Annotated in this window: 64 protein-coding genes and 1 riboswitch (2 of these 65 only partly in view); of the genes, 25 read left to right on the top strand and 39 right to left on the bottom strand. The window is 26.5% G+C overall.

Going from position 1 to position 57,340, the window contains the following annotated elements; all coding sequences use genetic code 11:
* The 3 genes in view from ACKU4C_RS06155 to thiI are tightly spaced (at most 58 nt apart) and all read right to left on the bottom strand, a layout consistent with a single transcriptional unit that may run on beyond the window.
* Positions 1–919, bottom strand: the 5' portion of a protein-coding gene (locus ACKU4C_RS06155) for an OmpA family protein (RefSeq protein WP_321315354.1). Its footprint begins 281 nt before the window's first position; the window shows 919 of its 1,200 coding nt (coding positions 1–919); its start codon is at positions 917–919; its stop codon lies off the left edge, out of view.
* Positions 909–1,961, bottom strand: a complete 1,053-nt coding sequence (locus ACKU4C_RS06150) for a MotA/TolQ/ExbB proton channel family protein (RefSeq protein WP_321315352.1) — start codon at positions 1,959–1,961, stop codon at positions 909–911. The genes ACKU4C_RS06155 and ACKU4C_RS06150 overlap by 11 nt, the downstream gene beginning before the upstream one ends.
* 58 nt (positions 1,962–2,019) lie before the next feature.
* Entirely contained in the window at positions 2,020–3,480 is a 1,461-nt protein-coding gene (thiI, locus tag ACKU4C_RS06145; protein WP_321315350.1) for a tRNA uracil 4-sulfurtransferase ThiI, read from the bottom strand.
* A 28-nt stretch (positions 3,481–3,508) separates the two neighbouring features.
* Between thiI and ACKU4C_RS06140 the strand changes: the two genes are divergently transcribed.
* Complete coding sequence (locus tag ACKU4C_RS06140) at positions 3,509–4,741, top strand: MFS transporter (RefSeq protein ID WP_321315348.1); 1,233 nt, start codon at positions 3,509–3,511, stop codon at positions 4,739–4,741.
* Positions 4,742–4,756: 15 nt separating this feature from the next.
* On the opposite strand, the gene ACKU4C_RS06135 is transcribed toward ACKU4C_RS06140, so the two are convergent.
* From ACKU4C_RS06135 to ACKU4C_RS06105, 7 genes are all read right to left on the bottom strand, one after another.
* Positions 4,757–5,788: an NADH:flavin oxidoreductase/NADH oxidase gene (locus ACKU4C_RS06135; protein WP_321315346.1), complete on the bottom strand. Its 1,032-nt coding sequence runs from the start codon at positions 5,786–5,788 to the stop codon at positions 4,757–4,759.
* A gap of 12 nt (positions 5,789–5,800) precedes the next feature.
* Positions 5,801–6,430, bottom strand: coding sequence for an NAD(P)H-dependent oxidoreductase (locus tag ACKU4C_RS06130; protein ID WP_321315344.1), 630 nt, complete (start codon positions 6,428–6,430; stop codon positions 5,801–5,803).
* Positions 6,431–6,440: 10 nt separating this feature from the next.
* The gene (locus ACKU4C_RS06125; RefSeq protein ID WP_321315342.1) at positions 6,441–6,737 is read right to left on the bottom strand and encodes a putative quinol monooxygenase; all 297 of its coding nucleotides are present in this window, start codon (positions 6,735–6,737) and stop codon (positions 6,441–6,443) included.
* Between the two features lie 10 nt (positions 6,738–6,747).
* Entirely contained in the window at positions 6,748–7,497 is a 750-nt protein-coding gene (locus ACKU4C_RS06120) for a nitroreductase family protein (RefSeq protein ID WP_321315340.1), read from the bottom strand.
* A gap of 23 nt (positions 7,498–7,520) precedes the next feature.
* On the bottom strand, positions 7,521–8,111 hold the full coding sequence (locus ACKU4C_RS06115; protein ID WP_321315338.1) for an NAD(P)H-dependent oxidoreductase: 591 nt from the start codon (positions 8,109–8,111) through the stop codon (positions 7,521–7,523).
* A gap of 13 nt (positions 8,112–8,124) precedes the next feature.
* Positions 8,125–8,970 carry an MFS transporter gene (locus ACKU4C_RS06110; protein ID WP_321315336.1) on the bottom strand — a complete coding sequence of 282 codons (846 nt, stop codon included), beginning with the start codon at positions 8,968–8,970 and terminating at the stop codon, positions 8,125–8,127.
* A gap of 83 nt (positions 8,971–9,053) precedes the next feature.
* On the bottom strand, positions 9,054–9,920 hold the full coding sequence (locus ACKU4C_RS06105; RefSeq protein WP_407933767.1) for a DMT family transporter: 867 nt from the start codon (positions 9,918–9,920) through the stop codon (positions 9,054–9,056).
* A 163-nt stretch (positions 9,921–10,083) separates the two neighbouring features.
* Here ACKU4C_RS06105 and ACKU4C_RS06100 point away from each other — a divergent pair, with 163 nt between their 5' ends.
* From ACKU4C_RS06100 to ACKU4C_RS06090, 3 genes are all read left to right on the top strand, one after another.
* Entirely contained in the window at positions 10,084–10,476 is a 393-nt protein-coding gene (locus ACKU4C_RS06100; RefSeq protein ID WP_321315331.1) for a helix-turn-helix domain-containing protein, read from the top strand.
* Entirely contained in the window at positions 10,476–11,378 is a 903-nt protein-coding gene (locus ACKU4C_RS06095) for an AEC family transporter (protein ID WP_321315329.1), read from the top strand. Before ACKU4C_RS06100 ends, ACKU4C_RS06095 begins: the two co-directional genes overlap by 1 nt.
* Positions 11,379–11,462: 84 nt before the next feature.
* Positions 11,463–12,200: a DsbC family protein gene (locus ACKU4C_RS06090; protein WP_321315327.1), complete on the top strand. Its 738-nt coding sequence runs from the start codon at positions 11,463–11,465 to the stop codon at positions 12,198–12,200.
* A gap of 14 nt (positions 12,201–12,214) precedes the next feature.
* On the opposite strand, the gene ACKU4C_RS06085 is transcribed toward ACKU4C_RS06090, so the two are convergent.
* The gene (locus ACKU4C_RS06085; RefSeq protein ID WP_321315325.1) at positions 12,215–13,054 is read right to left on the bottom strand and encodes an aldo/keto reductase; all 840 of its coding nucleotides are present in this window, start codon (positions 13,052–13,054) and stop codon (positions 12,215–12,217) included.
* A gap of 115 nt (positions 13,055–13,169) precedes the next feature.
* Positions 13,170–13,517, bottom strand: coding sequence for a zinc ribbon domain-containing protein YjdM (locus ACKU4C_RS06080; RefSeq protein ID WP_321315324.1), 348 nt, complete (start codon positions 13,515–13,517; stop codon positions 13,170–13,172).
* Positions 13,518–13,645: 128 nt separating this feature from the next.
* Positions 13,646–13,793: riboswitch (FMN riboswitch) on the top strand.
* A gap of 92 nt (positions 13,794–13,885) precedes the next feature.
* On the opposite strand from ACKU4C_RS06080, the gene ribB reads away from it, so the two are divergent.
* Both ribB and ACKU4C_RS06070 read left to right on the top strand, forming a co-directional pair.
* Positions 13,886–14,518 carry a 3,4-dihydroxy-2-butanone-4-phosphate synthase gene (ribB, locus tag ACKU4C_RS06075; RefSeq protein ID WP_321315321.1) on the top strand — a complete coding sequence of 211 codons (633 nt, stop codon included), beginning with the start codon at positions 13,886–13,888 and terminating at the stop codon, positions 14,516–14,518.
* 66 nt (positions 14,519–14,584) lie between these two features.
* The gene (locus tag ACKU4C_RS06070; protein ID WP_321315319.1) at positions 14,585–15,001 is read left to right on the top strand and encodes a DoxX family protein; all 417 of its coding nucleotides are present in this window, start codon (positions 14,585–14,587) and stop codon (positions 14,999–15,001) included.
* A 48-nt stretch (positions 15,002–15,049) separates the two neighbouring features.
* Here ACKU4C_RS06070 and ACKU4C_RS06065 read toward each other — a convergent pair whose 3' ends face one another.
* From ACKU4C_RS06065 to ACKU4C_RS06040, 6 genes are all read right to left on the bottom strand, one after another.
* Entirely contained in the window at positions 15,050–15,664 is a 615-nt protein-coding gene (locus ACKU4C_RS06065) for a hypothetical protein (RefSeq protein ID WP_321315317.1), read from the bottom strand.
* 46 nt (positions 15,665–15,710) lie between these two features.
* Positions 15,711–16,217, bottom strand: coding sequence for a GNAT family N-acetyltransferase (locus tag ACKU4C_RS06060; RefSeq protein ID WP_321315315.1), 507 nt, complete (start codon positions 16,215–16,217; stop codon positions 15,711–15,713).
* 1 nt (position 16,218) lies between these two features.
* The gene (locus tag ACKU4C_RS06055; RefSeq protein ID WP_321315312.1) at positions 16,219–16,845 is read right to left on the bottom strand and encodes a hypothetical protein; all 627 of its coding nucleotides are present in this window, start codon (positions 16,843–16,845) and stop codon (positions 16,219–16,221) included.
* Positions 16,846–16,906: 61 nt separating this feature from the next.
* A complete protein-coding gene (locus ACKU4C_RS06050; protein ID WP_321315310.1) occupies positions 16,907–17,785 on the bottom strand; it encodes a DMT family transporter in 879 nt (292 codons plus the stop codon).
* 6 nt (positions 17,786–17,791) lie between these two features.
* On the bottom strand, positions 17,792–18,352 hold the full coding sequence (locus tag ACKU4C_RS06045) for a GNAT family acetyltransferase (protein WP_321315308.1): 561 nt from the start codon (positions 18,350–18,352) through the stop codon (positions 17,792–17,794).
* On the bottom strand, positions 18,349–18,942 hold the full coding sequence (locus tag ACKU4C_RS06040) for a pyridoxamine 5'-phosphate oxidase family protein (protein WP_321315307.1): 594 nt from the start codon (positions 18,940–18,942) through the stop codon (positions 18,349–18,351). Before ACKU4C_RS06040 ends, ACKU4C_RS06045 begins: the two co-directional genes overlap by 4 nt.
* Positions 18,943–19,043: 101 nt before the next feature.
* Here ACKU4C_RS06040 and ACKU4C_RS06035 point away from each other — a divergent pair, with 101 nt between their 5' ends.
* The 3 genes from ACKU4C_RS06035 (at position 19,044) to ACKU4C_RS06025 (ending at position 21,123) form a co-directional block, all read left to right on the top strand.
* Positions 19,044–20,417 carry a PLP-dependent aminotransferase family protein gene (locus ACKU4C_RS06035; protein WP_321315305.1) on the top strand — a complete coding sequence of 458 codons (1,374 nt, stop codon included), beginning with the start codon at positions 19,044–19,046 and terminating at the stop codon, positions 20,415–20,417.
* A gap of 187 nt (positions 20,418–20,604) precedes the next feature.
* Positions 20,605–20,823: a cold-shock protein gene (locus tag ACKU4C_RS06030; RefSeq protein ID WP_321315304.1), complete on the top strand. Its 219-nt coding sequence runs from the start codon at positions 20,605–20,607 to the stop codon at positions 20,821–20,823.
* A 159-nt stretch (positions 20,824–20,982) separates the two neighbouring features.
* Positions 20,983–21,123, top strand: coding sequence for a hypothetical protein (locus tag ACKU4C_RS06025; RefSeq protein ID WP_321315302.1), 141 nt, complete (start codon positions 20,983–20,985; stop codon positions 21,121–21,123).
* On the opposite strand, the gene ACKU4C_RS06020 is transcribed toward ACKU4C_RS06025, so the two are convergent.
* Together ACKU4C_RS06020 and ACKU4C_RS06015 are read right to left on the bottom strand one after the other, a co-directional pair.
* Entirely contained in the window at positions 21,115–22,596 is a 1,482-nt protein-coding gene (locus tag ACKU4C_RS06020; protein WP_321315301.1) for an ATP-binding cassette domain-containing protein, read from the bottom strand. The genes ACKU4C_RS06025 and ACKU4C_RS06020 overlap by 9 nt on opposite strands.
* A gap of 141 nt (positions 22,597–22,737) precedes the next feature.
* The gene (locus ACKU4C_RS06015; protein ID WP_321315299.1) at positions 22,738–23,838 is read right to left on the bottom strand and encodes a GGDEF domain-containing protein; all 1,101 of its coding nucleotides are present in this window, start codon (positions 23,836–23,838) and stop codon (positions 22,738–22,740) included.
* Between the two features lie 184 nt (positions 23,839–24,022).
* Between ACKU4C_RS06015 and ACKU4C_RS06010 the strand changes: the two genes are divergently transcribed.
* Both ACKU4C_RS06010 and ACKU4C_RS06005 read left to right on the top strand, forming a co-directional pair.
* Positions 24,023–24,535 carry a hypothetical protein gene (locus ACKU4C_RS06010; protein WP_321315297.1) on the top strand — a complete coding sequence of 171 codons (513 nt, stop codon included), beginning with the start codon at positions 24,023–24,025 and terminating at the stop codon, positions 24,533–24,535.
* A gap of 1,022 nt (positions 24,536–25,557) precedes the next feature.
* Complete coding sequence (locus ACKU4C_RS06005; protein ID WP_321315296.1) at positions 25,558–27,882, top strand: methyl-accepting chemotaxis protein; 2,325 nt, start codon at positions 25,558–25,560, stop codon at positions 27,880–27,882.
* 102 nt (positions 27,883–27,984) lie between these two features.
* Here ACKU4C_RS06005 and ACKU4C_RS06000 read toward each other — a convergent pair whose 3' ends face one another.
* Genes ACKU4C_RS06000 through ACKU4C_RS05975 form a run of 6 tightly spaced genes read right to left on the bottom strand, consistent with a single transcriptional unit; the run spans position 27,985 to position 32,673 of the window.
* Entirely contained in the window at positions 27,985–28,446 is a 462-nt protein-coding gene (locus ACKU4C_RS06000) for a GNAT family N-acetyltransferase (RefSeq protein ID WP_321315295.1), read from the bottom strand.
* Positions 28,447–28,450: 4 nt separating this feature from the next.
* Positions 28,451–28,930 carry an ATP-binding protein gene (locus ACKU4C_RS05995; protein WP_321315293.1) on the bottom strand — a complete coding sequence of 160 codons (480 nt, stop codon included), beginning with the start codon at positions 28,928–28,930 and terminating at the stop codon, positions 28,451–28,453.
* Entirely contained in the window at positions 28,920–29,657 is a 738-nt protein-coding gene (locus ACKU4C_RS05990; RefSeq protein ID WP_321315291.1) for an ion transporter, read from the bottom strand. Before ACKU4C_RS05990 ends, ACKU4C_RS05995 begins: the two co-directional genes overlap by 11 nt.
* A gap of 10 nt (positions 29,658–29,667) precedes the next feature.
* Positions 29,668–30,768, bottom strand: coding sequence for a succinyl-diaminopimelate desuccinylase (dapE, locus tag ACKU4C_RS05985; RefSeq protein WP_321315289.1), 1,101 nt, complete (start codon positions 30,766–30,768; stop codon positions 29,668–29,670).
* 28 nt (positions 30,769–30,796) lie between these two features.
* Positions 30,797–31,600, bottom strand: a complete 804-nt coding sequence (locus tag ACKU4C_RS05980) for a sulfite exporter TauE/SafE family protein (protein ID WP_321315288.1) — start codon at positions 31,598–31,600, stop codon at positions 30,797–30,799.
* A gap of 44 nt (positions 31,601–31,644) precedes the next feature.
* On the bottom strand, positions 31,645–32,673 hold the full coding sequence (locus ACKU4C_RS05975; protein WP_321315287.1) for a YeiH family protein: 1,029 nt from the start codon (positions 32,671–32,673) through the stop codon (positions 31,645–31,647).
* Positions 32,674–32,780: 107 nt separating this feature from the next.
* Between ACKU4C_RS05975 and ACKU4C_RS05970 the strand changes: the two genes are divergently transcribed.
* The 10 genes from ACKU4C_RS05970 (at position 32,781) to ACKU4C_RS05925 (ending at position 42,516) form a co-directional block, all read left to right on the top strand.
* Positions 32,781–33,659, top strand: a complete 879-nt coding sequence (locus ACKU4C_RS05970; protein WP_321315285.1) for a LysR substrate-binding domain-containing protein — start codon at positions 32,781–32,783, stop codon at positions 33,657–33,659.
* 69 nt (positions 33,660–33,728) lie between these two features.
* Positions 33,729–36,605 carry a DUF748 domain-containing protein gene (locus ACKU4C_RS05965; protein WP_321315283.1) on the top strand — a complete coding sequence of 959 codons (2,877 nt, stop codon included), beginning with the start codon at positions 33,729–33,731 and terminating at the stop codon, positions 36,603–36,605.
* A 112-nt stretch (positions 36,606–36,717) separates the two neighbouring features.
* Positions 36,718–37,266 carry a hypothetical protein gene (locus tag ACKU4C_RS05960; protein WP_321315281.1) on the top strand — a complete coding sequence of 183 codons (549 nt, stop codon included), beginning with the start codon at positions 36,718–36,720 and terminating at the stop codon, positions 37,264–37,266.
* Between the two features lie 2 nt (positions 37,267–37,268).
* Positions 37,269–37,655, top strand: a complete 387-nt coding sequence (locus ACKU4C_RS05955; protein WP_321315279.1) for a DUF6858 family protein — start codon at positions 37,269–37,271, stop codon at positions 37,653–37,655.
* 327 nt (positions 37,656–37,982) lie between these two features.
* Entirely contained in the window at positions 37,983–38,489 is a 507-nt protein-coding gene (locus ACKU4C_RS05950; protein WP_321315278.1) for a GNAT family N-acetyltransferase, read from the top strand.
* 86 nt (positions 38,490–38,575) lie between these two features.
* A complete protein-coding gene (locus tag ACKU4C_RS05945) occupies positions 38,576–38,971 on the top strand; it encodes a hypothetical protein (RefSeq protein ID WP_321315276.1) in 396 nt (131 codons plus the stop codon).
* Between the two features lie 195 nt (positions 38,972–39,166).
* Positions 39,167–40,282, top strand: a complete 1,116-nt coding sequence (locus ACKU4C_RS05940; protein ID WP_321315275.1) for an AAA family ATPase — start codon at positions 39,167–39,169, stop codon at positions 40,280–40,282.
* Positions 40,275–40,922 carry a DUF4276 family protein gene (locus tag ACKU4C_RS05935; RefSeq protein WP_321315274.1) on the top strand — a complete coding sequence of 216 codons (648 nt, stop codon included), beginning with the start codon at positions 40,275–40,277 and terminating at the stop codon, positions 40,920–40,922. The genes ACKU4C_RS05940 and ACKU4C_RS05935 overlap by 8 nt, the downstream gene beginning before the upstream one ends.
* A gap of 131 nt (positions 40,923–41,053) precedes the next feature.
* Positions 41,054–41,968, top strand: a complete 915-nt coding sequence (locus tag ACKU4C_RS05930; protein ID WP_321315273.1) for a toll/interleukin-1 receptor domain-containing protein — start codon at positions 41,054–41,056, stop codon at positions 41,966–41,968.
* 41 nt (positions 41,969–42,009) lie between these two features.
* Positions 42,010–42,516, top strand: a complete 507-nt coding sequence (locus ACKU4C_RS05925; RefSeq protein ID WP_321315271.1) for a hypothetical protein — start codon at positions 42,010–42,012, stop codon at positions 42,514–42,516.
* A gap of 358 nt (positions 42,517–42,874) precedes the next feature.
* Here ACKU4C_RS05925 and ACKU4C_RS05920 read toward each other — a convergent pair whose 3' ends face one another.
* Entirely contained in the window at positions 42,875–43,768 is an 894-nt protein-coding gene (locus ACKU4C_RS05920) for a tetratricopeptide repeat protein (protein WP_321315269.1), read from the bottom strand.
* Positions 43,769–43,969: 201 nt separating this feature from the next.
* Between ACKU4C_RS05920 and ltaE the strand changes: the two genes are divergently transcribed.
* Entirely contained in the window at positions 43,970–44,977 is a 1,008-nt protein-coding gene (gene ltaE / locus ACKU4C_RS05915) for a low-specificity L-threonine aldolase (protein ID WP_321315268.1), read from the top strand.
* Between the two features lie 6 nt (positions 44,978–44,983).
* On the opposite strand, the gene ACKU4C_RS05910 is transcribed toward ltaE, so the two are convergent.
* Together ACKU4C_RS05910 and ACKU4C_RS05905 are read right to left on the bottom strand one after the other, a co-directional pair.
* Complete coding sequence (locus tag ACKU4C_RS05910; protein ID WP_321315266.1) at positions 44,984–45,802, bottom strand: mechanosensitive ion channel family protein; 819 nt, start codon at positions 45,800–45,802, stop codon at positions 44,984–44,986.
* A gap of 9 nt (positions 45,803–45,811) precedes the next feature.
* Positions 45,812–48,007, bottom strand: a complete 2,196-nt coding sequence (locus ACKU4C_RS05905) for an endonuclease MutS2 (protein WP_321315264.1) — start codon at positions 48,005–48,007, stop codon at positions 45,812–45,814.
* A gap of 209 nt (positions 48,008–48,216) precedes the next feature.
* Here ACKU4C_RS05905 and ACKU4C_RS05900 point away from each other — a divergent pair, with 209 nt between their 5' ends.
* The 3 genes from ACKU4C_RS05900 to ACKU4C_RS05890 all read left to right on the top strand — a co-directional run bounded on the left by ACKU4C_RS05900 (position 48,217) and on the right by ACKU4C_RS05890 (position 50,955).
* Positions 48,217–48,621, top strand: a complete 405-nt coding sequence (locus ACKU4C_RS05900) for a PAS domain-containing protein (RefSeq protein ID WP_321315262.1) — start codon at positions 48,217–48,219, stop codon at positions 48,619–48,621.
* On the top strand, positions 48,608–49,912 hold the full coding sequence (locus ACKU4C_RS05895) for a methyl-accepting chemotaxis protein (RefSeq protein WP_321315261.1): 1,305 nt from the start codon (positions 48,608–48,610) through the stop codon (positions 49,910–49,912). The genes ACKU4C_RS05900 and ACKU4C_RS05895 overlap by 14 nt, the downstream gene beginning before the upstream one ends.
* A 68-nt stretch (positions 49,913–49,980) precedes the next feature.
* The gene (locus tag ACKU4C_RS05890) at positions 49,981–50,955 is read left to right on the top strand and encodes an aldolase catalytic domain-containing protein (protein WP_321315259.1); all 975 of its coding nucleotides are present in this window, start codon (positions 49,981–49,983) and stop codon (positions 50,953–50,955) included.
* Between the two features lie 14 nt (positions 50,956–50,969).
* On the opposite strand, the gene yedF is transcribed toward ACKU4C_RS05890, so the two are convergent.
* The 10 genes from yedF to fdhD all read right to left on the bottom strand — a co-directional run.
* Positions 50,970–51,311, bottom strand: coding sequence for a sulfurtransferase-like selenium metabolism protein YedF (yedF, locus tag ACKU4C_RS05885; RefSeq protein WP_321315257.1), 342 nt, complete (start codon positions 51,309–51,311; stop codon positions 50,970–50,972).
* Positions 51,312–51,329: 18 nt separating this feature from the next.
* Positions 51,330–51,521 carry a sodium-dependent tyrosine transporter gene (locus ACKU4C_RS05880; protein WP_321315255.1) on the bottom strand — a complete coding sequence of 64 codons (192 nt, stop codon included), beginning with the start codon at positions 51,519–51,521 and terminating at the stop codon, positions 51,330–51,332.
* A 69-nt stretch (positions 51,522–51,590) separates the two neighbouring features.
* A complete protein-coding gene (locus ACKU4C_RS05875) occupies positions 51,591–52,613 on the bottom strand; it encodes an energy-coupling factor ABC transporter ATP-binding protein (RefSeq protein WP_321315254.1) in 1,023 nt (340 codons plus the stop codon).
* The gene (locus ACKU4C_RS05870; protein ID WP_321315253.1) at positions 52,613–53,308 is read right to left on the bottom strand and encodes an ABC transporter permease; all 696 of its coding nucleotides are present in this window, start codon (positions 53,306–53,308) and stop codon (positions 52,613–52,615) included. The genes ACKU4C_RS05875 and ACKU4C_RS05870 overlap by 1 nt, the downstream gene beginning before the upstream one ends.
* Positions 53,309–53,323: 15 nt before the next feature.
* Positions 53,324–54,139 carry a substrate-binding domain-containing protein gene (locus ACKU4C_RS05865; protein ID WP_321315252.1) on the bottom strand — a complete coding sequence of 272 codons (816 nt, stop codon included), beginning with the start codon at positions 54,137–54,139 and terminating at the stop codon, positions 53,324–53,326.
* Positions 54,140–54,159: 20 nt separating this feature from the next.
* Positions 54,160–55,392 carry a molybdopterin molybdotransferase MoeA gene (locus ACKU4C_RS05860; protein ID WP_321315250.1) on the bottom strand — a complete coding sequence of 411 codons (1,233 nt, stop codon included), beginning with the start codon at positions 55,390–55,392 and terminating at the stop codon, positions 54,160–54,162.
* Complete coding sequence (locus ACKU4C_RS05855) at positions 55,385–56,359, bottom strand: cysteine desulfurase (protein WP_321315248.1); 975 nt, start codon at positions 56,357–56,359, stop codon at positions 55,385–55,387. The genes ACKU4C_RS05860 and ACKU4C_RS05855 overlap by 8 nt, the downstream gene beginning before the upstream one ends.
* Complete coding sequence (locus ACKU4C_RS05850; RefSeq protein ID WP_321315247.1) at positions 56,352–56,729, bottom strand: LysR family transcriptional regulator; 378 nt, start codon at positions 56,727–56,729, stop codon at positions 56,352–56,354. The genes ACKU4C_RS05855 and ACKU4C_RS05850 overlap by 8 nt, the downstream gene beginning before the upstream one ends.
* The gene (locus ACKU4C_RS05845; RefSeq protein WP_321315245.1) at positions 56,713–57,132 is read right to left on the bottom strand and encodes a ModE family transcriptional regulator; all 420 of its coding nucleotides are present in this window, start codon (positions 57,130–57,132) and stop codon (positions 56,713–56,715) included. The genes ACKU4C_RS05850 and ACKU4C_RS05845 overlap by 17 nt, the downstream gene beginning before the upstream one ends.
* A gap of 4 nt (positions 57,133–57,136) precedes the next feature.
* Positions 57,137–57,340, bottom strand: partial view of a formate dehydrogenase accessory sulfurtransferase FdhD gene (fdhD, locus tag ACKU4C_RS05840; RefSeq protein ID WP_321315244.1) — the 3' end only. Its footprint extends 585 nt past the window's final position; 204 of the gene's 789 nt are visible here — the last part of the coding sequence; its start codon lies off the right edge, out of view; its stop codon occupies positions 57,137–57,139.

The raw sequence follows: 57,340 nt of genomic DNA, 5'->3' as shown, positions 1-57,340 counted from the left end.
TATCAATATATTTATTTATCTCATCATTTTCTAAAATAGTTTGAAAGTAGTCATAAATTGCATTTTTTAAAAAAGTTTGTGAACTTGGCTTTAATTCTGACTTTCCTTCATCAAATAATACATTTGAAGATAAACTCAAGTTTCCACTTTTTGGGTCAATATTTATGTTTTTTCCCAATTTTTCTTTTAAAAGAGTTATAACTTTTATTTTAATACCCGTTAAGTTTTTTATTTTAGTTTTTGTACTCTCTAACTCTTTTGCTAAAATATCATGCTCATTTTGAGTATTATCAAGTTTTGTTTGAATAACTTTCATCTCATCTTCAAGCTCTTGATTTTTCTTTTTAAATAATTCAACTAATTTACTAATCTCCAAATTTTTAGAAACCATCTCTTCTAACTCTTCTTTTGACTTAGTTGATAGTTTTTCAAACTCTTCATCTTTTAAAACTAATGTTTGTTTTAAATCACTTAATTTTAACAATAATTTTTGTTTCTCTTTATCTAAACTATTTAATTTTTCTTCTATCTCTTTTTTTGATAATATTGACAACTCTAACTTGTCTTTATTCTCTTCAAGTAACTTTTGCTTCTCTTGTACAGTTAATTTTAATTGTTCATTTTCTAAAATTCTCTCTTTTAATCTCTTTTCTAGATCACTATTAGAATTTTTGGTATCTTTTAACTCCAAGATTATATTTTTTAGTTTCATCTCTTTTTGTTCTAATTCTTTTTTGTTTTTTTCTAGTGCAATTTTCTCTTTTTCTAAAGTCTTTTCAAGAAGATTACTCTCACTTTGAAGCAAAGTATATTTAACAATAATAGCTCCAATTAAAAGAATAAATACAAAAAGTAATCCTGCCATTAAGTCAGCATAAGATATCCAAAAATTTGTATTATTATTGTTTTTATTTTGCATTTATTAAATCTTTACCCAATTCTTTTAAATCGTTTGAAACTAATTGAAAAGAGGATAACACAGAGTAAATCTCAGCTTTTACTGCTTTATCATTTAGATTTTGTTTTTCTAAACTCTTTTCATACTCATAACTAATCTTTTTAATACTTTTTTCAATCTCTTCAAAACTTTCTAAAATATTCTCTTGCTTTTGTGAACTTTTTTCAAACATTGATGAAAGGTTTATATAATTTGTTGATATTTTATTTTCTATAGATAAAAAAGCTCTATTTATATCATCTAAATATTCTAATTTCTTTTTAACTAATTCATCCATTTTAAATATATAATCAGGAGTTAATATCTCTTGTACTTTTTCTAAAATAGTATTTTGGTTCCCTTGCGATAACTTTAATAGTTCAATTTCATCTTTGCTCCAAATTCTATCTTTATAAGAACTTTTTATACTATTAATTTCATATTCAATTTTTGTTAATCCCCTTTTCTCAAAAAAAATCCACCAAATTGATAAAAATATCCCATAAATTGATGCATAAAATGCAGTACCTACACCACTTAGTAAAATAGTAATCTCATTTTCCAAAGCTTGTTTTGAATCCACTGTAAAATCTGGCATAGATATAGCTATTGCTGTAAAAGTTCCTAAAATACCCAAAGTTGGGAAGATAGATGAAGCAACATTTGCAAAATTGTCATTTCGTAAACCTAATAAAAACTTTTCAAAATAATCATCTAAAGATGCATAAGACTTAGTTTTCCCATTAAATGTTATCTCTCTTTGGTTTAAATAAGAATCTAATTCTTCATTATTTTCTAAAATCTTATTTCTAAAAAGTGCAAAAGAATACCAGGCATTGTGTGAAATAAAAAACATAAAAATAAAAAGGATTAGAAAAATAATTATAAGAGAGTGGATCTCAACTTTTAAAGGTATTATTTGTAAAAAACCTAAAAGAATAAATATAAATAAAAAAATAGGTAAAGATAAAATCACCAAAAACCTTGGTGAATTATTCATTTTCTGATTACTGAAAGTAGGCATTTTTTCCTCCATAAATTATTAATAAAATACTCTAAAAAGGAAAATAAAGGTTAATAGATTATGGTCTATAAACCCTTATATTTTTATACCCTTTAGAGTCTATAAGATATTGTGCATGCAATTGACTTAATATACCTTTTTCACAATAAAAAAGATACTCTTTATTTTGTGGTAACTTTTCAAATTCTGATTTAAGTTTATAAAATGGAATTTTTAGTGTTTCACAAGATGTTTCAATACATTCATCATTTTGCCGAATATCAATTACTGTATAGTTACCACTTGAGATATTATTTACAACTTCTACTTCACCAATATCATTTACATCAGCAACAATTTCATCTACATTGATTTGTATTGCATTTTCAACTGCTTTATCTAAAACTTCATAGTTAAATTTTTTAGCTTCTTTTTCCATTCTGTCAAAAGAACCATGCGTTACTGGATTTTGTGAAATTACACCACAATACTCAGGCATCGCTTCTGCAAATTTTCTTGTACCAATTTCATTTGCTATATCAATAATTTGTGGCTTATTCATAGTAGAAAGTGGTCTTAAAACAAGTTTATTTGTAACTTGGTCAATTAAAGCAAGGTTTCTTAATGTTTGACTTGAAACTTGTGCTACACTCTCCCCTGTTAATAAAGCATCAATACCTAAATTATTTGCAACTTTTTCAGAAGCCATTAACATAAGTCTTTTTAAAGTAACTCCCATATATGATTGTGAAGTTGAATTAAATATCTCTGTAACAACATCCTCAAAAGGGATTGAAGTAAAAGTAACTCTGTGTGAAGAACCAAATTTATTCCAAAGATAGAAAGCTACTTGTTTTACACCAATTTCATGGGCAACACCACCTAAATTAAAAAATATAAAGTGTGTTTTTATCCCTCTTTTCATAGTAAGATAACTTGCAACTGTTGAATCAAACCCACCAGACATTAAAGACAAGATATCCCCTTGTGTACCCAATGGGAAGCCAGAAACACCTTGGTATTTATTTGTAATGATATTTAATTGTTTATGAACTAATTCTACATTTATCTTAACTTCTGGATTTCTTAAATCAACTTTACTAGAAGGATTATTTGCAAGCATATAACCTCCAACTGTTCTTTCAATATCAGTTGATTTAAACTCCTGCTGACCTGTTCTTTTTGCTCTTACAACAAATGTTTTATCTTGAATAACATGAGACATTTTCTCATTTATAATTACTTTCATCTCATCTAAAGTAGTAACATTGTCTATTTGTATAGCTTCAAGAACAACTTCTATCCCAGATGTTTCTAGTAACTTTTGTCTAACTTCAACAACTACATCTATAGGACAAACAACTTCTATTTTGTCAAAAAGTTTTTTATACTCAATCTCTTCAGATATTCTTCCTAAAATCTTTTTTAAGTTTGCAAAAAGTTGGTCTATCATTTGCCTTTTTGCTTTTGTTCCTTTAATCATAATTTCTGGAAAATATTTAACAATAAATTTTTGAGTTTTAACTTCTGATTCAATCATATAACGCACATACCTTTTAATAAATAAAGTGAATTATATCATAAGAAATGAAATAACATATAAAAGATATTCTGGTAAAATAAAATTTACAAAATTAACTAAGGAATATAAAATCAAAAAAAGCGCAATTCTTACATTACTATTATTATCTATGACAACAATGATGTCAAATGTTGCCATAGTTACAACCCTACCTAGACTTCAAAACTATTTTTCAAACGTTGATAATATCGAATTTTATTCAAGATTGATTTTAACTTTACCATCACTTGTAATAGCTTTTCTTGCTCCATTTATGGGACATCTTATTTTTAAATTTGGAAAGAAAAAATCCGCAATTATAGCATTACTTATTTTTGCTATTGCAGGAAGTGCAGGCTTATATTTGGAAACAATTGAAGAGTTTCTTATATCAAGATCTGTTTTTGGTATAGCGGTATCAACACTAATGATTGTTTCAACTTCATTAGTTGGAGATTATTTTAAAGATGAACAAAGACATAAATTTATGGGATACCAAAGTGCCTTTATAGCAATTGGTGGTATCTTTTTTGTTTTTGGTGGTGGATTTCTATCTGATATAAATTGGAGATTCCCTTTTGGTATATATTTAATAGGTTTAATTCTTTTACCAATGGTCTTATTTTTTCTTTATGAAGTACCTAATAAAATTGAGATACAAACTGAGATATCAATAACTCTTCCTAAAAAACTCTTAGGTATATATTTTCTAGGATTTTTTTATATGTTAATATTTTTTGTACTACCAACACAAATGCCTTTTTTGATAATTGATCATTTTGGTGGTACTGGTAAAATGACTGGTTCTATAATAGCATTAGCATTTTTGTCAAATGCTCTAGGTGCAATTACATTTTCAAAACTAAAGAAGAAATATAATTTTTCAACAATCTACATCATAGGTTTATGTATTGTTGCTATAGGATTTACAGGTATTGGATTAGTTAAAAATATATATCTTTTTTATCTAACTGCCCCTATCTTAGGTTTTGGTGGAGGAGTAATGATGACTAACATAACGGCTTGGATGCTAAGTTGTACAACTTTTGAAAAAAGAGTTAAAGCTTCAGGTTATCTCACTGGCTCATTATTTTTAGGTCAATTTTTCTCTCCAATTGTATTTCATCCTTTAATTACTATAGTTGGGGTTCAAAACTTTTTTGAAGTGGTTGGAGCTTTTTTATTTATTCTTATTATAATAACTTTAATTTATAAAAAAACTCGTTCTTATGCAGATTAAAATTAATCTGCATAATTATAAATAAGCTCTCAAATAAGATTTATCTATTAAATCCTTTTTATTAAACTCTTTAGCAGCTTTAAAAACAAAATTTGAATCTCTAAGTAGTTCTCTACCATAAGCAACAAAATCACAAGTACCCTCTTCTAACAATAACTCACCTTGTTTTGCTGTAGTAATAAGTCCAACAGCAATCACAGGAATATTAATATTAGTTTTTATCTCTTTTGCATAATCACATTGATACAAAGGAACAAGTTTAGGCATCATATCAGGTTCTTTTAGATTTCCTCCAGCAGATACATGAATAGAATCAACTCCAACTTTTTCTAACTCTTTAGATAAATAGATTGAATCCTTAATATTCCAGCCATCAGTTTGCCATTCACTAGCAGAGATTCTAACTATTAATGGCAAAGAAAGTTCTTCTTTTAATAACTTAGCAATTTCAAGTGTAAGTCTACATCTATTTTCTAAACTTCCACCATATATATCATCTCTTTTATTTGTTAAAGGGGATAAAAACTCACAAAGTAAATATCCATGGGCTGCATGAAGTTCTAAAGTATCATATCCAACTTCTTTTGCTCTTTTCCCAGCATCTAAAAAATATTTTTTTATTTGTTCAATTTCATTGATATCTAATTCTTGAGGTATTTTGAAAGGTTCTGTTTCATCAAATGCTATAGATGATGGAGCAACAGGAATTGAAGATTTTACTATACTTTTTCTTCCAGCATGGGCTAACTGGATTGCAATTTTTGAATCAAAACTATGCACACTATCTACAAGTTTTTTATGGCTGTATTTTTGTGAATCATCCCAAAGCCCTAAATCATTATTTGAGATTCTACCTTTAGGTTCAACTGCAGTTGCTTCAATAATAATTAAACCAACACCACCAATTGCTCTTGCTGTATAATGAGAAAAGTGAAAAGCTTTTACCTCTCCACTTTCATCACTTTTGTACATACACATAGGAGCCATTATAACTTTATTTTTTAAGTGACAAGTTCCAATACTGCCACTATTTAAAAGTTTACTCATTGTAACTCCTATCTATTTAATATACTCTACAACATCCTCTAGTTTATCTCTTTGTTGTTCAGATTGTGGATTAACTCTATATCCAAAAGGAAGAACTAATGACAATTGATATTTTGTTGTATCTAAGCCTAAAATCTCTTCAACTTTTTCTTTTTCAAAACCTTCAATAGGACAAGAATCAATTCCTTTTATAGCAGCAGCTGTCATCATATTTCCAGCAGCAATATAAGTTTGTCTAGCTGTCCATGAATAAATATTTTCATTGCTACTTAATGTTTGGGCTAAATGATTTGCATATAGATTTAAATAAAACTCATATTTTTCTTCTGGCATTTCACGTCTTCCAAATTTTTTTCTAGGAACTCCTGATTCAGGCTTAACAGCATCAATAGCAGCTAAAATAATTACTAAATGTGAACAAGATGTTATTTGTACTTGATCCCAGCAAGCAGGTCTAAGTTTTGCTTTTAATTCTTCATTTGTGATAACTAAAAACTTCCAAGGTTCCATACCAAAAGATGAAGGTGATTTTCTACCTGTTTCAAGAATATAAGTCATATCCTCATCAGAAATTTTTTTTGTTTCATCAAATGCTTTACAAGCATGTCTAAAATCCATAGCTTCCATAAATGTTTTTTCCATATTAATCCTTTTAAAATTTGATTTTTTCTAATTTCTGTACATTCATTGAAAATACTTTGCCATCAATAAAATTAGAAAACTTTAAAAAATGTTCTTTTTGAGTATGATTTTTTAAAAACTCCTTATTTTCCCAAATCTCTATAAAAGTAAATGAGTTATCTTTTCCTAACTCCTTGTGTAATTCATAAGAGATACAACCTTCATCATATTTATTTGTTTTTTCATGAAGTTCAACTAATGCTTTATAAACTTCATTAGTAAATTCCTCTTTTATAGTAATATTAGCTACTACAATTACATTTTTCAATAATTATCCTTTAATCAATAAATTTGAAACCTTGTTTTGTATAGTTTTCTTCAATTTTCCTAAAATAGATATTTTTATAATAACTTGCAGTTTGTTCGCAATATGATTGTAAATAGTTCATATTATTATCAACTCTGAATTTTTTCATCTGTTTTTCATATAATAAAACACCATCTTTTACTTTTTTATCATCATATTTATCTTCAAATGCAAAGCTTTCAATTGGAATTCTAGGTTTCAAAGGAGCATCTTCGGCTTCTTTTGTAGGTACGCCAATAGTAGTTCCCACGATTGGAAATGTTTTTGGAGGAAGTCCTAATAACTCAATTATAGCAGCTGGTTCGTTTCTAACAGCACCAATGGCAGTTGTACCGTATCCTAATGATTCTGCACTTATTTGTATCGCATTTAACATAATTCCAGCATCAACAGCACCTACAAGTACACCCTCAGCTGATTTGTCAATTTGATGCTCTTCTCCAGTTTGCTCAACGGCAAAAATAGTTCTATTAAAGTCAACACATATAAAAATAAATACATCTGCAGTTGCAACTTGTTGTTGTCCACCACAAAATTCTGCTATTTGTTTTATTTTATCTTTATCTCTTGTATATACTAAAGATATTTGTTGTCCATTTATAGAAGTTGGACATCTTTGTGCTGTTTTTATAATGAGTTCAAGATCTTCTTCTTTTACGCTTTCACCTGTAAATTGTCTTATAGATTTTCTTGAACTTAGTTGTTTAATTACTTGATTCATTGTCATCCTTTTTTGATTGATAACTATTTAAAATTTTTTTCAAGAACGGAATCGAGTTTTTTTAATTCAGTCTCTAAATCTAAATCACCCTTATAAACATCATGTATAGAATAAGTTTTTAAAGGTTCTAATCCACAAAATTGAAAAGTTTTGTGTGCTACAAAATTAGCTTCGTCTAAACTTAAGCCTTCAAAGAAACCATCTTTGTTGCTAAATTCTGTTTCAGGACAATTATATGTAAGACTTAACATATAATCTTTTCCTTTTAACAATCCACCACTACCATATTTTTTTGATGGATCTTTTCTACTTCTACCATCATCTTTATATGTAACTGTTCCAGCACCACCTGAGAAAACTTCATCCATATATTTTTTTGTTTTCCAAGGAACACTCATCCAATAAACTGGATATTGAAAAAAGATATGGTCTGCCCAAGAGAATTTATCTAACTCCTCTTCTACATCGTAACCTTTATCTATTGCAGTTTCTTTTATTTCGAAACCTTCGTTTGTAAAAAACTCTTTAGCCCGATCAATTATACTTTGGGTAAGTTTACCCTCCGCAAAGTTTTCATAAAATTGATGACCATTGATAATTAAAACTTTTTTCATAAAATATCCTTTATTATTTTTGTAATTTGTAGCTGATATATCTTAAAATCAAAGAATGAAACACATCTATTTTAGCAATTTTAACAACATTTCCTTGAAGAGCAGAAGTTGTTGCAGATTTATCACCAAAATAATTACCAACTATTGTTGAAGTTCCAAATCCTAATAGTATTATAAAGATAACAGTTAATTTTAAATTTGTAATATTTTCTAAAATTGGTACTAAAAAAGTAAAAGCAATAAAGAGTCCACCAAAACATAATATTGTCAAGATTTTCATTTGATTAAAGAATTTATCGGGAGTTGTTACTTTTATATTATTAGGCAATAAAAAAACTGTACTAATAAATGCAATTATACCTAAAAGGGAAATCATAAAAAAAGCAATTCTGAAACCAAACTCTTGTTCAATATATGTTCCAAGTGGAACTCCTAATACCATAGCTACAATTGAAACTGTAAACATAACAGTAATTACATTTGCTGCTTTTTGTTTAGAAACTAATTGTGTTGCTATAGTTGCTCCAATAGAAAAGAATAATCCATATGTCAGACCAGTTATAGTTCGCGCCAATAGTAATGTTGTAAAACTAGGAGAAAATACCCAAACTATATGACCTAAAGAAAAAACAAGCATTGTTATTATTAAAACTGCATTCATATTATATTTATTAAACAAAGTTGTTAAAATTAGGGCTGCAATAGCTACTGCAACTGTATATATTGTAACTAGTAATCCTGTTGAGGATACAGAGGTTAAGAGGTCGTTAGAAATTGTTGGAAATAATCCAACTGTTACAAATTCAGTTGTACCTATTGCAAATACACTAAGTGTAAGAGCAATTAAAGCTATTGGCATGAATTATCCTTTTCATATCTTGGAGAAATTATAACACTATAAACTTAAAATACCCTTACTTTACTTTAGGTAAGTAAGGGTATTTAATTTTTTTTAATATTTGCTCTAAATCTTTTTTTAGTATTAAATAAAATAACTGCTACAAATGATAATAAACACCCAATTATTGTTGATAACATAATCTTCTCATCATATACAATCCAACTAGATACAATTGCCCCAATTGGAACAATAAACATAAATACACCAGCTTGATGTGCACCTAAATGACTTGCAGAAATAAAAAATAAAGTCATACTAAAAGTACCTGAGAAGAGTCCAATAAAAAGTATATTCCACCAAAAAATAGAGTCTAAACTTGCAAAATCAAAGGGATGATATGGCATTGCAAAAATCATATTTACAAAACTAGTTATTCCGAATACTATTAAAGTATATAACATAGGGTTTGCTCTTGAAGATGCTTTTTGAGCTAGAATTGTAACAACAGCCCATACAAGTGCACATAATAAAAAATATGAACTATTTATATTTAGAAAAGCTAATCCATCCATTGGAATTCTTAAAAGTATTATAGCTCCAAAAAATCCAACTGATAAGGCAACAACTTGTCTACTATTTACTTTTGTTCCTAAAATTAATATTGACATTACATAAGTTAGTAGTGGAACCAATGAAGTTACTATTGTTCCTCCATAACCTGCTTCACCATGTGATAAGCCAACAAAAAATAGATAATTAAATGCCGCACTTAAAAGTCCAGCTAATATCATATATATAACACCTACTTTATCTGTTTTAAAAGAGGTTTTTAAATAAAATACAACAGGAATAATACTAATAAATGAGATAAAATATCTCCAAAAAGCTGCAATTTGAGGGCTTGAGTGTTCCATAGTAACTTTTCCTGAAGTCCATGCTATTCCCCAAAAAATCATTGCTATAATCATTCCAATAAAATATTTTGTTTTATTTTCTTCTTTATTCAAAATGTTCCTTTTAAAATTTTGTGAATTATATATATTACAAACTTAAAATACACTTGCTTTACTTTAGGTAAGTTATGGAGTTTTATAGTATTTATGTTATAATCAAATTTGAAAAGGATATATTATGTATTATGTAAATAATAAAGAGTATAAATGTTCAGTTGCAATTACTCTTGATATTTTTAATGACAGATGGAAACTATCAATTATTTGGCAACTATTAGCAGGTGAAAAAAGATTTAAAGAACTGCATGAAAATATTTCGGAAATCACTCAAAAAACATTAACTGTAAAATTAAAAGAATTAGAAGAAAAAAATATTATAAATAGAGAAGTATTCCCTGAAGTTCCACCTAAAGTTGTATACTCATTAACTAATAGTGGCGAAAAATTAAAACCTGTTTTAAAAGAGATGTACGAATGGGGAATCTCATATGCAGATGAACATGGTGAAATGACTGATGAAAAAGAATGCTGTGAATTAAATATCTCAGAAAAGGCTGGTTTTAACTCTTAATGGAAAACTTTATACTTATTCTATTGTGTATTGCAATAGGATATGGGATTAGAAGATTACACATTTTTTCAAAAGATGCAGCTACAACATTAAATCAATTTGCTATTTATATCTCACTTCCAGCAATGATATTGCTTCAAATTCCAAAACTTAGTTTTTCTATGGATGCTTTAATACCTATAATTATAGCTTGGTTAGTTATGACTATTACAGCCATACTAATATTATACTTATGTAAGTTTTTTAGTTTTTCTAAAGAGATTACAGGATCATTATTATTAGTAGCAATTTTAACAAACTCTTCATTTATGGGTATTCCAATTATAAATGCTTATATAGGTGAAAGTGCTTTACCTTATGTTCTTATATATGATCAACTGGGAACTTTTATTGCACTTGCAATATATGGTACGTTTATTGCTTCATATTATTCTAGTAAAAGTGAAATTAGTTTTAAAATCATAGTTTATAAAGTATTAACTTTCCCACCTTTTTTATCATTAATTGTTGCATTGTTTTTAATGGGTGTAGAATTTAATGAAACTATTACAAAAGTTTTAAGTTCACTTGCTTCTACTATTGTTCCTATTGCTTTAGTTGCGGTTGGTCTTCAACTTCAATTTAAACTTCCAAGAAGTGAAATAAAACCTTTTAGTGTAGCTTTAACTGTAAAACTTATCATTGCACCTATTATTGCATTTGGAATATGTAAACTTTTTTCATGGGACAATCAAGCTTCAATCGTATCAATACTAGAAGCAGGAATGGCACCGATGATTACAGCAGGAGCAATTGCTTCGATGGCAGGATTAGCACCAAGACTTAGTTCTGCTATTGTTGGTTATGGAATTTTAATCTCTTTTCCAACAACATATATTATATTTAAAGTCTTAAGTTTTTAATTTTTTAAGATAATAATTAAAAACTTCACGTTTTCTAAACATTAACATTGTATTATTTTATAAAATCTATAGATAGGAATAAAAATGTTTAAACTTTTAAAGACTGCCCTAATTGCTTTAGCAATAATAAGTGCTGCAAATGCAGCAACCCTTTTACCACAAGATAAAATCAATGAATTTCAAAACTTAGCCCTTTTTAAAAAAGCTCAAATTAATATAGATAGAGGATTTGATGCAGGTGATGTTTATTTATTAAATATTACAGTTAGAGGTAAAGCACATAAAATTTATTTAACAAAAGATAAAAAATATTTGGTACAAGGTGAAATGGTAGATACAAATACTGGTATGCCTTTAACAATCCCAGATATGCCAGTAGACTTAAAACCTACACTAGGAAAAGAAGCCTTAACTTTTGGTACAGGAAAAGATGAATACGTATTATTTACAGACCCTGAGTGTCCATATTGTAAAAAATTTGAATCATATTTTCATCAAATTGAAGATAAAGTTAAAATGAGAGTTTTCTTTTATCCATTACCATTTCATAAAAATGCTAAAGACATATCTTTATATATAATGAGTAAAAATGATTATAAGAGTCAAACAAAAGCTATGACTGAAACTACAAAAGATACACCAGATTTTAAAAATAGAAAATATAAAGATGGTGAACTAAAAAAATTACAAAAACATCTTGATGAACAAATGGCAATAGCTACTAAACTTGGTGTTTCAGGAACTCCATCTGTATTTAATAAAGATGGTAAAAAAGTTTCATGGGTTGAACTTCTTCAAAAATATGGAGTTGAGTTAAAATAGATTGTTTTCACAATCTATTTTACCATACTATTTATAGCTTCAATATCTTCTTTTTCTAAAGAAAAATTAAATATCTTAAGATCTTCTATCATATGATTTTTTGAAGTAGTTCCATTTAAAGGAATAATATCTATTTGATTTAGAAATCTATAAAATATTGAAGCTGCACTTTTATTGTATTTAATTGTAAGATTACTAAATAATTCACTTTCCAAAATATGAGGGTTTGCAGTTAAAGACCAAAAACTTTCATATATTATCCCTTTTTCTTTGCACCACGCTCTAAGTTCTGTATCATACATAGTTTGTGAATAAAATCTATTTTGTAAAATAGCTGGTTTAACTTCTACTTTTTCATATAAATATTTTAATACATCTAAATCATAACAATTACTAATTCCAAGTTGCCCTACCTCATTGCTTTTTTTAAAATTACTCATTGTATTCCATACATTTAATAATTTACTTCCAGGAAAAACTGGTGAATGTAATATATAAGTATCAATATAATTTGTTTTTAAATTTTTTTTTGAAGTTTCAAACGACTTTTCAACTTGTGTTGAAATAGAATCATTTTCCAAATAAGGCATATTATTTTTATCTTGTCCATCAATAGGAGTAAACTTTGTCTGAATATAAAGGTCTTCTCTTTTTAAACCTTCTTTCAAGGCTTCTTGAATACCCTTTCCAACTAAGTTTTCTTGATAATGTCTTGGTTGACATGCTGTATCAATACCTCTAAAACCAGTTAATATAGCTTCTTTTACTAATTGAGCTGTTTTATCTTTTTTCCAAGCTGTACCATAAATCATTTTTGGTATTTTTATATTTTGATTTGAAAGTGTATATTCCATCTTTTAACCTGTTTTATTTGATTATACAAAAAAGACAAAGAAAAAAGAAAGTTTTTATGTTTATAAAGTTTATTTTTTATAAATAAAAGAAGAGTAAAACTCCTCTTCTATTTTATTATTGTTTTTTAACAAATTCTTGTTTTAATTTAATAGCTCCAACACCAGGTACTTTACAGTCAATATTATGACCATCATTACCCTCTACTAGTCTAATACCTTTAATTTTTGTACCCACTTTGATTCCTGATGAACTACCTTTTACTTTTAAATCTTTAATAACTGTTACATCATCTCCATCATTTAAAATTGTTCCATTTGCATCTTTTACAACTAAAGTATCTTCATCTTCAGTATCAACTGCATCTTTTGACCACTCGTATGCACATTCTGGACAGATTAATAAACTTCCATCTTCATAAGTATATTCACTATTACATTTTGGACAATTTGGTAGTTGCTCCATTGGTTTCCTTTAAATTTATTTTAGCTTGCAATTATAACATAAGTTAAATTACTAAAGCTTGGTTAATAAAGCTACAAAAAGATTCATTTTTTCATTTTATAAGGTTTTATTAGTTAACATTTCACAAATTTATTTCTCAGGGCAAGGTGAAATTCCTTACTGGTGGTAACTATAACTTTATAGAAGTCCACGAGCGCTTTATATTTTTATAAAGGTCAAGCAGATTTGGTGAAAATCCAAAACCAACAGTTAAAGTCTGGATGAAAGAGAATATAAAAAGTTTTACTACTGTCAAACTAATTAGGTTTGTATTACTTAAATATATCAGCCCTGATTCAATAAGTTAAATTCAATAAAAGGATTAGCTAATGAATCAAAAAATCTTAAATTGGGATTTTAAAACAAATATTCAAAATGCTATAAAAGCGCTTCAAAATGGAAAAGGTGTTGTAGTAACTGACGATAAAAATAGAGAGAATGAAGCAGATTTAATATTTTGTGCAAATACTATCACAGAAGAACAGATGGCCACATTAATTAGAGAATGCAGTGGTATTGTTTGTTTATGTTTAACTTCACAAAAAGTTGAAGAATTGCAATTACCAATGATGGTAAAAGCAAATAATTCAAAATTTCAAACTCCTTTTACTATTACAATAGAAGCAAAAGAAGATGTTACTACTGGTGTTAGTGCAAAAGATAGAATTACCACAATTAAAGCAGCTATTAAAGATGATGGAATAAATCACATAGTTTCACCTGGTCATATTTTTCCACTAAAAGCAAGAGATGGTGGAGTATTAGAGAGACAAGGACATACTGAAGCTAGTATTGATTTAATGAAATTAGCAAAGCTTGAACCAGTTGCAGTTTTATGTGAACTCACAAACCCTGATGGAACAATGGCAAAAGATGAAGATATAACAAATTTTGCAAAAAAATTTGATATGCCATTATTGAGTGTAGAAGATATTATAAATTATAGAAGATATATTGAATAGTCATTAATAATCATTTTCAAAGAGAAAATAAAGTATCATTTTGACTAGTACATTATAGGAGGATTTATGAGGACGTTTGAAAACTTCTTAGGTAGAGTTTTAAGTGACAATCTTGGGAAACTTATATTAAGACTAACCCTTGGTATTTTAATGCTTTTTCATGGTTATAATAAATATGTAACAGGAATTAATGGTATTCAAGGTTTAGTATCAAAAAATGGATTCCCTGAATTTTTGGCATATGGTGTTTATGTTGGTGAAATTATTGTACCTATACTTATAATCATTGGTTTATATACAAGAATTAGTAGCTTTATTTTTGCTTTTACTATGGGATTTGCAATTTATTTAGCACATTCATCTCATATATTTGATTTAGGCAGATCTGGTGGTCTAGTAATAGAAACTCCTTTATTATTTATGTTAGGAGCAATTGCTTTAATGTGCTTAGGTGCAGGAAGATATAGTGTAGACCAGAAATAAAGAAGAGAACCTATTCTCTTCTTTTATTTAAAAATTAAATAGTTAAAACTATAGTAATACTATCTCTAAATTTTCTATTAATTCTCTTAAAATAATAGGTTCACTCTTATAATCATTTGATGAAAATACTATACTACTATTTTTTTCTTTTATTTTAACATTCTCAAATTTATCTAAAACTTTTTCTTGTTTGTCTAGGTTAATAGAAATAAATTTATCTATTTTAAATTTGCCACCATTACAACTTTTAAAATCTTCTTTTAGTTTTAAGTGCCAAGGATTAATATCAAAATGATATTTAACTAAAAACATTGTAGGAAACACATTATCCTCTTCTATAGTTATAGTTGTATAATTTTTTGTTTCTTCTGCAATTTTATATTTTAGATTTTGTTCTTGAAGAGTAGTAAGAGCTTCTTCAATTTCTCCATCAATTCTAAAGGCTATTCCACTAAATCCTTTATATGATTTATTTTCTTTTCCAAACCTTTTTTTAAAATCTATAAATTCAAAGTTTATATCTCCAAAATTTATTCCCATGCTTTTATAGTTTTCTGTTTCTATTAAATCCCAAGCAATAGGCAAGTTCATTTTTTCTATCAAAGCATTTACTGTCTCTTTAGGATTTGAAGATTCAATCATAATATGGTCAACTTTATACATACTAATCCTTTTAAAATAACTAATATAATTGTAATTACAATTATATTTAATTATTTTTATTATTCAAAATTTTATTGCATGTTTTGTTTAAATTGGAATAAATCATTGGCTGAAATTTTAATTCTAAATAAAATTTTTCTTTATCACAAATTTCAAATCCTAAGGATTCATAAGCTTTTATGGCATATAAAGAGGCATTTACTTCCATATTATTTGTATCAATATTTTCACAAACACAATTCCACAATTTCCTTGCAATACCTTGTTTATGAAAGTTTTTATCAACAAATAAATGAAATAGATGATTTTTGTTTTTAATTGATATAAAACCAACTAATTTTTGATCTTTTATATAAAGATAATGGATGAAATTTTTACTATTTATTCTCTCTTTAAAACTTTTAACTGATAGCTCATTTTTAAACCATTTTGGCATCTTTTCATCAAATAAGTATGCTTCTAAACTACTTGAAAGCCTACTTAGACTTAAAGCATCTTCTATTTTGGCTTCTTTTATATATTCGTTTTCACTTATTTTAATAAATATTGACATTCTAACTTTCTAAAGTCATTTTTAAAAAGCCTGTAAAACCCGCATTATCTTTTGTTAGTGTTTTACTAGCTTCTTTTTTCAAACTATTTAAGAACTTTTTATATTCTTTATAAAACTCATATGTGGGCGTTGGTTTATAAATAATATTTTCAACTTCAAAATATTTTAAAATATTTTTTGTAGTTGTTGGTTTAATAAAATACTCTTTCTTTCTATAAAAGTAATAAGGGATAAGGGTTATTATAGTCCACTTAGCTAATCTATATTTTGATAAAATTTCAACCATAGTCTCTATTGCATTTTTTTTACTACCATATAAAAAATCATAAATAGATATAGAAAGCATATCTTTTTCATACATACCCATTTGGTTTATTGCATCCCTTAATTTAGGTTTTTCAAATAGTGAGATTAAAGGAGATTTTGAAATAATTTTTAAAAAGTTATTACATATAATATCTGGATTTGAAAAATTATTCTTTTCAAATAAAGTTCTCACCTCTTCTTCAAATTTTTCAGATTTAAATCGTTTTATAATTTTTAAAATCTCTTCATCATTGAAACCTTTAGGATAACTTTCTAAAAACTCAGCTTCTAAATCTTTTAGCTTTTCAATATTTTTGTTCACACTAAACACCTAAATTTTTTATTTTTTATTTTAATAATTTTTATATTATAAACAAATAAGCTTACTTTCTTAATAAAAAATATGTAGCTGTAGAGGAGATTAAGCAGCCTAATACAACGTAAATATTACTAATCTCTTTATCATAAAAAAGATTCATTATTAAAACTATTACTGGATTTATATAAACATAAGCCATCACTTTATTTGGTCCAATTATAATAGTGGCTTTTTGATATAAAAAAACAGTAAAAAGTGTAGCTGCTATACTTAAATATAAGATATAATAAAAATATTCACCCTTTAATTTATCCCATTCTAATGGGATATCTAAAAATAATAATGTCAATGTCATCCAAAAGATACCACCTAGTAATGTTGTAAAAGTCAAAACAAGTGGAATATCATCATTTGTTGAAAAATATTTAACACTAATTGAGTATAAAGCCATTGATATAATTGCTATAAAAAATAGTGTATCACCTTTATTTAGGCTAAATTCTATAAATAACTGTAAATCACCGTTAAAAATAACTATTGAAGTACCAAAGATACCTATAATATAAACAAATATTTTTTTTATAGATAATTTTTGTTTAAATGCAAAAATAGAGATAATAGCAGTTAATAAAGGAACTAAAGTAAAAAGTGTTGCAGTATTTAAAGCAGTTGTATCCTCTAAAGCTTTAAACAACAAAATAAAATATAAAGAATAAAAAAGACTTATTTTTAAGCCCTTTGAAAAACTTTTTTTAACATTAATTCTAAATTTTGTTTTTAAAAGAATAAAAGGTGCTAATACAATAACTGCTATAACAAACCTACAAAGAGTTAAAGATATTGGATCAATAACTCCTGATAGTTTTCCTGAAACAATAAAAGATAAAGCTATTAGAAATGTTGCAACAAAAACTAATAAATGTGCTTGTAAATTTATATTCATTTTATTTTATAAAGGTTTTGATGTGTCATAACACAATTCATAATATTGATTATTGTTAAATTCAAACTCTTTTACAACTTCTAAACCTAATTTTCTAGTGTGTGCTTCATAAGACCTAGGGTTTATTTTATTTATAAATGTAACAAGTATTGGATACTTCTTTGACATCTCTTCTCTTGCAAAATCAAATATCTTTTCTAATACTCCACTACTTCTTACACTTTTATCAACACAAACGGGACCATATTGATATGAATTATCTACTGTTAAAGTTATTCCTTTAAATTTTACATTTGATAAATCTTTTATCATATGAACAAACATAGGCCATGCAGACCAAAATTTCCAAGATGCTGCCATAACATAAGCTACTATCTCTCCATCTTTTATTGCGACGAATAAACCTTGTTCATCTTCTATTAGAGCTGTTAACTGCTCTTTTGTAAACGCTGTAGTAATAAATCCATCTTTTTTATCATCTTCATTTATTGTATCTACTTGATATCTTGCATGAAGTTTTAAAATTTGTTCTATATCTTCTAATTTTGCTAATCTACATTCAATCATCTATACTCCTTCATCTGTGTAATTGTTTCTTTATCTAAATCAAAACCTCTATTTTCAAGATATTCTAAAATCATATTGAATCTATCTTTAGGCAAGTTTTGACCTAGTTTTAATTTACCCTCAATATTTTTTATTTTTAATTTAAATACTTCAGTCGCATTTATCATATTTAAATATATTTTATCATCTAATGGAATATATTTCCCTTCAGGTTGTAACTTTTTCATCAACAAGGATAATGCTTTTACTTTTTCTTCATACTCATCAACAAATACAATCTCTCCATCACAAATGACAGATTTAAAAAAGTGTGTTGCTGGACAAGCTAAATTATCTTTACTACTAAAATAAGACTGAATAAGAGAAAATGGTTCAACAACAGAAAATGAAGCTAAATTATTATCACTCATAAAATCTTTTTTCTTACCTTTTTTAGCCCCATGAAAATATATAGTATCTTCTGCATATACAAAATTTATTGGTAAACTATATGGAATATTGTTTTTAGATAAAGCAAGAGTTCCGTATTCAACATCTTCTAATAATTTTACAATTATATTTTTATCTTTTATTCTTACTTGAGCTTTCATTTTAACTCCTTATTTTGTTATTTTAAAAAAGATGTGTTAGTATAACACTAAATTGTACTTCTCACAAGATACAAATTATAAAAATTTTATAGGGACAGTTTATGTATAAAATAGATCAAAATATAGAAAAACCAATTTATATTCAACTATATGAAGCAATAAAAGATGACATAAAAAACAATCTAAAAGCAGGTGAAAAACTTCCTTCAATAAGAAAAATGACTTTAGAATATAAAATTAGCAAAAATACTGTCCAAACTGCTTATAATCAACTATATGCTGAGGGTTATATTGAAAGTATTCCACAAAGTGGATATTTTGTTAGTGAAGATTTATATGAAAACTTTAAAAAAGAAGATAATGAAATATTAAACAATAACTTGTGTGAAGATATAATCAAATATGATTTTTATCCAGCATGCCTGAGTGATGATACTTTTCCTAAAAAAACGTGGTTAAGACTCTATAACAAAATATTAAAGAGTGATTTAAATATGGGTATATACCATGATAGACAGGGTGATTTTGAATTAAGAGAAGAGATTTCTAAATATTTAGCAAAGTCAAGAGATGTTAACTGTAATATTGAAAATATTGTATTAACAAGTGGTTTTGCTGATTCTATGTTTTTAATCTCAACAATTTTGAAAAAAGATATAAAAAGTATAGCTTTTGAAACACCAAGTTATAGGGTTGCAAGAAAAGTTTTTGAACAACACAATTTTAAAATAGAAGAGATACCAGTAGGTAAATATGGTATAAATTTAAATAGTTTAAAGAAATCAAAAGCAAACTTACTCTACCTAACTCCTTCACATCAATACTTTTTTGGAATAACTACTCCTATTGCAAAGAGAATTGAAATTATAAACTGGGCAAAAGAAAACAACTCTTATATAGTTGAAGATGACTATGATAGTGAACTTAGTTACAACAATAGACCAATTCCAGCTATGCAAGGGATAAACAATAACCAGCAAGTAATCTATACAGGTACATTCTCAAAATCCCTTTCACCCTCAATTAGAATTGCATATTTAGTTTTACCAAATAAATTACTTGAAAGATATAAAAAAGAGTTTGATTATCCTTTCTCTAATATTCCTATAGATATACAAAAAACCTTAGCACTATTTATGAAAGAGGGATTTTGGGATAGACACTTAAGAAAAGTAAGAACTCAAAATAAAAAGAAACATGATATTTTAAAAACGAAGATAACTAGTTTATTAAAAAATGATGTAGAAATCTTAAGAGATGGAAGTGGATTAAATATATTGATAAAACCTTTAGTAAATATTGATTTAAATAGATTCCAAAATGAATGCAAAAAAGAGTATCTAAAAATATACACAAGACAACTAACACAAAATGAACAAGTAATATCAATGGGATTTGGTGGTTTAAAAGAAAATCAGATCAATGAAGCAATGGATATATTTAAGAAAATTTGGGATATTTGTAAATTTAATTAAAATCTTTGATAAAAACTTGCTTTTTTTATTTTTTTCAGGTAGACTGCGTTTACTTAAAGAAAATTAGTACTTATACATTGTTAGCTTTTTTATTAACACTACAAATTAATACATTACTCTCAAAATATTAAATCTGGTCAACTTTACTAAAACTTCATAAATGAAGAGATTATTTAAAAGGATTTCTATGTCAAATAGATACAACGGAACTGTAAAATGGTTCAATAGCGAAAAAGGTTTTGGATTTATCCAATTAGAAGATGGAACTAAAGATATTTTTGTTCATTATAGAGAAATTAATCATACAGGATATGGAAAAGTATCTCTAGATGAGAATCAAAAAGTTAGTTTTGTAATTGGAAATAATGCAAAAGGTGACTTTGCACAAAATGTAGAAGTTATCTAAAACTTTTTACTTATCATAAAAAAATATATAAAGTTCAATAAATTATACAATATAATTTATTGATTTTATATCTACTCTATTTTATTAAAATTCAATTCTTAAACACAACAAACTCCGACTATTCAATAGTTTAATATATCAAACAAAAAAAGGAAAAGAATGTATATTCTAACAAACAAATATAAATATAAAGTGTTTCAAAGGCTTATAGTAGCAGAGGAAACTTTTGAAATTGCGTGCTCAAAATCTGGGCTTAGTGAAATACAAGCAAAAAAATTTTTAAATAAAAATTCATTCTAATACAAATTTATTTATCTCTACTTCTTTTATAAACCATACTTTCGCAAATATATTTTTTATAAATTGCATATCATGACTAACAAATATAAGAGTATTTTTATAATCTTTTAATGCTCTTTCTAAAGTTACAATTGAATCGATGTCCATATGATTTGTTGGTTCATCTAAAATTATCAGGCTTATATCATCTAATAAAGCTTTTGCTATAAAAAGTTTTTTTATTTCTCCTGGGCTTGAAGTTGCTGTATCTAATAAATTTTTTGGATTTGAAGATAATCTTTGAACTAAGGTAAAAAGCCTACCTTTCTTTTCATTATTCAAACTATTTAATTCATTAAAAAATTTATTAATTTGATTTTTATTTATCTCTTGGGGTAGATATAAGTACTTATGCTTTTCTGGTAAATTTGAAATAATATATTTTAAAAAAGTACTTTTACCTACTCCATTATCCCCTACTATTGCAATTTTATCATTATGATTTATTGAAAGATTTGGATAATAGAGTATTTTTTCATTTGAGAGTTTTACCTTTCCTTCTTCCAAACATAAATTAAACTTCTTTGAATTGTTTGATTTTTCATTTATTACAATTCCTTTATCATACTCTTTTGATAAATAATTCTTTTTTGAATTTGTTTCACTTAATTTCTTAGTAAAAGTATTTACTAATCTTGAATTGTATTTATCTTTTCCTGTTAGTTTTGCTAAATTTATTTTTTCTTTCAAACTTTTATCTTTTGAATTAATACTTTTTTTTGATAAACGCTCTTTTGATTCTAAAACTTTTTGTTTTTGTATAGTTATATTTTTTTCTAGTTTTTTTATTTGCGTATTAATATTTTTATTTTGTTTTTGTAAATACATTTCATACTCTTTTAACTCTTTTATAGCTGTGTTAAAAGAACTTTTATAACTATAAACCTTTTTATCTTTTATTATTACTGTATTTTTACATAAGATATTTAACACTTCTCTATCATGGCTTACTATAATACCAATTCCAGAAAAACTTTTTAAAGCCTTTAACACAATATTTTTATTAGAAATATCTAAATGATTTGTTGGTTCATCCAATAAAAGAATATCAGGTGTATGAAAAAGTGCTATTGCAATTTGAATCCTCTTTCTTTCTCCAAAGCTAAGTGTATTCCACCTATAAAACCATTCATCTTCTATTTTTAATAGTTGTTTTAATCTAAATGTATTAGTATTGTATGTATAAATAAACTCATCAAAACCTTTTGGCTTCTTTTCTAATGTTTGTGCACAATAATAGACCAAATCATTTCCGCTAATTGTTCCACTTTGTACTTTTTCATCTTTTGAAATAAGTTTTAAAAGAGTTGTTTTACCTGAACCATTTACTCCCACAATACCTGTCCATAAAGGAGAAAAGTTTAATGAAATATCAAAAAAGATAGTTGTATTTGAATATTTAAATGTTAATTTATTTATTTGTAGTTGTTTCATAAAATTCCTTGATTTTGTAACATTTGAATCAAGGATAAGATTAGATTTTACCCTTGAATTAGAGTAAAATATTCATATTTTTTGCCTTTTAAGTATAATAATGATTATATGATTTATTCTCTTAAATCAAAGTTTTAAAATTTATATTGCATCTACAATCTTATTTCTCCCCGTATTTTTTGCTTCATATAAAGCACTATCTGCATTTTTATATAATTGTTCTTGTGTTTTTATATCACTTGTTAAATAACTTATTCCAAAACTTGCTGTAGTTTTTATTTCATTTTTCTCATATTTTAATCTATTGTTTTCAATAATTTTTCTAAATCTTTCTATTGCATCTTTTACTGAATTTATATTTCCATACGTAAAAATTACACAAAACTCTTCTCCACCAATTCTTCCTACAAAATCAGTTTCTCTAAAATTTTCCTTTGCAAGTTTTGAAACTGTTTGTAAAACTTTGTCTCCAGCATCATGTCCATAAGTATCATTAACCTTTTTAAAAAAGTCTATATCAAAAATACACATTGCTAAAAACCCATTATTACGTTTTGATAAATTGAAGAAATAATTTATTTTTTCATCCATAAAACGTCTATTATAAAGTTTTGTCAAAGGATCAATATTGGCTAATTTTTTAAGTTTTTTATTCATATTTGATATATTTTTTAGATGTTTACCACTCTCATGCGTAAATGTACCAAACATCAAAATTGCTGTCAAAAATATTAATAAAGTGCTAAAATATGGTATTACTTCAATATATTTCCCCACTGAAATAATAGGAGAATATAATACAAACCAAATTTCAAGAAAAATCCATAAAGGTATTCCCAAAAAAGTAAATATCCATTTTTTATTACCTATTTCATCTCTGAAAAATATTAATGACATCCCCACACCAGGAACTAAATAGTATTGAAAATTAAACTCTTTTCCAAAAAGTACAGCTAAAGAACAAATCGATATATATGCTAATGATAAAAAAGCAATTCTAGAAGCTATATATTTTTTTTTATAATTTAAATAATATGGGATAAACATAATAAAACTGATAATTAAAAGAATAATAGATAAATTATATGTTTTATTTAAAAGTAAATCAAGAAATATCATACTTAATATAAAAATAAAATTTACTAAAGAGATAATATTTACAAGTTTAATTTTGCCTGATAACCAATGGTCAGTATCATCAGTTATACCAATTTCGGTAATTGTTTTAATAATTTGTTTCATTAATTAAAGCCTAAAATGTATTTAATCAGTATTCTATGCTATTTATTCTCATAATTAAATTAAGATTTTTTATAAAAATAATTTAATTCATTTATTGTTTTAGTTTAAGATGACTATTTTAATCTTCATAAAACATCCATTTGAGTAAAATATTTTTGCTATTTTATATTTACAAAGGTTATTTATGCTTTCAAAAAATATTCATTATATTATTGCATTTTTACTTGTTTCTTTATCTATTTTACTAACAATTTTAGTTCCAGGTGGTCCAATAGAAACAAGAGACTTCTCTCACTATAGTGAAACAACTCTAACTTTATTTAATATTTTTCTTACTGCATTAGGACTGTTAAGCTTTGTTGTTGCTTTTTTAATTATTAAGAAAAAGAGATATTCTGTTGTAATGAGTACTCTTTTTGCACTTCTTTATATTTTTGTATATATTCTTGATTTATTTAAAATTTTTCCAACAAGTCCTATAGCTATGTCAACAACATTATTTTCAATAGAATTTATCAGTACTTTAATAGGTCTTATTCTAATATATTTATGTATAAGATTTAATGATATTAAAGCTGAAAATAATGAAAAAGTAAGTATCAAAGTAACTTTTTATAAAATTATTTCTCTTTTAATAGTTTTATTATTTGCAATAGGAATTGTAATTTTTGCAACAAAATCTGCAATGGGAGAATGAATTAAATAGTAACAAAATATTTTATTTTAACAATTCATATGGTTCAATATTAAAAATCTTTGCGATTCTATAAATATGTCCTATATTAAAATGTTTACCATATCTGCAATTCTCACAATTTGAATAAAATGCAACTGAGTTAATACCTATATCTAAGGCAATATCCAATTGATTTAAATTTTTGTCTAATCTTCTTTTTTTGATATTTTTTGATGAAATATATCAATCTCTAACTGAGATGAATTAGTAAAAATATTCATTTTTATTTATTCCTATAAAAATAATTAATTAAAAAATTCCTATTATATACTTAGAGTTTCTTTTTATCTTTATCCTATAGGATAAATTTAATTACTAAAAGATAATTTATCCCATAGGATATAGATTATGATTTAAACATAAGAGTAAAATAATAATTAATAACTACATAATATAATATTAAAGATACTTATGAATAAAATATATACTATCTCCTCTGGCACTTTGCTTAATAGTGAACATAACTTGTTAACAACAGAATAGCATGTATACTAATATATTAATTAAAATAAATGAAAATATTAAATTATTCAATATTAATAATACTTTGCAGAATATATTATCTTTTCCTACTCCTCTTTTAAAAAACATAAAATTTCTATTAAAAATGATTGGTTTACTGCCCAATATATTATTGGTTATAAAAATCAATTATCATATATATTTTTACATATTTTGGCTTCACTAATAAATGTTTTGAAACATAATTCAATATCTAAATATATGATAATCCAGACTCAAAAAAACAAAAATAAACCAATAATTATGATTAATAGTACTAGTGGTTACAAGTCTATATTTATCGAAAAATATTACAAAGGAGAAACTACAATAACAAATAACAAATAACAAATAATAAATTTAAAGAAAAAGTTTGAATGGAATAGAGTTTTGTATTTATTTAAATAGTATTGCATAACATAATCAAAATTATTTAATTTAAGTTCTAATAATAAATATATGAATAAAGAAGGAGAAAAAATATGTTTAAAAATATGACAATAAAAATGAAGTTAGTCTCTTCATTTACTTTGATAGTTGGTCTAATTATCTGCTTGGCAGGATATAGTATATATTCAATTAATAAAGCAGGTGATGGATTTAATTCATACCGAGAGATGGCAAAAGATACTGTTCTTGCTTCTCGTGTTCAAGCAAATATGTTAGAGACAAGAATTAGTGCTATTAAGTATTTAGGTTCAGCTACACAAAAAAATATAGATAAGTTCGAAGATTCTTACAAAAAAACAGAAAAATTTATTAATATAGCAAAAAAAGAGATTCAAAATCCAACTCGTGCTCCAAAAGTATTGGAAATAGATAAAGATTTAAAAGAATACAAAGATAGTTTTTATGAAATAGTAAAATATACAAAAAATAAAGATAAAATATTAAATACCATATTAAATGTAGATGGTAAAAAAATTGAAACTATTTTATCTTCTGTTTTTAAAGCTACAAAAAATGAAAAAGATCATGAAACTTCTTATCTCACAGGTACAGCAATTAAAAGCTTATTATTAGCACGACTTTATACAATGAAGTTTTTAGGTACAGAGTCTAAAGATGACTACGATAGAGTAGAAAGTGAATTTAATATTTTGTCTAAAAACTTAACTGCACTAAAAAGCACTATAAAAAACACTAATAGAATAAGTAAACTTGATGAATCAATTGATTTGATACAAAAATATACGAAAGCAGTAACAGATATATATGATAACACGATTAAAAGAAGAGAAGTAGTCGATGGAAAAACAGACGTTATTGGTCCCAAAATTGCAAATTTAAGTGAAGAGGTTAAATTATCAATTAAAGCAGATCAAGATTTAATTGGACCAGCTGTTAAGAAATTAAATTCAAATATAAAATCATTAATTACAATAATATCTATAATAATATTAGCTTTAATAATTTTCTTAGCAATAGTATTGCCAAGAAATATAACTACTTTGTTAAATACTTTCCAAACAGGATTAATGGACTTCTTTAAATACTTAAATCGAGAGATACCAGAAGTAGAATTAATAAAAATTGACTCAACAGATGAATTTGGAAATATGGCAAAAGTAGTAAATGAGAATATAGAAAAAACGAAAAAAGGTATAGAAGAAGATAGAAGATTAATAGATGAAACTATTGCTGTATTAGGAGAGTTTGAACAAGGTGATTTAGTACAAAGATTAGATTTAAATGTCTCAAATCCAGCTTTAATGCAACTAAAAGATGTACTAAATAAGATGGCAGATAATCTAGAAAATAATATTAACAATGTCTTAGAGATTGTAGAAGAATACTCTTCATATAATTATTTAAATAAAATATCTACAAAAAACTTAAAAAAACATCTTTTAAAATTAGCCTCTGGAGTAAATACTTTAGGTGATTCAATAACAGAAATGTTAATAGAAAATAAATCAAATGGATTAACACTAGAGAATAGTTCAAATAGTTTACTAAATAACGTAGATAAACTAAATCAAAGTTCCAATGAAGCAGCAAGCTCATTAGAAGAAACAGCAGCAGCATTAGAAGAGATAACAGGTAATATTAGAAGTAATACAGAGAATATAGCAAAAATGTCTCAACTATCAACTGGAGTAAGTACATCAGCAAACAAAGGTGAAAAACTAGCTAATGATACCACAGTAGCTATGGAAGATATCAATTTACAAGTTACTGCAATAAAAGAAGCTATAACGGTAATAGACCAAATAGCTTTCCAAACAAATATCCTAAGCTTAAATGCAGCAGTAGAAGCAGCAACTGCAGGCGAAGCAGGAAAAGGATTTGCTGTGGTTGCAGGGGAAGTACGAAATCTAGCTTCAAGAAGTGCAGAAGCAGCAAGTGAGATAAAATCATTAGTTGAAAATGCAACAAGTAAAGCAAATGATGGAAAAGATATAGCTGGAGAGATGATAAAAGGATATAAAATGTTAAATGAAGATATCCTAAAAACAACAAATCTAATCTCCGATATTGAAAATGCTTCGAAAGAACAACTTACAGGAATAGAACAAATCAATGATGCAGTAAATCAATTAGATCAGCAAACACAAGAGAATGCTATGATAGCATCTGAGACCCAAGATATAGCAAGCTTAACAGATCAAATATCTAAATTTATAGTAAATGATGCAAACACCAAAGAGTTTAAAGGAAAAGATACTGTCATATCTAAAAATAATAATAAAAAAGAAAAAGTTGACATGCCAACCAAAGAAGAAAATAAAGAGGAATCAAAATCTGAAATAAAAAAAGAAGTTATTAAAGCAAAAAAAGATAGCGATGAGTGGGAGAGTTTTTAAATATGTAATTCAAAATTCTTAAATTGTGATAGAATAATTTCTATCACAATTAAATTTAATTGAATGGGTTAAAGAATAGTATTGATTTTTCAGCTGCTATTTTTAATCTTCTACTCTTTGCATATTAAAATTTACTAACTCAACATTAGTTCTTTTAACTATGTTCTTTTTTACTTCTTTAAAACCAAACTTCTCAAAAAATGGTTTTGCAGTGATACTTGCATCAACTTTTAAAAAAGTTTGTTCCTTCTGTTTTGCTATTTTCAAAATATTATTTATAAGCATTTTTCCTACACCTTTTCCTTGATATTCATGGTGTACATAAAAACAATCAATATAATTGTCATAAAACTCTGTAAATCCAACTAATTTATCATCTGCTATTGCTAAGTATGGTTTTGTTTTATTTAATCTTTCTTCCCAAGCTTTATAATCAATATTAGGATTTGCCCAAGCTTTTAATTGCTCTTTTGTATAATCTTTAATACAAACTTTGTGAATAGTATTTGTAAAAAGCTCTACTATTTGTTTACAATATTTTTTATTATAATTTATTATCTGCATAAAATTAATATTCTTTTATATTAAATTTTTCAGAATTACTTGGCTCTTGAAAATATTTAGTTATAGCATCAAATGTAGCTTCATCTATCAAAGGCTCATCTTTAGATATCTTTTCATTTCTCTTTTTTAATTGTTGTTTACATACCTCATCACTTCTATTTATATAATGCATAATATGTTCAACTTCTGCAGTTTCAAAAAGTTTTTTAAACCATTGTCTTTGTGTAATAGTATTTGCAGGAAAATCTAATATAACTTCATTTCCTTTTTCTAAAAGTTCAATTATATGTTGAGTTAGTGTTTCTTTTAATCTTGTTGAATATTTTACATAGTCTTGAAGTGTGATTATTTCATTTGGATATAACATTTTTAAAAGTTTATCTTCACTTAGTATTATTGCATTATATTCTTTAGCTAGCTTTTTTGAAAGTGTTGATTTTCCAGCAGCCATTTTACCACACATAAAATGTAATTTATTGCTCATCTTGTTTTTTCTTTCTTTTCTCATTTATCTTATCTAAAAGACTACTTGTAAAGATACTTCCAGGAATAGCATAAAAAGCAATACCTAATGCACTAACAAAGGTTGTAAGTATTCTTCCCATAGTAGTAATAGGATACATATCTCCATACCCTACAGTTGTAAAAGTAGTAACTGCCCACCATAAAGTTGTAGACATACTACTAAATACTTCAGGTTGTGCTTTTGATTCTACATAATAAACTAAAGGTGTTAGTGTAAAGAGTAATACAAATATAGCTATTACTATATATAAAAATTCCTCTTTTTTTTCTTTGAAGATATCTATTATTAGTTTATCAAACTCATTGAACTTTGCTAGCCTAAATAATTTAAAGATTCTTATTACTCTAAGACCTCTTAAGAAACCTAAGTCTATATTGAAGATTGTCAAATAAAAAGGTAAAAGTACTACTAAGTCTATAATCATAAAAGGTGTAAACATATATTTTATTCTTTTATTCTTTCTTGAATATAGTCTTAGTATATACTCTATAGTAAATAAAAAGATATTAACCATATTGATTTTTTCAAAAAGTGTAAAATACTCACTTAATGTTTTTTCTGTTTCTAGAAACATCACTGTTATACTAATAAGTATATTTAGATATATCAAAACTTGAAAAAATACTCCAAACCTATGTTTAGTAGGTTTTTCAAAAATCAGATATAGGTTACTTCTAAAATCCATCTTTTCCTTTCTAGAAGTTTTTAATCAAGTCTTCGTAAACTTTTCCTAGACCTTCTACTTCTTTAACTGTAGTTCTCTCCCCTACACTATGAATAGTATCGTTTATAACTCCAAACTCTATAGCTTCTATACCAAATGCTCCAAAATATCTAGCATCAGAAGTTCCACCGTGCGTTGAGTGTTTTGTTTTTACATTTAGTATTTTTTCTATTGAATTTTCCATAGCCTTTACTACTTTTGATTCTTTGTTAGTTACAAAAGGGAAAGAGCCTTGTGTAGTTCTAAAGTCATATTCTAAACCTTTTAGTTTTTCATGTATAAACTCTTCTACACTTTCTCTAGTTGTATTTGTAGAGTTTCTTACATTGAACATCAGTTTAAGTTCATTTGGTGTTACGTTTGTAACTTCCATACCACCTCTTATATCTGTTATAACCATCTTACTAGGTGCAAAGTATTCATCTCCATCATCTAGATTATGTCCAGCTATTTTTGGCAATATTGAAGCAAAATTGTGTACAGGATTAATACACTTTTCAGGATACGCTGCATGTCCTTGTTTACCTTTAATTGTAATATATCCGTTTATACTTCCACGTCGCCCTACTTTTATTGCATCTCCAAATACATCTTCACAAGTTGGTTCAGCTACTACTGCGTATTGTGGTATAAAGTCTATCTCTTTTAGATGTTCAAGCATTTTGATAGTTCCATATGTTCCTTCTCCCTCTTCATCAGAAGTCATAAGAATACTTAGTGTCCCATCAAAATTTTGGGCGTGTTTACATGCATAAAGAAAAGCAGCATCTCCACTTTTCATATCTTGTGTTCCTCTTGCTGTTATTACTCCATCTATAATATCAGCTGCAAAGGGATCTATATCCCAACCTTCTCCAACGGGTACTACATCTATATGCCCTGCAAAGCATAAATGTTGAGGATTATCATTAAATTTTTTATAGTAGAATCTATTTTTTACACCCTCCATATCAACTTTAATACAGTTCCAAGTATCACCTAAATACTCTTCTATAAAATCAAAAGCTCCATCATCATCAGGTGTAATTGATTTAAATCTTAATAGTTTTTGAAATAATTCTATAATAGTCATTTATATCCTTTTAATTACGCGATTATACCTAAATAAAAGAAAAAAGCATTTTAAGACTTAATGAGATTAAGAGTAAAGCAAATATTTTCTTAACTATTCCAACAGGTAAAGTATGTGCTAACTTTACACCAATAGGTGCTGTAAGATAACTACAAATTGCTATAAAGAAAAATGCAGGTAAAGATACAAATCCTAAAGTATAATGTGTCAAATCAGTATTACTCCACCCATTTATAATATATCCCAAAGTTCCACTAACTGCTATTGGAAAACCTATTGCGGCACTTGTACCAATTGCTTTTTTAAGTTCTACATTTTGCCATAAAAGATAAGGTACAGTTAAAGAACCCCCACCTATTGAAACCATAGCTGATATTGCACCTATTATTGTTCCCGCACTAAATTGAGTTTTTGAACTTGCTAGTTTTCTACTTGGTTTTGGTTTTTTATTTAAAAACATCTGTATAGAAACGTATGCCATAAATATAGAGAAAAATACAGCAAGATAAAAAGAACTTAATATTGAAGCTAAAAATGTAGCCAAAAATGTTCCTATTATAATCCCAGGAGCCATCATCTTAAATACATTCCAAAGAACGCCACCTTTTTTATTGTGAGCTCTAAAACTTGAAACTGAAGTTATAACGATAGTTGCCATGGAAGTTCCTAATGCCATATGCATGATATTTTCTTGTTCCATTCCTTGCATTAGAAATATACCAGTTAGAGATGGTACTATAATTCCACCACCTCCAACACCAAGCAGACCCGCTGCTACTCCCACAAAACAACCTAGTAAAATATAAAGTAAAATTGATTCAAAACCTAGCATAAATAATCCTAATAATAAAAAGGATTATAGTATCACTTCTTTTCTTATAAAGTAATAGCAAACTTTACTAAATAAAACCCTCCAAATATTAACCATAAAAATAAAATAAACGCTAAATATATAGGTTTTGCTCCTACATTTTTAAACTTATCAATACTTGTTTCCATACCTAATGCACTCATAGCCATAGTAAGAGCAAAAGTATCTATTGCATTTATAGTGCTTATTGTAGTTAATGATAAAAGGCCAAATGAATTAAAACCAACTACAACTATAAAAAAAACAGCAAACCAAGGAATAGTTATCTTAGCTTTTGCATTACTTGTTGTATTTTTTGCACTTTTTGCCAACCAAATAGATAATACTATTAAAAAAGGAGCAATCATCATAACTCTAATCATCTTAACAACTATAGCATCAGAACTTGCAACACTCCCTATAGCATTTCCAGCTGCAACCACATGTGCTACTTCATGTATAGTTGCTCCTATATAAACTCCCATTGTAGATTCATCCAAAGGTATTAATCCTGCTTTATATAAAAAAGGGTATAAAAACATAGCTATAGTTCCAAACAACACAACAGTTGACACAGCTATTGCACTTTTATATGGTTTTGCATTTATCACCGGTTCAGTTGCAAGTACAGCTGCTGCTCCACATATAGAACTTCCAGCACTTGTTAAGATTGTTGTTTCTTTATCTAGTTTTAAAAATTTAACACCTACAATGTACCCAATTATAAAGGTTAGTGAAACTATTAAAAAACTTATAATAATACCATTTAGACCAACCTCTTCTATACTTTGAAAAGTCAATCTAAACCCATATAAAACAATCCCTGTTCTAAGAATAGTTTTTGTAGAAAAAACAATCCCAGCATGCCATTGATGTGGAAGTTTGTTTCTTAAAGTATTAGCATATATCATACCAAGAACTATACCTATAATAAGTGGACTAATACCCAAAGATTTAAAAATATGAAACTCTGATAAAAATGTAGCCGCACAAGCAAAGAATGCAACAAATAAAATCCCACTAAATGTATCTTTCCTATTCTCTTTTTTAAACATAATAAATCCTCCAAATTTTTATAAACCAAAGTATATCACTAAGGATTTTATTTGTAAAATATATTATTTTTAATATAATAATAAATATTTTTAATAAGGATACTATTATGACACTCAAAGAACTAAACTTTTTTTATAAACTATGTGATAATCCAAATGTAAGTCAAATAGCAAATGAGATAAATATAAGTCAGTCAGCAATTTCACTAGCTATAAAATCTTTAGAAGGAAAATTAGGTGAGAGTTTATTTGATAGAGTTGGTAAAAAACTTATTTTAAATGAAAGAGGTAAATACTTTAAAGAACTTACCTATGAACATTTTATAGCAATATCAGATTCAAAAAATATATTCAAAAAAAACAAACTTGCTGGTAAACTAAATATAGCTGCAAGTAAAACTATTGCAAACTATATGATGCCAAATATTTATTACACTTTTTTATCTAAATACAAAGATGTAAAACTTGATATAAACTCTCTTAACTCTTCTATAATTGTAGAGCAAATACTAAATGGTAAACTAGATATAGGTCTTATAGAAACCTCTTTTGATAATACAAATATTGTAAAAGAGAAACTTATAGATGATGAACTAATTGTTGTAACCAGTGATAAAAATGCCCCAAAAGAGTGTTTTATAGATACAATAGATAAAAAATGGATCTTAAGAGAGAGTGGTTCAGGTACGAGAGATATATTTATAAATAAATTAGGAGATTTAGCAAAAGATATAAATATATTTATGGAACTTTATGAATTTGATGAGATAAAAAAGATTTTAATAAAAAATAAAGATACGATAACAGCTATATCAAAAGTTGCAGTAGAAGAGGAATTAAAAACTAAACAACTTTTTCAAATAAAACTAAAAAATATTGATTTTAAAAGAGAGTTTCATCTTATTTATAATAAAAATAAAAGCAAAAATAAATTATTTCTTACCTTTAAAGATTTCATAGAATCACAGCTTATTAAAAATCAATAATATACAGAAATTGTTATTTATAATTAACTTTGATGTGTTATAATCATATGTATATGAAAAGGATTACTTATGAAAAATAGTAAACTACTTATAACAATATCGTCCATTCTTTTAATCTATACTATTATTGGTTTCATAGCTATTCCAAAAATTGCTAAACCACAAATAGAAAAAATTATTAATGATAGCATTACTCAGAAAGCAACTATTGAAAAAATCGAATTCAACCCATTTTTACTTAAATTTTCAGCTTTTAATTTAAAAATTTCAGATAAAAAAACAACTACATTTAGTCTTGAAAAACTTGAAATAGATTTCTCACTTATTACCTCTTTAGATGAAAAACATATAAATTTTAAAAATTTAGAATTAAAAAATCCATACATAAATATTATTGAAAATGAAGATGGAAGTTTTAATCTTGAAAAAATCATTAAACCTACAAAAAAAGAGATAAAAGAGAAAGATGATACAAGTACTAATATAAAATTTCAAGTTTTTAAAACAATAATAAAAGATGCGAAAATCGATTTTACAAAACTAGAAAAAAACAAAAAACCTTATAAGTTAAATATTAGCAATTTTAATTATACTTTTTATGATATGGGGACTTTTAAAAATATTTTAGCTTCTCATAGTCTACAGCTAGATATAAATAACACCAGTAAAATTATTATAAATGGTGGTCTTAGACTCTCACCTTTTGAAATGTATGGTAACGCAAAAATTATTGATTTAAAACCTACTCAATTTTTATCATATAAAGGTGATTTATTAAATTTCAATATTGATGATAGCGCAAATATAAATCTAAAGTTTGGTTATAAAATCAATACAAAAGAAAATTTAAATCTTGAGATAGATAATGCTATATTTAATTTAGATAATTTAAATATTACAAAAGAGAATAATAAATTGGTAAGTTTAAAGAATCTAAATATTGATAAAGTAAATTTTGATTATCCACAAAACACTCTTAGTATAAGTTCTATAAATCTTAATAAGTTAAATTCAAATATTAAGATTAATAAAAATGGTGAAGTTAATTTTAGTAATCTTATAAATAATTCTACTAATAACTCAAATACTAAAGAAAATGGAAAAACTACTCAAAAAACTATACCTTTTACTATAGATTTAAAACAATTTACCATAAAAGATTCTAATTTATATTATGATGATTTAAAAAATAGTTTAAATCTTGCTACAAACAATATTGACTTTAAACTTGATAATTTAAATTTTAAAGAAGATAAGTTACTTTTAGAAAATGGTTTATTAAGTAATGCAAGGGTTATATTTAATCAAGGAAATAATGATATAAAAATAGATAAGCTATCTTTAGATACAAAAAATTTAGAGTTGATTAACAATGATATTAAACTTGCACTTGCAAAATTAACAATCTCTAAATTATCAATGAAAGATAAGAAAAATAAACTAAATCTAAACTCATCAAAAACAAATATTTCTATCTTGGATACTTCATTTGTAAAAAACCAAATTGATATTAGAAAACTTTTAATAAAAGAACCATCTATATTAATGGTAGATAAAAAGAATAATCAAACAATTAAAGCAAAAAATATCAATATAAATATAGATAAAATATTTCAAAAAAATAATCAATTAAAAATTGTTAAATCTTCAATAGACAAACCCAATATTAATATTACACTGGGAAAACAGATAAACAAAAAAGAGGAAAAGTTAAAAGTAAATACTCCAAAAGAGATAAAATCTACTAAAAAAAGTGATTTTAACTTTGATATTGGTCCAGTAAAAATCAATAATATGAAAATGACTTTTGAAGACCAAAATCTTCCAATTGACTTTAAAACAGATGTAAGTGAATTAAATGGTCAATTTTCAAGATTTAATTCAAGTAGTTCAAAACCTACTAAATTAAAATTGGAAGGAAAAGTTGATAAATATGGTTATACAAAAATAACAGGTACTGTAGATATAAATGATATAAAACTTCTTACAAATACAAATATTCTTTTTAAAAATATTGCTATTAAAAACTTTACCCCATATTCAGGTAAGTTTATTGGTAGAGAGATTGATGAAGGTAAATTAAATCTTGATTTAAAATACAACATAAAAAAATCAGACTTAGATGCTACAAACTCAATTATAATAAGTGATATAAAACTAGGAAAAAATGTTGAAAGTGCTGATGCTGTTAATTTACCACTAGAATTAGCAATCGCTTTATTAGAAAATTCTAATGGGGTTATTGATATTGATTTACCCATAAAAGGAAATGTAGATGATCCTGAATTTTCAATAGCACCAATAGTTTGGAAAGCATTTACAAACTTAATTTTAAAAGCGGTTACTGCACCTTTTGCTCTACTTGGAGCATTATTTGATATAGATGAAGAGAAACTAAAAACTGTACAGTTTGAGGTAGGTAATAGTGATATTATTGCTTCAGAAAGAGAATCACTTGATGCCATTGCAAAAATATTAAAAGAAAAAAATAAACTTGCTATTAACATAGAACCTATATATGATGAAATAGAAGATAAAAATGCTCTTCAAATTATAAAAGTAAATGAACTTATAAAAAAACAAATGGCTAATTATTCAAAAGGTGATAAATATAAACTTGCATTGGAAAAACTTTATATAGATAATAAGTTTGAAAAGAGCTTAGAAGAATTCAAAGAGTTATTTATATCTAAAAATAAAGAGGGAGAAGAGATATTTGATAATGAAAGTTATCTTGCAGAAATAAAAAACTTGCTAGCTAATAAACAAATTGTATCAAAAGAAGAACTATTAGAATTAACTCAAAAAAGAGTTAACTCACTTAAAAAATATTTAGTTAAAACAAAAAATGTTGATGAAGATTCACTTAAAATTCTTGATATAAAAGAGGGAAAAAGTTCAAAAAATAAATGGATAAACTTTAAACTTACTGTTAGTACAAAATAAAACTATTATAAATATAGATTATAATAGTTTTATTTAAATTTCTTATAATAAAACTTCTGTTATCATTTCATTAATTTATAATTTTAATAACTAAAACTAATAAGGAAACGATATGAATAAAATTTATTATATTTTAATAGCTCTTGTATTAGTTTTTTTTGGATATGGAATAATTACAAAGAAAAACAACGATCCTTTAAAAAAAGAAAAAAGAGTTCCATGCCAAAAAACAACTACAACATTTGAAAAAATTGCGAATAAAAAACTCTCTAATAAAGCTGTTGAACTTCTTGAGAGTGGCAACTTTATTATAAAATCAAGAATAGAACAAGCAAGTTTTATGGAATCAAAAATCTTAAACTATATAAATGTAGAAAAAGCTGATGAGATATTACTTTCTGTACTAAAAAAATATCAAAAAGAACAAATAAACAAAAATGACAAACTTATAATTGATTACTATATTCTAGAAAATGATAAAGAAGATACAGGTAAAAAAGGTACTAAATGTAAACTATATGCTGGATATTTAGTATTTGAGTTTAAACTAGAAAATAAATTAATATATAAAATTCAAACAGATTATATGAAAATGGATACTTCAGATATACCTGAACGTATGGATTGTGTAATCAAATCATTTATAACATTGAAAGGATAATAATGAAACAAAAAATTTTTAAAGAAAAATACCATATATTTGAGATTGAGTTTACTAAAAGTGAATTAAAATATTCTACAGTTGATGAGATTATTGATGAATTAAAAAAGAAAATAGATGCTAATGAAATTATTGCTTATATTGCAACCTTTAACCAATATGACCATACAGTTAATATCAAAGGTGATATTAATCCAGCTATTAAAGAAGCTAAAAATATCGTATTTTGTTTTGGTAAAGAGATACCAACACCTGAAGTATTAGCTGTACGCCCAAGATCAATTGGAATAGTAGAACTTGAAGATAGTTTTGTCGTAAACTTTCTTGAAGCACCAAATGAACAAGCAAATGTTGCAATGGAAAATATTGTTAAATCACTTATAGACTAAAAGAGTTTTCTCTTTTAGTTCAATTCTATATACACTTAAATATTGCAGGTTTATTACGATATAACCTTAATATACATACATTATGTGCTGTTATCGTCTAAATATCCACATTAAACATACATAAAAAGCATATCATAAACTTAAAATTTATTTAAAAACCATCTCTATTTCTAATATTTTTTATAGTAATATCTACAAGATAGCTTATTTAAGGTGTTTGTAGGCATTTTGATATACGACACATATTGTGTATGTTATTTGTTGATTTTTAGGGTGTTTTATATATAATGTATATTCAATAAATAGTTATGCCTTTGAAAGGAAAAGATGACTCCTCCAATAATTGATACTAAAAGACTGTATTTAGAGAAAATCACAGAAAAACATTTAGAAAACTTATATTCATTACTTTCAAACAAGAAAGTAATGAAGTACTTTCCTTCGACTTTGAATCGTGACGAGACAAAAGCATTTTACGAAAAAATTCAGGAGAGATACCAAGATGATGGGTATTGCTTTCTTGCGGTTATAAGAAAACAGGATAAGTCATTTTTAGGTATTTGCGGTTTATTGAAACAGGAAGTTGAGAACGAGGTTCAGACCGAAATAGGTTACAGGTTTTTAAATGAATACTGGGGCAAAGGTTATGCTACGGAAGCTGTGAAAGGCTGTGTTGAATATGTAAAAGATAAACAATTGGCTGACTCTCTCATAATACTTTCTGTGCCAGAAAACATTCCTTCAGTCAAAGTGGCAAAAAGAAGTGGTTTCAGCTATCTGCAAAATACAATATTTCATGGTTTAACCCATGAAATATACAGAATAAAAATATAAAAAATACATAGCCCGGCGTTTGAGCGAAGGGGAAAAGCCCTGCCACTCAACTTGGTCGTTATACTATAAACAAGAAGGGATAATAAATGAGTATTGAATTTCCATTTGAAGAAAAATTTCTGGATTTTGAAAGTAATGAAAGAACTTTTGAATTTACAATTAAGGATGTATTTGTAGGTAAATGTATAACAGCGAAAGACTTAAATAGTCTTTATGAGTTCTCTATATGTACAACTGATGATAATCCAGCTTGGGCAATTGGAGATTTGAGAAATAAAATAAAAAATCAATTATCAATAAGATATTTACATAGTTCAAATGATACATACAACTTTTCACATGATAAAGCTAAGGGAACAATTAGTAGTGGAGGAGTTGTCATTGATGGCAAATTTATCTCATTTGATGAACTTTCATCAATGATGCAGGTTTATGAAGGTTTCTCTTTTGAACTGACAATGAGAGATTCAACTGAAAAGTAGTATAACAAATCATTGGAAAGAAAAACGAGGGTATACTTGCGATTTTAAACTTATAAATTGTAAACTAAATTAAAAAGTAGAATTGAACAATCAAGTGGATTCTTCCCTCGTTTTCAATTCCACCGTTAGGTTTAAAAGCTTACAAAGTAAAGTTACAGTAGGATATTATCTTATAAAGCAAATGGTAGGAATAGGATGTCTCAAAAACTAGGAAGACTTAATAAAATAAAGATAAGCGGCTACAAATCTATAAAATCATTAGAACTTGAACTAAGACCCCTTAATATACTTATTGGTTCCAATGGTGTTGGTAAAAGTAATTTTATTAGTTTTTTCAAATTTATGAAAAAGATATTGGATAAAGATTTACCTACTTACACAGCAGAGCAAGGGGGAGCAAATAAAATATTGCACTTTGGTAAAAAATCAACCTCTGAAATTTACTTTGCATTACAATTTATTCCTAATGGTTATAAAGCAACATTATTACCAACAGTAAATGATAAATTTATTTTTAAAGAAGAGTTTACTTATTTTTTTGGAGATACTATAGGTTATCAAGGCGGTACAAAATCTTATACTTTAAACAATAACGGTGGAGAAAACTCAAATTTACCAAACAGACCCCATTCAAGAACATCAGAAGGACATATTGTAGGTTTTATTCAAGACTGGAAAGTATATCATTTTCACGATACAAGCTCTACGGCAAAAGTAAAACAAACTTGTAATATAAATGATTGTACAGTACTTGCTCCCGACGGGTCAAATATTTCTGCATTTTTAAGATGTGTTAGAGAATATAATGAAAAATCTTATAATCAAATTGTAAAAACAATACAAAGAGTTGCACCATTTTTTCAAGACTTCATTTTAGAACCCGAAATAAATAACAAAGACACTATAAAATTAAAATGGAAGCATAAAGGGACTGATGAATATTTTGATGCTAACGATTTATCAGATGGTACATTAAGGTTTATTTGTCTTACTACTCTGCTCTTACAACCTAATTTACCAACAATTATATTATTAGATGAGCCAGAGCTTGGACTACATCCATTTGCCCTTCAGATTTTAGCTGGAATGTTTAAGAAAATTTCTAAGAGAACCCAAATTATTGCTTCAACGCAATCTGTTACTCTTGCTGATAATTTTGACATAGAAGATATTATAGTTGTGAATAGGAAAGAGAACCACTCTGAATTTGAAAGATTGCAAAAAGAAAAATATAAAGATTGGTTGGAAGAATATAGTCTAGGTGAAATGTGGCAAAAGAATTTAATTGGTGGAGTACCTACCTATGATTAGAGTTGCTATATCTGTTGAAGGTCAAACAGAAGATGAGTTTTGTAAACAAATTTTAGTTCCATATTTTAGAAATCATGATATTGAACTAGTTTCAATAATAGTAACTACAAAAAGAAAGAAATGTGGAACTAAACATAAAGGTGGCTGTATCAATTTAGATAGAATTCAAAGTGAACTCACAAAAATATTACCAAATTTTGATTATGTAACAACATTTTATGATTTATATGGGTTTGATATTGAAAGTACAAATACAGCAGAAGAATTAGAAAATAAAATAAGTGAATTATTTAATAATAATAGAAAACTTATACCGTATATACAAAAATATGAATTTGAAACTTTACTATTTAGTGAACCATCATATTATGAAGAGTATTTTAGTGATTCAAGTGCAAAAACTGAAATTGAAAGTATCATCAATAGTTGTGGAGGTGTAGAGAATATAAACAATTCAAAAGAAACAGCACCATCTAAAAGGATTGATAAGTTTTTTGATAAATATAACGAGCAATATGATAAAGTATTTCATGGTGCAAGTATCGCCGATGATATTGGACTACCTATAATATTAGAAAAATGTACTAGATTTAAAAATTGGATAGACACTATAATAAACCTAACAAGTCAGAGAAACTAACAAGGCTATACTGTGGTAATATCAAATTAATAAGTAAAAAGTAACTTTTAATATAGTTCAATTTTTACTTTAAATTATCGCCTTGAAGTTTACTTCAACCGTTAGGCTACAAAATACAAGGAGTCGATATAGTGTCTATTTCAACAATAAGTAACTCAATTATTAGAATACAGAAAGAAATTGCAGATCTTCATCATAAAATGAGTTTAGAAACTAAAAAAGAGCTAGATTGCAGTAATAGAATCAGTCAAATAGAAAACAGTATTACTAAAAATACAAGTTTATCTACAATAAAAAGTAAAAATACAGAAATTCAAAGAAAACGAAGTGAAATATCTAAAATACAAATAAAAAAAGCAGACTTTCATAAAAAAATTTCTGATAAAGATGGAAAACTATTAAAATTAAAACAAGACTTAGCAAAAGAAGAAGAAAAAGAACGTAAAAAACAAATTGCAAATGATGAAAAAGAAAGAAAAAAGTTACTAGATTTAGAAAAACGACAACAAAGAGAGCAATTATCATTTCAAAAACAATTACAACAAGAGATACAAAATACAAATAACATGTCAATTGAAATTAATCAAAAAAATGAAAATATCAATACCACTCTTAATAAATCATTACTAACTACAGAATATGACTTATTCATTTCGCATGCTTCTGAAGATAAAGAAGAAATTGTTAGACCATTAGCTGAAAAACTTAAAGAATTAGGTGTTAATGTATGGTACGATGAGTTTACATTAAAAGTTGGAGATAGTTTAAGACAAAGTATAGATCATGGACTACGCAAATCAAAATATGGTACTGTGATTTTATCATCTACATTTTGTTCAAAGAGTTGGACTCAATATGAATTTGACTCCATGGTTACTAGAGAAATGAATGGTCACAAAATGATTTTACCTATTTGGCATAAAGTAACAAAAGATGATGTAATAAATTTTAGTCCAGCATTGGCAGATAAAGTTGCTTTAAATACATCATTAAATAGTATTGAAGAAATTGCAAAACAATTATCTGAAGTAATTTTGGATAAATAAGCATAATAGAATACAGCACATATATAAAGTAAGGAATAAAAATGGATTTTGATAAGTTAGCTTATCCAGAAATAATTTATATAGATGGAAGTGAACATAAAGGATTCAGAGATATGTCAAAAGGGGAAGTTAGAATTCCTTATAGCGATGAACCAGATGTTGGGATAGGAGATATAATTGCTCAAAAGTCAGGAAAAAGAGAAATTAATCTAAAAGTTGTTGATGTTTCATTTCTTCATGGTGGTACATTAAATGTTGGTACAAAACATCCTAATTTACTTACTCTAAAAGTTGAAAACACTACTGCTCAAGCTCATATTTCAAATAAAAAATCATCAACTATTAATATAGGCTCAATTTCAGGTGAGCAAATTCAAGTTGGTAATCACAATTCACAGATTACAAATATAAGTTTTCAGCAGTTAGTTGAGCATATTGCAAAAAGTGGTGATGATGAGGCAAAGGCTACTTTGAAAACCCTTTTACAAAATAGTAGTGTAGCTAGTTTGATTGGGGCAGGAGCATCTGCTTTATTTGGATTATTATAAATTGCATAACAAAACCTTGGAGAGAAATAAGTTACCCTTGCGGGAACTTATTTCTCAAGTCAAACGTTCAGCAACCTCTAACTTTGTGAAACAGAAACACTCATTGTAGTTTTCCTTGTTCCACAAAGTGTTCAAAAAATTAAAATTGAAAAATCCCATAAATCTTAAAGAAATATGGAACAAAAGATGTAGCCTTTCAAATCATAATGGGATATTTTACCCTATTTTTCTTCAAGCTTTGCATCTGCTTTGATTTGCTCAAGTGCATAAGTTAAATCAAGTGTTTAATTCATTGTTCAATCCTTTAGAATAAATTCTATCAGACTGACACAAAATTTCTAACACTCCCTTGAATATCTTAGTTACAATAATCAACATAACCTAAAGAACAAGCTTTTCTAAAATAAATATTACTTTTAGCAATATCCTTTTTAACTTTTTTGTAAGTATCTCCTAGTTTAATACAGCCTTCTGCTTTTCCATCATTACAAGCTTTCATAAAAGAAGAAATCGCTTTATTTTCATCATAGTTTTTAAACTTTTTATTTATATATATTTCTCCTAAAGGGATACATTCAGAAGAAAAAACTTTACAAGCTTTTTTATAATATTTAATTGCATTTTCAAAATCATCATATTTTTTATACATACTACCAATTGTACTACATACCAGTAAACCTACCATACTATTTTTAGTACATTCTTTTTTCATATCTTCTAATATTCTATAATCTTCTTTTTTACTTTTAACTTTATCAACATAATCAAGCATCACACAAGCTGTATGCTTTTCTCCTGCATCACAAGCTTTTTGATAATAATTTTTTGCTTTTCTTAAATCTTTTTGGAATACTTTTCCATTTGAATACATCCTTCCTAATTCAACATAAGCAATTGGATAATCTAATTTAAAAGCTTTATCATATAAATAAATCGCTTGAGATATGTTTTTATGAACTCCTTCTCCTGAAATAAATTTATTAGCTAGATTAAAACAAGCTTCTCCATATCCATAATCACAAGAATATTTATAAAACTTAATAGCTTCATAAAAATTCCTACTTTCTTTATCATTTTTTATTTTTCTTTCAATTAATCTAGCAATATTAAAACAAGTTTCCCCATTACCATTTTTACACTCTATTTTTTCAGAAGAAAGATTATCATTACTATAAGCATTAGTTACAAATAAAATCAATCCAATAATAAATCCAAGTCTCTTTTTATAATTAGATATTGTAATTAAATACATTTTCAATTCCTTAAATTGTGCATAAGATGAGAGCTTGATTTTTGACATAAATAGCCTTATATAATTTTATTGATTATATAAAACAACTAGTTAAAGTATTATAAACTCTTTATTTCTATTTATTAAAAAAATAAGCATTTTTTACTTTACAATTTAAAATAAAAAAGTTAATATCTTTATCTATTTATAAAAAGGTAAAAAATGAATAATATAATTGATTTAAGAAGTGATACAGTAACAAAACCATCAAAAAAGATGAGAGATATTATAAAAAATGCAAATGTTGGAGATGATGTTTATGGTGAAGACCCAAGTGTAATTGAACTAGAAAATAAAATAGCAAAAATGGCTAAAAAAGAAGCAGCTGTTTTTGTACCAAGTGGAACACAATCAAACCTTTTAGCTTTACTTAGTCATTGTCAAAGAGGTGATGAATATATTTGTGGGCAAGAAGCTCATATATTTAAATATGAGGCAGGTGGTGGAGCTGTAGTTGGTTCTATTCAGCCTCAACCAATAGAGTTTGAAAAAGATGCTTCTTTAGATTTACAAAAAGTAAAAAGTAAAATTAAACCAATTGATAACCATCATGCTAGAACAAAACTTTTATGTCTTGAAAATACTCACAATGGAAAAGTTCTTGATTTAAAATATTTAGAAAAAGCATCTAAGTTTGCAAAAGAAAACAATCTTTTACTTCATCTTGATGGGGCAAGAGTATTCAATGCAGTTGTTGATTTAGATATAAATCTAAGTGATATTACTAAATACTTTGATTCCGTATCTATTTGTTTATCAAAAGGCTTAGGTGCACCAGTGGGTTCAGTTTTAACAGGTTCAAAAGAGTTTATAAAAGAAGCTAGACATTATAGAAAAATGTTAGGTGGTGGTTTAAGACAATCTGGACTTTTAGCTTCAGCTGGACTTTATGCTTTAGAGAACAATATCAAAGATTTAAAAAAAGACCACAAATTAGCTAAGTTGTTAACAAAAAATCTAAAGAAAATAGATGCAATAAAAATAGTATCAAATGACACAAATATGCTTTTTATAGAAGTTGAAGATTCAGAAAAATTAGTCAATTATCTAAAAGAAAAAAATATTCTAATCTCAGGATATGGAAAACTTAGAATTGTATTACATAGAGATATTTCAAAAAAAGATATTGAAAAAGTTATAGAAGTATTTAAAAGTTATTACACTAAGTAATAACTTTTAATCTTTTTTAATTAGGTTATATGTAGGGAATGGTATATTTATATTATTCTGTTTAAAAGCATCATAAATTGCCATATTCACTTTATATTGTGTTTCAAAATAAAGTTTTGTAGGAGCCCAATATCTAACCTCTATATTTATAGAAAAATCTGCAAACTCTTTTATACCCATTTGAGCTTTTGGTTCTTGTGAGATTTCATCAAACCCTTTTAAAACATTTGAAATAACATCTATGGCAAGTTTAGGATCGCTATTGTAATCTATACCAAATACAGATTCAACAACCCTATTTTCAAAAGAGTTAACTAAAACTTCACCAATAATATGTTTATTAGGGATTGTAATTTGTTCACCATCTTCTGTTGAAAGTATAGTGTAAGCAAGTCTTATCTCTTCAACTACACCATTTACACCCTCAACACTAATAGTATTTCCTACAATAAAAGGTCTTCCTATAATAATTGAAAGCCCTGCTCCATAGTTTGATAAGGTACCTTGTAAAGCTAAACCAGCGCCCAATGAAGCTGCACCAATACCAGCTATAAATGGGGTAAGAGTTATTCCAAGTTTACCAACAGCAATAATTGTAACACCAATTATTAAACCAAACTTTACAGTATTTACTATAAATTTAGTTAATGTAACATCTAACTGATTTCTTTCACAAACAACCTTTACAGCAGCAGAGATTTTATTAGCTAAAAACAAACCAATTATAAATACTATTATTGCACCAATTATTTGAAAACTATAATTAACAAAAAATTCAATAATTATGTCATAAAACTTTTGTAAACTCTGTAACTCTTGTTCCATTTTAAGCCTTTATAGTTGAATCACTTTTGCCCCAAATCCACCTTGACTTGGGTGTGCATCTGTATACCTTTTAACTTTTGGATGTTTATCTAAAAATTGTTTAACGGCAAATGAAAGTTTTCCTGTACCAATTCCATGATAAACTAAAACTTCATCAAATCCTGCAATTAATGCATCAGAAATAAATTTATCTAAGTTGTCAATTGCTTCATCTGCACGTTGACCATGTAAGTCTAACTTTACATGTCCTGTATTTGGTTTTTGAACTGTTACAGAGGATTTTTGTTTTACTTTAGGAATATTTCCACTTCTTTTTAAATCTGATAACAATACTTGCATCTTCATACCTGCATCATTTTCTATAAATGCCTTTTTACCCTTTATAGAAACAATTTCACCTTTTGAACTTCGATATTTTACTCTGTCCCCTACTTTTAAATCAGCTTCAATCTCTTGCACTTTTTGTGTTTTAATTGATTTTGCTTTTTCATGGGCAATATTTAGATGTTGATGACCTTGAGCAATTTTTGCTTTTATTGCTTTTTTTGCTTCATTTCTAGCATCTTTATACTCTTTATGAAGTTTAGATTTTTCTTCAAAGATTAATTCATCTAAAGACTCTTTTTGCTCTTTTATATTTTTATTAAGTCTTTCATACTCAGAAATTTCATATTCAAGTTTTTCAATCTTTTTCTTATACTCAATCTCTAAAGCACTACTCCTTTCAATAAGTTCATTTAACTTGTCTTTATCTTCCCCATAAACAACTTTTGCTTTTTTGATTACATTATGTGGAATACCATATCTACTTGCTGTTTCAAAAGCATACGATTTACCAATAGTTCCTTGTAAAAAGTCATATGTTGGTTTTTGGTTTTCTTCATCATAAAGTGCTGCTATTAGTTCAACATCATCATTGGCTGCCATTAGTGAAGCCAATCTTTTATGGTGAGTTGTTATGATGATTTTAATATCTTTTTGTATCAACTCTTCGATAATAACTTTAAATAATGAAGCTGCTTCATCTGAGTCAGTTCCCAATTCAATCTCATCAACACCTACAATAGCACTTTTTGAAGAGAAAAGTTTAGAAAACTCAACCATACGACCAGCAAATGTTGAAATATCATTTTTAACACTTTGAGGATCATCTAATACAGCTGTAATCTCTTTAAAGGTTCCAACTTCAGTATTTTTATTTGCATAATATGGAAGTAAGTATTTTGATAAAAGTGTAGCTGCTAAAATAGATTTTAACATCATAGTTTTACCACCGGCATTTACCCCTGTAATCATAACAACTGATTTAGAAAAATCAATTGTAATTGCTTTTGCATCATGAAGTGCTGGATGTTTAAACTCTACAAGTTTATTTTTACCTTTTTTATTTGGTAAAATAAAGTTTTTATCTCCCATTTTTGCAAAGAATAATCGAGCTTGATAATGATCAAACCTGTCAAACTCTTTATTTATAAATTTTAAAAATAGTAAATTTTTTTCAAATAAAGAACTTACCTCTTTACAAACTTTTAATAAAATCTCTTCTTGCTTATTGATTAAATCACTTTGCTTTTGTTTTAAAGTACTAACACTATGTGGAACAACATAAAAAAATCCTGAGTTTGATCTATTTATTACTGTTGCTTTTAGTATATGATTAAAACCACCTCTAACTAATATACACTCTTCTTGATTTATATAATGAACTTGAGAATCAACTAAATAACTTCTTAGTTTTGATGAGTTTATAATTTTGTATAAATTTTGTTTTATCTCTTGTTTATTTCTATAAATAGCTTCACCAATAGCATCATAATCTTCATTTATACCAGATTTTAAATTTGATTTTTCATCAAAATAGTTACATATATTTAAAACTTCTGCTGGAATAACTATTCTATCTATCCATTCAGCAAGTTTCCCTTCAAAGGAAAACTTTTTTAAATAGTTAAAATAATCAATAATCTTTATGAACTCATATATTTCATATATTTTAAGCACACCTTGTTTTTGTATATGTAATAAAGCATTATCTAAATTTGCTACTTTAGGAGGCTCTTTTAAATCGAAGTTTGATAACTCATTAATAAGTCTAAAATGAAGGTTTATATCACCTTCCATAATGATAGATTTTTCTCTAGCTAATAGTTTAGAAAAAGAATCTATATAATCTAATAAATCTAATTTTTTAAATATCTCTTGCATTTAGATATTATATCTTACAAATGATTAATATGTAACTAAATATAAAAATAACTATAACCTATAATAAGTATTAATATTTAATATAATCATACATATAAACTTAAATTATAATAAAAATAATGATATTAAAGTTATTTTGTAATCAAAATAATATTTAATTAAGATATATTTCCATCCTTAAAATTATTTTATAATAAAAAAGGTTTAAATTGAGTAAAGAAATTTTATTAGATAAAAAAACAATGATTGTTTCTGAAACAAATAAAAAAGGAATAATCATCTATGCAAATGAAGATTTTTGTAAAATATCTGGATATACAAAAGATGAATTAATTGGAAATCCACATAATATGGTAAGACATAAAGATATGCCCCAAAAAGCATTTAAAGACTTATGGAATACGGTGGAGAAAAATATGACTTGGAATGGCATAGTAAAAAACAAAACAAAAAATGGAGACTACTATTGGGTCAATGCTACTGTATTTTCTTCAGAAGATGGATTAGGTAATAAAAGATATATATCTGTAAGAGTACAACCTACAGATGATGAAAAAATATTAGCACAAAACTCATATAATGAACTTCTTAAGGAAGAAAATGTTTTCAATTAAAAATAACAAACAAGATTTACTTTTAGAAGCTTTAGACAATATAGAGATGTATATAAATGATGATCTAAATAAAATTAATATAAAAGATAATACTTATAGAAAAAAAAATCATTTGATTATGAACAAAATAATAAAAATTTCTGAACTTATTCAATCTAAACAAAATGAAGATTTATTAATTTATGGGGAAATAATGCTTTGTACAGAAAAGCTATCAGATGGTTTTACAGAAGATAGAATAACAAAAACAACATCAAATAATAAATTAAACTATATAGCAAAATCAATCAACAATATGTCTGAAAAACTACAAAAATCTTTATATACCATAGATAAAAGATTAGAAGAGTATTCAAATCAAAACTTTTTAAACTCTATAGATGAAAATATGTTTAGAGGTGGAGATTTAAAAAAATTAACTTTAGGTATTAATTCATTAAAAGAAGAGATAACCCAACAACTTAAGACAACATATAGAACTAGTCTTGTTTTGCAAAAAGAGTCTGCAAGATTATTAGAAAACTCTACTCAATTATCAACTTCTACAACTCAACAAGTAGCATCATTGGAAGAGGTATCAGCTGCATCTGAAGAGATTAGTACAACTACATCTAGTAATACAGAATTGGTTATACAAATGTCAAAATATGCCCAAACAGTAAAAGAATCTATTACAAAAGGGATGGATTTGGCTTCTCAAACAGTTAAATCAATAGATGATATAAATGAATCTACTAATGCAGTTCAAGATGCTATAACAATAATTGACCAAATTGCATTTCAAACAAATATTCTTTCATTAAATGCTGCAGTTGAAGCTGCAACTGCTGGTGAAGCAGGAAAAGGTTTTTCAATTGTTGCTCAAGAAGTTAGAAACTTAGCTAATAAAAGTGCACAAGCAGCTAAAGATATAAAAACATTAGTTGAAAGTTCATCTCAAAAAGCTAATGTAGGTAAAAATGCAGCAGATGGGATGATAAACGAATACAATAATTTGAACTCTAATATTAATGAAACAGATAAACTAATCACTCAAGTTGTAAAAGCTTCAAAAGAACAAAAAAATGAGATTATGCTTATAAATAACACAATTTCACAAATTGATTCTCTAACCCAAAAAAATGCCTCAATTGCAGAAAATGTAAAAAATATATCTATGCAAATGAACAATATTGCAAATAAAAATGTTGAAATAATATCTAAGTCTCAATTTAAAGGAAAAGAAAACCTTAAAATAAGAGATACTCCTTTTGATAACAAGTATAATGGAAAAGAAAAAAGAAAAGCTTAAATTATATTAATCTCAAATTTTATCCTTTTTTGATATTATAAAAAAATAAAATTAAACTAGGGAAAAAGATGTTAGAAAAAAAAGGTTCAATTTTTACAGTAAGAGAAGATTTAAAAGTTTTTGATTGTACAATCAGAGATGGTGGATTAGTAAATAATTACCATTTTAGTGATGATTTTGTAAAAGCACAATATGAGATGTGTGTTGCTGCAGGAATTGATTATATGGAGATTGGGAAAAATGTATCTCCTACGGTTATGAGTGAAGATGAATATGGTTGTTGGAACTTTTGTAAAGAAGCAGATTTAAGAAGAATTGTTGGAGACAATGATACAAATCTTAAAATTGCAGTTATGGCTGATGTTGGAAGAACAATAAAAGAAGAGATTCCTCCTAGAAGTGAAAGTGTAGTTGATATGATTAGAGTTGCTACTTATATTCACCAATTACCAGAAGCAATTGAATTAATTGAAGATTTTCATGCAAAAGGTTATGAAACTACATGTAATATAATGGCTATTTCAAAATCTTTTGATGATGAATTAGACCAAGTATTAGCACAAGTTGAACAATCAAATGTTGATGTAATTTATATAGCTGATAGTTTTGGTTCATTTTATCCAGAACAAATCAATAAATTAACAGAGAAATATCTTTCTTTTGCTGATAAATCAGGGAAAAAAGTTGGAATTCATGCACACAATAATCTACAATTAGCATATGCAAATACACTTGAAGCTATGATTTATGGTACAAGTTATTTAGATGTAACGGTATCTGGTTTAGGAAGAGGTGCAGGGAATTGTCCAATGGAACTTTTAGTTGGTTTCCTAAAAAATCCAAAATATAAATTAACTCCTGTATTAAAATTTATTGAAGAGTATATTATTCCACTTGAAAAAGATCTTGATTGGGGTTATTCAGTTCCATATATGATTACAGGAAAATTAAATGAACACCCAAGACCGGCTATGAAAGCTAGAGATACTGGTGATACAGAATATGTTAAATTCTATAACAAACTAACAGAAGAGTATAGTTAAAAACTATACCTTCTTTAAAATGTTACAACATCTTCATTTAGAAGTGTTTCTACTGTATCTAAAGCGTTGCCTGGTAATCCAACTTTTAACTCATCTCTTACATTATAATAATCTAAACAAGTACCACAAGATAAAATTTTTACACCTTTTTGCTCAAGTTCTTTTAAACTATTTAATACTTCATCTTCATCTTTTGAAGTTGTTAGTAAAACTGCACTATTTACACAAATAATTTTTTCTGGTAAATTTTCTTGTTCAGTCATAGCTTTAAGAAAACCATTGATTAAAATAGATCCTAATTCACCTTCACCTATCTTATTGGACTTTAAAAATACTGTTTTTTTATTTTTTGACATAATTTTACTTTTATTTTATTATTTAATATTTGAAAGTAAATCTTCTAACCAACTCTCTGCATCTTCGATAGTTTTAAATCTTTTTGATTTTGCAACTTGATCTTGTCCTTCATAAAATCTTACTCTAATTCCATCTTCTACATGATCAATTTTTGTTCTAGTAATCTTTGCCATATTAAGATAAACTCTTTCATTTAGCTTTACAAACATATGTTCCCCTTTTTGGTTAAATTATTTTTACTATTATACAATTTTTTTGGTAAATAACTAGTATAAAAACTAAATCCATTTTATATTTTTAGTATCTATATTAACGTATATATTATCCCCTGGAAGAAATCTTTGTTCTTGCATCAAATCTCTAGTAACTTTACAATTAAAACTTATATCAGATATTGTCAATTGTACTAAAAGATGTTCTTTTGAATTTTGTTGTTGTATTGAAGTTACTATTGCTTTTAAGCTATTATTATTTATCATCTCTTCACAATTCACTCTACAAATATCAATATTACTTGAGTCTATCATTGCAACTGAATCTCTTTTTTTAGCTTTACTATCTAAGATTTCCAATTTTTGTCCATCTGTAAAATATTTTATTAGATTTCCTTCATTATTTTTATCCCAAGGAGCAAACAATAAATTTACACTTCCACTATCAATTAAATGTCCTTGAAAAAGAGCTATTTTTTTATCACAAATATGATTTAACCAATTGTGGTCATGACTTGAGATTAAAATAGTTGTATTCCATCTTTGTTTCGCACACAAAATTGCTTCTTTTATAAGTTGGGCAGAGTTTGTATCTACTCCAGTAGTTGGTTCATCTAAAATTAAAACTTTTGGTCTAAGTATTAATCTTGCTGCTAAGGCAACTCTTTGGGCTTCTCCACCTGATAATTGACTCCATTTTCTTTTTGAAAAGGATTTATCTAAACCAACTAAAGATAAAGCTTCATTTACTTTTTCTTCAAGATTTTCATTTATATTTCTGATTTTTAATCCATAAACTATATTATCAAAAACTGTTCTTTTTAATAAATATGGATTTTGAGGAACCATAACGATACTTTGTTTTATATCATGACTAATAGCTTTTTCATCTAAGCCATTAAACAATATTTGTCCATTTGATTGTTTTTGCATAAAAGACAACAATGAAAAAAGTGTAGATTTACCACTACCATTTGGACCAAAAAAACCTATAATTTGATTATCTTCCAATATAAGTTTATCAATACTTAATACTTTTCTTCCATCATAAAATTGTTGAACATTATTTAATTCGTATAAAACACTCATTATTGATTCCATTTTCTTCTAAGTATTGATAAAGATATATTTATCATCAATGCAATTGTGATTAAAACTAAACCTAAAGCTATCCCTGTAACAAACTCACCCTTACCTGTTTCAAGTGCAATTGCTGTTGTAATTGTTCTTGTATGGTATTTAATATTTCCACCAACCATCATAGAGATACCAATTTCAGTCATAATTCTTCCATAAGCTGTCATTGCAGCTGTCATAAGACCAAATCTAGCTTCTATTAAAGTTGCTGTTAATATTTGCTTTGAACTTGCTCCTAAACCCTTTAAAGAAGTGTAAAGTCTTTTATCAACTGCTTCAACTTGTGTTGCTGTTAATGCAATAATAATAGGAAGACCTAAAACAATCTGTCCTATTATTATTGCTTTTTGTGAAAAAAGTAAATCGAAACTACCAAATGGTCCAACTTGAGATAACATAGTATAAGCTATAAGTCCTATAACTACAGTTGGCAAAGCTAATAGTGTATCAACTATAGTTCTTATTATAGATTTTCCTGGAAAATTATAATAACCTAGAAAAAACCCTAAAGGTAAACCTATTAATAAACTTATTACTAAAGACCAAGAAGAAACTACAAGAGTAGTTGAGATTGCAGAATATACACTCTCATCTACTGATACTAATAATTGTATAGCTTCTTTAAAACCATCGGTAAATAGATTCATTCTTTTTTAATTTCCTTATTTATCAGCGTTTGGAATAAATAGTGATTTTCCTAATAATCTAAAATCACCAATAAATTTTTGAGTTTCAGCACTTACAATCCAGTTAGTAAATTTTGTTGCTAATTCTGGTTTTACATTTGCACATTTTTCTTTATTAATTGTTATAACAGAGTATTGATTAAATAATGTTTTATCACCTTCAACAACAATCTTCATAGTGTTTTCATCACCTTTTTGTGATTGATATTTAATCCAAGTTCCTCTATCTGTCATAGTATAACCACCCTTTTCAGCAGCCATATTAATAGTTCTTAACATACCTTGACCAGTTTGTACATACCATGATGCTTTTTCAGGTGCTTTTTCAATTGCACTTTTCCATAAAGATATCTCTTTTTTATTTGTACCTGAGTTATCTCCTCTTGAAAAGAATTTAGCTTCTTGTGAACCGATTTTCTTCAGTGCTGCACTTGAAGTCATTCCAGATACACTTGCAGGATCCGTTTTAGGACCAATAATCACAAAGTCATTGTACATTACTTGTTTTCTATTTACACCATAACCTGTTCCAACAAATTTTTTCTCACTTGCAGGTGCATGAACAAAAAGGATATCAACATCACAATTTCCACCCATTTTTAATGCTTTTCCTGTTCCTGTTGCAACCCATTTTAAAGTTGTACCAGTATCTTTTTCAAATTTTGGTGCTAAATAATCTAAAAGCCCTGTATTATCTGTACTTGTTGTAGTTGCCATCATTAAATCATCTGCATAAATACTTGATGCTAATACAGCACTTAATCCTAATGTTACTAATGTCTTTTTAATCATAAACTTCTCCTTATATTTGATTAATTAAATATATTTGTTTGTTCATTTAAATATGAACAATTAAACTTAATCACTCGAACCATCTCATCTTCTTTTGTTTCAAATCTTTCTGGATTAGTGACAACAATACAATTACTCTCATCTAGAACAGTAATCATTCCTGAACCATATTTGTTGTTTCTTGTAACTTTGAATTCTCCTTTATCACAAGATCCAAGTACCACATTTACTCGTCCTTGTTTTGTATTAAATTTTTGTTTATTAACTGCAAGTGTAATATCATGATAAATATCTTTGCAACCTTGAATTTTATTTAAAACAGGTATTGCAAAAAGATGCATATTTACCATTGCTGTTAAGGGATTTCCTGGTAAACACATTACAAAAGTATTTTTCATTTTACCCATCATAATAGGTCTTCCTGGTTTAATATTTACTCCATGAAAAATAGTTTCTAAACCATTTTCTAAAAATGCACGACCAACAAAATCTGCATCTCCCATAGAGATACCACCTGTAGTTATAACTACATCATATGATGCTAAATTTTTAACAAATATAATTGAATCTTCTAAACTATCAGGTACTACACCAGTGTATGTAGCATCGAAACCTTTTTCATTTAATAGGGATATTAAAGCATATGAATTACAATTATAAATCTCATCTTCATTTGCAAATTCCCAAGGCTCTTTTAACTCATTTCCTGTAGATACAACTGCAATTGAAAGTTTTTTATAAACTTTTATTTTAGTAATACCTTGACTTGCTAAAACTGCAATCTTACTTGAAGTTATTTCTTCACCTTTTTTAAATAAGATTTCATCAACAGCTTTTTCTTCACCTTTAACTCTTAAGCATGAGCCTTTTTTAACTTTTTCATTAATAGTAACTTCGTCATTTTCAAAAGAGATAACATCTTCAATAGGAATGATTGTATCTACATCAGATGGAACTTTTGCTCCCGTCATAATCTTATAACACTCATTTTTACTTAAGCAAGCTTCTACATTATCACCGGCAAAAATTACTTTTTTAACTTTTAAAGTTTTACCTGCATCATTTGCTTTTATTGCAAAACCATCCATTGCTGAGTTATTAAAAGAAGGCAAATTTTTTACGCATACAATATCACTAGAGATTACTCTTTCTAATGAATCCTCTATATTTACTATCTCAGTAAAATATGTAGAATTAGCATATTTTAAGGCCTTAGATAGAGCAATATCGAAATCTAAATATTGTTTAATCATTTAACATCCTTATTTGTCTATATTTTTTTGAAATTGTTTTTACTATTTTTAAAATCTCTTCATCATTTAATTCTTGAAAAAAACTAAGAGACAATGCCCATCTTGACTTTGATTCTTCAAATCCCATCTCTTGAATTATTCTTGAGGGTTTAGATAAACCTAAAGAGCAACCCTCTCCATTGGTTACAAAAATATCACTTAACGCAAGTGTTCGAATAATTTCTCTTGCTTTAATATTTTTTAAACCAAAATGTAATGTATAAGATAGTGTTTTATTTGAATCTACAAAGAAATATATATTTTCTTGAAACTCCTCAACTAATAAAGCTTTAAACTTCTCTTTTATGTTTGTAATTGGGAAAAATCTTTTTATAGCTTTATCAATTTCAAATATAGAAACTGTATCAATTTGGGCTAAATATTGTTCTTCAAATAATTCATTATGAAATAAAACTGAAGAAAATGAGTATCCAGTTAATTTATACGAATCTAAAATTGCAATATCACAATCTCTAAAAAATGGAGTAGCACTGATATTTGATATAACTAAAGCATTAGTTTTTTCCTTTACTAAATCAATATCAATATTTATGTAAGTATCTACAATATAAGGTGAGATAAAAATATAATCAGCTTGAACAATTTCATTATAATCAATTATTCCATCTTTTTTTATAGATATAAAATCTAAATCGAAACCAAGATTCTTATATCTTATTGCAGCATCAATAATAGCTTGGCTTTCGCCTTTAGATACTAAAATTTTTCCTTTTAATTTTAACATTAATGCCAAAATACCATCATCACTGAATCTAAATGAATATAAAGAACTAAATCCAAACTCTTTTTTCAGCCTATTTATCTTTTCTTCAACAAAATCATTATTTTTCAGCGTTTCTAAAGTGTTGCTAGCCAAAAAAGTTATATCTTCAACTTTTGGATATTGAATATAGTTTAATTTATACATTTTCATTATCTTTCGCACATTGAATTATGTTTTCATCTTTCTCTTTAAAAAGTTCTTCAAACTTCTCTTCTGAAAACTTTTGAACCTCACTTCTAAACTTTTTAAAATTTTCTACTAACTCTTTTGCTTTTGGTGTTAATACAGTTCCACCACTGTTTCTACCTTTATTTACGATTACTAATTCATCATCAATATATTCTTGTAATATTTTGATATGTGTCCAAGCTTTTTTATAATTCATACCAACTTTTTTTGAAGCTTCAGAGATTGACCCCGTTTCATCAATAAATTCTAAAATCTGTGCTTTCCCACCACCAAAGATTAAATTACCTTCTGAGTCCTCAATCCACATTTTAATTTTTGATTTCACGTTTTCCCTTTCTCTCTCTAAAACATCCAAGTTGACAATGAGTCACTTCTATATCACTATTCTTAACTGTATTTCCTACTCTTCTTAAACTACTCTCTTGAGCAATAAACCAAAGAGTTTTACAAGAAACATCTCTATCTTGAGTAAAATTTTGCTTAATTTTGCTATAAATTGCTGTTTCAGGGTCTTGAAATTTTATTTTTCCAAAAACACCCAATTCACAATTTGTAATTTTTACTCCTACTCCTTTACAAGCATCTGACATATCAATAGGCTTTAAGCCTATAAGTCTAGATACTTTAAAAGCTTTTAGGCAAGATAACTTCCCATCATTATCAAGATTTGTTAAAATTAACTCTTTTTGAGTTTCATCTAATTCAATCTTTTTTTGCATCTTTCCCATTTTATTATCCTATTACTCTTCCTGAATGAGTATAGATATTCATCTTCTTTCCTCTTGCAAAACCTATTAATGTAAGACCATGCTTATGAGCTGTCGTAACACCTAAGTGTGTTGGTGCAGTTCTTGAAACTACAATAGGTACTTTATGCATTACAGCTTTTACTACCATTTCTGAACTAAGTCTTCCACTAACAAAAAGAACTGATTT

Origin of the sequence: Halarcobacter sp., assembly GCF_963676935.1 — a bacterium.
Classification (GTDB): domain Bacteria; phylum Campylobacterota; class Campylobacteria; order Campylobacterales; family Arcobacteraceae; genus Halarcobacter.
This window is presented reverse-complemented; position numbering and strand designations above follow the sequence as displayed.

What these genes read in the sequence shown, in the direction of transcription:
- ACKU4C_RS05950 (WP_321315278.1), top strand. Translation starts at nt 37,983, where the DNA reads ATGACTCCTCCAATAATTGATACTAAAAGACTGTATTTAGAGAAAATC.
- ACKU4C_RS06030 (WP_321315304.1), top strand. Translation starts at nt 20,605, where the DNA reads ATGTCAAATAGATACAACGGAACTGTAAAATGGTTCAATAGCGAAAAA.
- ACKU4C_RS05990 (WP_321315291.1), bottom strand. Translation starts at nt 29,657, where the DNA reads ATGGATTTTAGAAGTAACCTATATCTGATTTTTGAAAAACCTACTAAA.
- ACKU4C_RS06080 (WP_321315324.1), bottom strand. Translation starts at nt 13,517, where the DNA reads ATGGAGCAACTACCAAATTGTCCAAAATGTAATAGTGAATATACTTAT.
- ACKU4C_RS05980 (WP_321315288.1), bottom strand. Translation starts at nt 31,600, where the DNA reads ATGCTAGGTTTTGAATCAATTTTACTTTATATTTTACTAGGTTGTTTT.
- ACKU4C_RS06020 (WP_321315301.1), bottom strand. Translation starts at nt 22,596, where the DNA reads ATGAAACAACTACAAATAAATAAATTAACATTTAAATATTCAAATACA.
- ACKU4C_RS05970 (WP_321315285.1), top strand. Translation starts at nt 32,781, where the DNA reads ATGACACTCAAAGAACTAAACTTTTTTTATAAACTATGTGATAATCCA.
- ACKU4C_RS06010 (WP_321315297.1), top strand. Translation starts at nt 24,023, where the DNA reads ATGCTTTCAAAAAATATTCATTATATTATTGCATTTTTACTTGTTTCT.
- ACKU4C_RS06050 (WP_321315310.1), bottom strand. Translation starts at nt 17,785, where the DNA reads ATGAATATAAATTTACAAGCACATTTATTAGTTTTTGTTGCAACATTT.
- ACKU4C_RS06110 (WP_321315336.1), bottom strand. Translation starts at nt 8,970, where the DNA reads ATGCCAATAGCTTTAATTGCTCTTACACTTAGTGTATTTGCAATAGGT.
- ACKU4C_RS05905 (WP_321315264.1), bottom strand. Translation starts at nt 48,007, where the DNA reads ATGCAAGAGATATTTAAAAAATTAGATTTATTAGATTATATAGATTCT.
- ACKU4C_RS05855 (WP_321315248.1), bottom strand. Translation starts at nt 56,359, where the DNA reads ATGTATAAATTAAACTATATTCAATATCCAAAAGTTGAAGATATAACT.
- ACKU4C_RS06000 (WP_321315295.1), bottom strand. Translation starts at nt 28,446, where the DNA reads ATGCAGATAATAAATTATAATAAAAAATATTGTAAACAAATAGTAGAG.
- ACKU4C_RS05890 (WP_321315259.1), top strand. Translation starts at nt 49,981, where the DNA reads ATGTTAGAAAAAAAAGGTTCAATTTTTACAGTAAGAGAAGATTTAAAA.
- ACKU4C_RS06135 (WP_321315346.1), bottom strand. Translation starts at nt 5,788, where the DNA reads ATGAGTAAACTTTTAAATAGTGGCAGTATTGGAACTTGTCACTTAAAA.
- ACKU4C_RS06040 (WP_321315307.1), bottom strand. Translation starts at nt 18,942, where the DNA reads ATGAAAGCTCAAGTAAGAATAAAAGATAAAAATATAATTGTAAAATTA.
- ACKU4C_RS06100 (WP_321315331.1), top strand. Translation starts at nt 10,084, where the DNA reads ATGTATTATGTAAATAATAAAGAGTATAAATGTTCAGTTGCAATTACT.
- ACKU4C_RS05920 (WP_321315269.1), bottom strand. Translation starts at nt 43,768, where the DNA reads ATGTATTTAATTACAATATCTAATTATAAAAAGAGACTTGGATTTATT.
- ACKU4C_RS06060 (WP_321315315.1), bottom strand. Translation starts at nt 16,217, where the DNA reads ATGTCAATATTTATTAAAATAAGTGAAAACGAATATATAAAAGAAGCC.
- ACKU4C_RS06005 (WP_321315296.1), top strand. Translation starts at nt 25,558, where the DNA reads ATGTTTAAAAATATGACAATAAAAATGAAGTTAGTCTCTTCATTTACT.
- dapE (WP_321315289.1), bottom strand. Translation starts at nt 30,768, where the DNA reads ATGACTATTATAGAATTATTTCAAAAACTATTAAGATTTAAATCAATT.
- ACKU4C_RS05895 (WP_321315261.1), top strand. Translation starts at nt 48,608, where the DNA reads ATGTTTTCAATTAAAAATAACAAACAAGATTTACTTTTAGAAGCTTTA.
- ACKU4C_RS05955 (WP_321315279.1), top strand. Translation starts at nt 37,269, where the DNA reads ATGAAACAAAAAATTTTTAAAGAAAAATACCATATATTTGAGATTGAG.
- ACKU4C_RS06085 (WP_321315325.1), bottom strand. Translation starts at nt 13,054, where the DNA reads ATGGAATATACACTTTCAAATCAAAATATAAAAATACCAAAAATGATT.
- ACKU4C_RS06070 (WP_321315319.1), top strand. Translation starts at nt 14,585, where the DNA reads ATGAGGACGTTTGAAAACTTCTTAGGTAGAGTTTTAAGTGACAATCTT.
- ACKU4C_RS05940 (WP_321315275.1), top strand. Translation starts at nt 39,167, where the DNA reads ATGTCTCAAAAACTAGGAAGACTTAATAAAATAAAGATAAGCGGCTAC.
- yedF (WP_321315257.1), bottom strand. Translation starts at nt 51,311, where the DNA reads ATGTCAAAAAATAAAAAAACAGTATTTTTAAAGTCCAATAAGATAGGT.
- ribB (WP_321315321.1), top strand. Translation starts at nt 13,886, where the DNA reads ATGAATCAAAAAATCTTAAATTGGGATTTTAAAACAAATATTCAAAAT.
- ACKU4C_RS05875 (WP_321315254.1), bottom strand. Translation starts at nt 52,613, where the DNA reads ATGAGTGTTTTATACGAATTAAATAATGTTCAACAATTTTATGATGGA.
- ACKU4C_RS05995 (WP_321315293.1), bottom strand. Translation starts at nt 28,930, where the DNA reads ATGAGCAATAAATTACATTTTATGTGTGGTAAAATGGCTGCTGGAAAA.
- ACKU4C_RS05935 (WP_321315274.1), top strand. Translation starts at nt 40,275, where the DNA reads ATGATTAGAGTTGCTATATCTGTTGAAGGTCAAACAGAAGATGAGTTT.
- ACKU4C_RS06025 (WP_321315302.1), top strand. Translation starts at nt 20,983, where the DNA reads ATGTATATTCTAACAAACAAATATAAATATAAAGTGTTTCAAAGGCTT.
- ACKU4C_RS05960 (WP_321315281.1), top strand. Translation starts at nt 36,718, where the DNA reads ATGAATAAAATTTATTATATTTTAATAGCTCTTGTATTAGTTTTTTTT.
- ACKU4C_RS06115 (WP_321315338.1), bottom strand. Translation starts at nt 8,111, where the DNA reads ATGAAAAAAGTTTTAATTATCAATGGTCATCAATTTTATGAAAACTTT.
- ACKU4C_RS05945 (WP_321315276.1), top strand. Translation starts at nt 38,576, where the DNA reads ATGAGTATTGAATTTCCATTTGAAGAAAAATTTCTGGATTTTGAAAGT.
- ACKU4C_RS06105 (WP_407933767.1), bottom strand. Translation starts at nt 9,920, where the DNA reads ATGATTATAGCAATGATTTTTTGGGGAATAGCATGGACTTCAGGAAAA.
- ACKU4C_RS05880 (WP_321315255.1), bottom strand. Translation starts at nt 51,521, where the DNA reads ATGTTTGTAAAGCTAAATGAAAGAGTTTATCTTAATATGGCAAAGATT.
- thiI (WP_321315350.1), bottom strand. Translation starts at nt 3,480, where the DNA reads ATGATTGAATCAGAAGTTAAAACTCAAAAATTTATTGTTAAATATTTT.
- ACKU4C_RS05860 (WP_321315250.1), bottom strand. Translation starts at nt 55,392, where the DNA reads ATGATTAAACAATATTTAGATTTCGATATTGCTCTATCTAAGGCCTTA.
- ACKU4C_RS06035 (WP_321315305.1), top strand. Translation starts at nt 19,044, where the DNA reads ATGTATAAAATAGATCAAAATATAGAAAAACCAATTTATATTCAACTA.
- ACKU4C_RS05865 (WP_321315252.1), bottom strand. Translation starts at nt 54,139, where the DNA reads ATGATTAAAAAGACATTAGTAACATTAGGATTAAGTGCTGTATTAGCA.
- ACKU4C_RS06095 (WP_321315329.1), top strand. Translation starts at nt 10,476, where the DNA reads ATGGAAAACTTTATACTTATTCTATTGTGTATTGCAATAGGATATGGG.
- ACKU4C_RS06150 (WP_321315352.1), bottom strand. Translation starts at nt 1,961, where the DNA reads ATGCCTACTTTCAGTAATCAGAAAATGAATAATTCACCAAGGTTTTTG.
- ACKU4C_RS06045 (WP_321315308.1), bottom strand. Translation starts at nt 18,352, where the DNA reads ATGATTGAATGTAGATTAGCAAAATTAGAAGATATAGAACAAATTTTA.
- ACKU4C_RS06130 (WP_321315344.1), bottom strand. Translation starts at nt 6,430, where the DNA reads ATGGAAAAAACATTTATGGAAGCTATGGATTTTAGACATGCTTGTAAA.
- ACKU4C_RS05975 (WP_321315287.1), bottom strand. Translation starts at nt 32,673, where the DNA reads ATGTTTAAAAAAGAGAATAGGAAAGATACATTTAGTGGGATTTTATTT.
- ACKU4C_RS05870 (WP_321315253.1), bottom strand. Translation starts at nt 53,308, where the DNA reads ATGAATCTATTTACCGATGGTTTTAAAGAAGCTATACAATTATTAGTA.
- ACKU4C_RS06120 (WP_321315340.1), bottom strand. Translation starts at nt 7,497, where the DNA reads ATGAATCAAGTAATTAAACAACTAAGTTCAAGAAAATCTATAAGACAA.
- ltaE (WP_321315268.1), top strand. Translation starts at nt 43,970, where the DNA reads ATGAATAATATAATTGATTTAAGAAGTGATACAGTAACAAAACCATCA.
- ACKU4C_RS06015 (WP_321315299.1), bottom strand. Translation starts at nt 23,838, where the DNA reads ATGAAACAAATTATTAAAACAATTACCGAAATTGGTATAACTGATGAT.
- ACKU4C_RS06065 (WP_321315317.1), bottom strand. Translation starts at nt 15,664, where the DNA reads ATGTATAAAGTTGACCATATTATGATTGAATCTTCAAATCCTAAAGAG.
- ACKU4C_RS05845 (WP_321315245.1), bottom strand. Translation starts at nt 57,132, where the DNA reads ATGGGAAAGATGCAAAAAAAGATTGAATTAGATGAAACTCAAAAAGAG.
- ACKU4C_RS06090 (WP_321315327.1), top strand. Translation starts at nt 11,463, where the DNA reads ATGTTTAAACTTTTAAAGACTGCCCTAATTGCTTTAGCAATAATAAGT.
- ACKU4C_RS05965 (WP_321315283.1), top strand. Translation starts at nt 33,729, where the DNA reads ATGAAAAATAGTAAACTACTTATAACAATATCGTCCATTCTTTTAATC.
- ACKU4C_RS05925 (WP_321315271.1), top strand. Translation starts at nt 42,010, where the DNA reads ATGGATTTTGATAAGTTAGCTTATCCAGAAATAATTTATATAGATGGA.
- ACKU4C_RS05910 (WP_321315266.1), bottom strand. Translation starts at nt 45,802, where the DNA reads ATGGAACAAGAGTTACAGAGTTTACAAAAGTTTTATGACATAATTATT.